This is a genomic window from Mesorhizobium sp. M1338, assembly GCF_040318045.1.
Taxonomy (GTDB): domain Bacteria; phylum Pseudomonadota; class Alphaproteobacteria; order Rhizobiales; family Rhizobiaceae; genus Mesorhizobium.
The window spans coordinates 166213-223883 of sequence record NZ_JAMYLL010000005.1 but is presented as its reverse complement, the minus strand read 5'-3'; the positions used below and the strand labels follow the sequence as shown (position 1 = coordinate 223883).

The 57671-nt window shown below is 63.4% G+C and carries 43 protein-coding genes and 1 pseudogene (2 of these 44 only partly in view); 27 read left to right on the top strand and 17 right to left on the bottom strand.

Annotation, left to right across the window (positions count from 1 at the left end):
- Positions 1-502, bottom strand: partial view of an ATP-binding cassette domain-containing protein gene (locus NKH19_RS08010; protein ID WP_352865579.1) — the 5' portion only. Its footprint begins 239 nt before the window's first position; the window shows 502 of its 741 coding nt (coding positions 1-502); it begins with the start codon at positions 500-502; its stop codon lies beyond the left edge, outside the window.
- A gap of 493 nt (positions 503-995) precedes the next feature.
- Between NKH19_RS08010 and NKH19_RS08005 the strand changes: the two genes are divergently transcribed.
- Both NKH19_RS08005 and NKH19_RS08000 read left to right on the top strand, forming a co-directional pair.
- Positions 996-1985, top strand: a complete 990-nt coding sequence (locus NKH19_RS08005; protein WP_352865576.1) for a sugar-binding protein — start codon at positions 996-998, stop codon at positions 1983-1985.
- A 181-nt stretch (positions 1986-2166) separates the two neighbouring features.
- Entirely contained in the window at positions 2167-2946 is a 780-nt protein-coding gene (locus NKH19_RS08000; protein WP_352865575.1) for a FadR/GntR family transcriptional regulator, read from the top strand.
- 18 nt (positions 2947-2964) lie between these two features.
- Here NKH19_RS08000 and NKH19_RS07995 read toward each other — a convergent pair whose 3' ends face one another.
- Entirely contained in the window at positions 2965-3903 is a 939-nt protein-coding gene (locus NKH19_RS07995; protein ID WP_352865572.1) for an NAD(P)-dependent oxidoreductase, read from the bottom strand.
- A 118-nt stretch (positions 3904-4021) separates the two neighbouring features.
- Between NKH19_RS07995 and NKH19_RS07990 the strand changes: the two genes are divergently transcribed.
- The gene (locus tag NKH19_RS07990) at positions 4022-4918 is read left to right on the top strand and encodes an NAD-dependent epimerase/dehydratase family protein (protein WP_352865570.1); all 897 of its coding nucleotides are present in this window, start codon (positions 4022-4024) and stop codon (positions 4916-4918) included.
- A gap of 102 nt (positions 4919-5020) precedes the next feature.
- Positions 5021-5797 carry a FadR/GntR family transcriptional regulator gene (locus tag NKH19_RS07985; protein ID WP_352865568.1) on the top strand — a complete coding sequence of 259 codons (777 nt, stop codon included), beginning with the start codon at positions 5021-5023 and terminating at the stop codon, positions 5795-5797.
- 15 nt (positions 5798-5812) lie between these two features.
- Here NKH19_RS07985 and NKH19_RS07980 read toward each other — a convergent pair whose 3' ends face one another.
- Positions 5813-6103 (bottom strand): DUF3175 domain-containing protein, encoded by a 291-nt coding sequence (locus tag NKH19_RS07980; protein WP_352865567.1) that lies wholly within the window; start codon positions 6101-6103, stop codon positions 5813-5815.
- 176 nt (positions 6104-6279) lie between these two features.
- Here NKH19_RS07980 and NKH19_RS07975 point away from each other — a divergent pair, with 176 nt between their 5' ends.
- The 7 genes from NKH19_RS07975 (at position 6280) to NKH19_RS07945 (ending at position 14267) form a co-directional block, all read left to right on the top strand.
- A complete protein-coding gene (locus tag NKH19_RS07975; RefSeq protein ID WP_352865564.1) occupies positions 6280-7509 on the top strand; it encodes an MFS transporter in 1230 nt (409 codons plus the stop codon).
- Positions 7510-7667: 158 nt separating this feature from the next.
- Positions 7668-8696, top strand: a complete 1029-nt coding sequence (gntR, locus tag NKH19_RS07970; RefSeq protein ID WP_352865563.1) for an HTH-type transcriptional regulator GntR — start codon at positions 7668-7670, stop codon at positions 8694-8696.
- 304 nt (positions 8697-9000) lie between these two features.
- Positions 9001-10128, top strand: coding sequence for a sugar ABC transporter substrate-binding protein (locus NKH19_RS07965; protein WP_352865561.1), 1128 nt, complete (start codon positions 9001-9003; stop codon positions 10126-10128).
- An 80-nt stretch (positions 10129-10208) separates the two neighbouring features.
- The gene (locus tag NKH19_RS07960; RefSeq protein WP_352865560.1) at positions 10209-11756 is read left to right on the top strand and encodes a sugar ABC transporter ATP-binding protein; all 1548 of its coding nucleotides are present in this window, start codon (positions 10209-10211) and stop codon (positions 11754-11756) included.
- Entirely contained in the window at positions 11753-12733 is a 981-nt protein-coding gene (locus NKH19_RS07955; RefSeq protein ID WP_352865558.1) for an ABC transporter permease, read from the top strand. The genes NKH19_RS07960 and NKH19_RS07955 overlap by 4 nt, the downstream gene beginning before the upstream one ends.
- Positions 12730-13716: an ABC transporter permease gene (locus NKH19_RS07950; protein WP_352865556.1), complete on the top strand. Its 987-nt coding sequence runs from the start codon at positions 12730-12732 to the stop codon at positions 13714-13716. Before NKH19_RS07955 ends, NKH19_RS07950 begins: the two co-directional genes overlap by 4 nt.
- A 2-nt stretch (positions 13717-13718) precedes the next feature.
- Positions 13719-14267: a gluconokinase gene (locus NKH19_RS07945; RefSeq protein ID WP_352865555.1), complete on the top strand. Its 549-nt coding sequence runs from the start codon at positions 13719-13721 to the stop codon at positions 14265-14267.
- On the opposite strand, the gene NKH19_RS07940 is transcribed toward NKH19_RS07945, so the two are convergent.
- The 3 genes from NKH19_RS07940 to NKH19_RS07930 all read right to left on the bottom strand — a co-directional run bounded on the left by NKH19_RS07940 (position 14262) and on the right by NKH19_RS07930 (position 17191).
- Positions 14262-15416 carry a hypothetical protein gene (locus NKH19_RS07940; RefSeq protein WP_352865552.1) on the bottom strand — a complete coding sequence of 385 codons (1155 nt, stop codon included), beginning with the start codon at positions 15414-15416 and terminating at the stop codon, positions 14262-14264. The genes NKH19_RS07945 and NKH19_RS07940 overlap by 6 nt on opposite strands.
- 82 nt (positions 15417-15498) lie before the next feature.
- Entirely contained in the window at positions 15499-15948 is a 450-nt protein-coding gene (locus NKH19_RS07935) for an RrF2 family transcriptional regulator (RefSeq protein ID WP_136622569.1), read from the bottom strand.
- 256 nt (positions 15949-16204) lie between these two features.
- Complete coding sequence (locus NKH19_RS07930) at positions 16205-17191, bottom strand: sulfate ABC transporter substrate-binding protein (protein WP_352865550.1); 987 nt, start codon at positions 17189-17191, stop codon at positions 16205-16207.
- A gap of 232 nt (positions 17192-17423) precedes the next feature.
- Here NKH19_RS07930 and NKH19_RS07925 point away from each other — a divergent pair, with 232 nt between their 5' ends.
- Positions 17424-17696 (top strand): antitoxin, encoded by a 273-nt coding sequence (locus NKH19_RS07925; protein WP_352865548.1) that lies wholly within the window; start codon positions 17424-17426, stop codon positions 17694-17696.
- Positions 17697-18095: a type II toxin-antitoxin system VapC family toxin gene (locus NKH19_RS07920; RefSeq protein WP_352865545.1), complete on the top strand. Its 399-nt coding sequence runs from the start codon at positions 17697-17699 to the stop codon at positions 18093-18095.
- A gap of 93 nt (positions 18096-18188) precedes the next feature.
- Here NKH19_RS07920 and NKH19_RS07915 read toward each other — a convergent pair whose 3' ends face one another.
- The 7 genes from NKH19_RS07915 to NKH19_RS07885 all read right to left on the bottom strand — a co-directional run bounded on the left by NKH19_RS07915 (position 18189) and on the right by NKH19_RS07885 (position 30850).
- Positions 18189-19229, bottom strand: a complete 1041-nt coding sequence (locus tag NKH19_RS07915) for a sulfate/molybdate ABC transporter ATP-binding protein (RefSeq protein WP_352865544.1) — start codon at positions 19227-19229, stop codon at positions 18189-18191.
- Between the two features lie 12 nt (positions 19230-19241).
- Positions 19242-20126: a sulfate ABC transporter permease subunit CysW gene (cysW, locus tag NKH19_RS07910; RefSeq protein ID WP_352865541.1), complete on the bottom strand. Its 885-nt coding sequence runs from the start codon at positions 20124-20126 to the stop codon at positions 19242-19244.
- Complete coding sequence (gene cysT, locus NKH19_RS07905) at positions 20119-20970, bottom strand: sulfate ABC transporter permease subunit CysT (RefSeq protein ID WP_352865538.1); 852 nt, start codon at positions 20968-20970, stop codon at positions 20119-20121. The genes cysW and cysT overlap by 8 nt, the downstream gene beginning before the upstream one ends.
- Before the next feature lie 22 nt (positions 20971-20992).
- Positions 20993-22021 carry a sulfate ABC transporter substrate-binding protein gene (locus NKH19_RS07900; RefSeq protein ID WP_352865536.1) on the bottom strand — a complete coding sequence of 343 codons (1029 nt, stop codon included), beginning with the start codon at positions 22019-22021 and terminating at the stop codon, positions 20993-20995.
- 220 nt (positions 22022-22241) lie between these two features.
- Positions 22242-22919 carry a M15 family metallopeptidase gene (locus NKH19_RS07895; RefSeq protein WP_352865534.1) on the bottom strand — a complete coding sequence of 226 codons (678 nt, stop codon included), beginning with the start codon at positions 22917-22919 and terminating at the stop codon, positions 22242-22244.
- A 127-nt stretch (positions 22920-23046) separates the two neighbouring features.
- Complete coding sequence (pbpC, locus tag NKH19_RS07890; RefSeq protein ID WP_352982086.1) at positions 23047-25137, bottom strand: penicillin-binding protein 1C; 2091 nt, start codon at positions 25135-25137, stop codon at positions 23047-23049.
- Between the two features lie 214 nt (positions 25138-25351).
- On the bottom strand, positions 25352-30850 hold the full coding sequence (locus NKH19_RS07885; protein WP_352982085.1) for an alpha-2-macroglobulin family protein: 5499 nt from the start codon (positions 30848-30850) through the stop codon (positions 25352-25354).
- Positions 30851-31121: 271 nt separating this feature from the next.
- Between NKH19_RS07885 and NKH19_RS07880 the strand changes: the two genes are divergently transcribed.
- The 6 genes from NKH19_RS07880 to NKH19_RS07855 all read left to right on the top strand — a co-directional run bounded on the left by NKH19_RS07880 (position 31122) and on the right by NKH19_RS07855 (position 45746).
- Positions 31122-33050 (top strand): autotransporter assembly complex protein TamA, encoded by a 1929-nt coding sequence (locus tag NKH19_RS07880; RefSeq protein ID WP_352982084.1) that lies wholly within the window; start codon positions 31122-31124, stop codon positions 33048-33050.
- 2 nt (positions 33051-33052) lie between these two features.
- Positions 33053-39106 carry a translocation/assembly module TamB domain-containing protein gene (locus NKH19_RS07875; RefSeq protein WP_352982083.1) on the top strand — a complete coding sequence of 2018 codons (6054 nt, stop codon included), beginning with the start codon at positions 33053-33055 and terminating at the stop codon, positions 39104-39106.
- Positions 39107-39372: 266 nt separating this feature from the next.
- Positions 39373-41025 (top strand): ABC transporter substrate-binding protein, encoded by a 1653-nt coding sequence (locus tag NKH19_RS07870; protein ID WP_352865523.1) that lies wholly within the window; start codon positions 39373-39375, stop codon positions 41023-41025.
- Between the two features lie 227 nt (positions 41026-41252).
- A complete protein-coding gene (locus NKH19_RS07865; RefSeq protein WP_352865521.1) occupies positions 41253-42287 on the top strand; it encodes an ABC transporter permease in 1035 nt (344 codons plus the stop codon).
- Between the two features lie 12 nt (positions 42288-42299).
- On the top strand, positions 42300-43457 hold the full coding sequence (locus NKH19_RS07860) for an ABC transporter permease (protein WP_352865519.1): 1158 nt from the start codon (positions 42300-42302) through the stop codon (positions 43455-43457).
- Between the two features lie 66 nt (positions 43458-43523).
- Positions 43524-45746 (top strand): dipeptide ABC transporter ATP-binding protein, encoded by a 2223-nt coding sequence (locus tag NKH19_RS07855; protein ID WP_352865517.1) that lies wholly within the window; start codon positions 43524-43526, stop codon positions 45744-45746.
- A 31-nt stretch (positions 45747-45777) separates the two neighbouring features.
- Here the strand turns inward: NKH19_RS07855 and NKH19_RS07850 are convergent, their stop codons facing one another.
- Positions 45778-46368 carry a transglycosylase SLT domain-containing protein gene (locus NKH19_RS07850; protein ID WP_352865515.1) on the bottom strand — a complete coding sequence of 197 codons (591 nt, stop codon included), beginning with the start codon at positions 46366-46368 and terminating at the stop codon, positions 45778-45780.
- A 217-nt stretch (positions 46369-46585) separates the two neighbouring features.
- Between NKH19_RS07850 and NKH19_RS07845 the strand changes: the two genes are divergently transcribed.
- Positions 46586-48124, top strand: a complete 1539-nt coding sequence (locus NKH19_RS07845; RefSeq protein WP_352982082.1) for a trimethylamine methyltransferase family protein — start codon at positions 46586-46588, stop codon at positions 48122-48124.
- 57 nt (positions 48125-48181) lie between these two features.
- Complete coding sequence (locus NKH19_RS07840; protein ID WP_352865510.1) at positions 48182-50608, top strand: GcvT family protein; 2427 nt, start codon at positions 48182-48184, stop codon at positions 50606-50608.
- Positions 50609-50630: 22 nt separating this feature from the next.
- Here NKH19_RS07840 and NKH19_RS07835 read toward each other — a convergent pair whose 3' ends face one another.
- On the bottom strand, positions 50631-51023 hold the full coding sequence (locus tag NKH19_RS07835; protein ID WP_352865508.1) for a DoxX family protein: 393 nt from the start codon (positions 51021-51023) through the stop codon (positions 50631-50633).
- A 199-nt stretch (positions 51024-51222) separates the two neighbouring features.
- Between NKH19_RS07835 and NKH19_RS07830 the strand changes: the two genes are divergently transcribed.
- A complete protein-coding gene (locus NKH19_RS07830) occupies positions 51223-51711 on the top strand; it encodes a hypothetical protein (RefSeq protein ID WP_352982081.1) in 489 nt (162 codons plus the stop codon).
- 83 nt (positions 51712-51794) lie between these two features.
- Here NKH19_RS07830 and NKH19_RS07825 read toward each other — a convergent pair whose 3' ends face one another.
- Positions 51795-52571: a VOC family protein gene (locus NKH19_RS07825; RefSeq protein WP_352865504.1), complete on the bottom strand. Its 777-nt coding sequence runs from the start codon at positions 52569-52571 to the stop codon at positions 51795-51797.
- Positions 52572-52741: 170 nt separating this feature from the next.
- Here NKH19_RS07825 and NKH19_RS07820 point away from each other — a divergent pair.
- From NKH19_RS07820 to preA, 3 genes and pseudogenes are all read left to right on the top strand, one after another.
- Positions 52742-53481, top strand: a pseudogene (locus NKH19_RS07820) (gamma-glutamylcyclotransferase).
- A gap of 121 nt (positions 53482-53602) precedes the next feature.
- Positions 53603-54967, top strand: a complete 1365-nt coding sequence (locus NKH19_RS07815; RefSeq protein ID WP_352865503.1) for an NAD(P)-dependent oxidoreductase — start codon at positions 53603-53605, stop codon at positions 54965-54967.
- A 2-nt stretch (positions 54968-54969) separates the two neighbouring features.
- Positions 54970-56283, top strand: coding sequence for an NAD-dependent dihydropyrimidine dehydrogenase subunit PreA (gene preA / locus NKH19_RS07810; protein WP_352865502.1), 1314 nt, complete (start codon positions 54970-54972; stop codon positions 56281-56283).
- A 99-nt stretch (positions 56284-56382) separates the two neighbouring features.
- Here preA and NKH19_RS07805 read toward each other — a convergent pair whose 3' ends face one another.
- A complete protein-coding gene (locus NKH19_RS07805) occupies positions 56383-56727 on the bottom strand; it encodes a hypothetical protein (RefSeq protein WP_352865500.1) in 345 nt (114 codons plus the stop codon).
- Positions 56728-56761: 34 nt separating this feature from the next.
- On the opposite strand from NKH19_RS07805, the gene NKH19_RS07800 reads away from it, so the two are divergent.
- Positions 56762-57280 carry an RrF2 family transcriptional regulator gene (locus NKH19_RS07800; RefSeq protein WP_352865499.1) on the top strand — a complete coding sequence of 173 codons (519 nt, stop codon included), beginning with the start codon at positions 56762-56764 and terminating at the stop codon, positions 57278-57280.
- Positions 57281-57291: 11 nt separating this feature from the next.
- Positions 57292-57671, top strand: partial view of a carboxymuconolactone decarboxylase family protein gene (locus NKH19_RS07795; protein ID WP_352865497.1) — the 5' portion only. It continues 79 nt past the right edge of the window; 380 of the gene's 459 nt are visible here — the first part of the coding sequence; it begins with the start codon at positions 57292-57294; its stop codon lies off the right edge, out of view.

The window sequence follows — 57671 nt, the reverse complement described above, 5'->3', positions numbered from 1 at the left end:
CCATCAGCACGATCTTGGCCTGGGACAGCATGGTGCGGGCAATCGCCACTGCCTGGCGCTGGCCACCCGACATCTGCTTGACGAGGTCGCGCGGCCGGGTCTCGGACTTCAATTCGGCGAAGAGCCGGCCTGCGCGTTTATACATCGTCGCATAATCGAGGATGCGGAGCGGCCCCAGGCCGCGGCGCAATTCGCGGCCGAGATAGACATTCGCCGCCGCGGTCAGATTGTTGCAGAGCGCCAGATCCTGGTGGACGATCTCGATGCCGTGCTGGCGGGCTTCCGCCGGCTTGTGCAGGATCAACTCCTTGCCGTCCATTCGCATGGTGCCATGGCTCGGGCGGAAATTGCCCGCGATCATCTTGACCAGCGTCGACTTGCCGGCGCCGTTGTCGCCCATCAGGCCGACCACCTGTCCGGGCTCGATCGACAGCGAAACGTCGTTGACCGCCTGGATGGCGCCGAAATGCCTTGAGATGTTGGTGAGTTCGAGAACCGCCACCAGCCTTTACCTCCCCGTGCCTTGCCTGCTTTTCCGGTGGACCGGGCGCAGCTTTCGCCACGCTTTTCCAGCTCCTCCCGGAAACAGCGCTGACCTGCATCTACGCGAATGCCCGCGCAGGCGTCAATTGTCAGACGAATAAGAATTGCCAATAGTCGGGGAAATGCGGCCGGGGGCTGTTGCGGGACGGAGTTGAATCTTTCGAAAAATCAGTTTTGTAGGACAAATGGCATTGACGTTGGCCGCGAGCCGAGATTAGCTGAGCATCGGAGGACTAAATCAATATACCGATCCCATGCCGGCCTGCCGCGCGGGATCATCAGAGAATTGTCGGTCGTTGCCAGTCAGTTTTCGATCTGGCTGACCGAAATGAAAATACTTATCGGCCTGGCGTATGACATGAGCGCTCGCACAACGACCCTCTGTCATCACGCATCCGGTCGATCTGTGTGGCGGACACGCCGTGTCCGTCTGTTTCCAAGGGAGGACTGACATGAGGAAAACACTTTTGCTCGCCGCCGTCGCCGCCATGGCGCTTGGCGCCGGGCCGGCTTTGGCCAAGAAACAGCTTGTCATTGTCGTGAAAGGTCTCGACAATCCGTTCTTCGAAGCCATTCACCAGGGCTGCGAGAAATGGAACAAGGAAAACGCCAGCTCGGAATATGAGTGCTTCTACACCGGTCCGGCGTCGACTTCCGATGAAGCCGGCGAGGCGCAGATCGTCCAGGACATGCTGAGCAAGGCCGACACGGTGGCGATGGCGATTTCGCCGTCCAACGCGCCACTGATCGCGCAGACGATCAAGACCGCCAATCCGACGATCCCGATCATGACCGTCGATGCGGACCTCAGCAAGGAAGATGCAGGGCTTCGCAAGACCTATCTCGGCACCGACAACTATCTGATGGGCAAGAAGATCGGCGAGTACATCAAGAAGGGTAAGCCGAATGGCGGCACGATCTGTACCATTGAAGGCAACCCGGCCGCCGACAACATCCTGCGCCGTGCCCAGGGCATGCGTGATGCGCTTTCGGGCAAGGACGGCCTCGCCGCACTTGCCGGTGAAGGTGGCTGGACCGAAGTTGCAGGCTGCCCGGTGTTCACCAATGACGACGGCGCCAAGGGCGTACAGGCGATGACCGACATCCTCGCCGCCAACCCCAAGCTCGACGCCTTCGGCATCATGGGCGGCTGGCCGCTGTTCGGCGCGCCGCAGCCCTATCGCGATCTGTTCGGACCGCTCAAGGACCGGATTGCCAGCAACGACTTCGTCATCGGTGCCGCCGACACGATCGGCGACGAGGTGGCGATCGCCCGTGACGGCCTCGTGACCGCGCTGGTCGGTCAGCGGCCGTTCGAAATGGGCTACAAGGCGCCGTCGGTGATGATCGACCTCATCGAAGGCAAGCCCGTCGCCGATCCGGTGTTCACCGGCCTCGACGAATGCACCAAGGATACTGTCGACACCTGCATCCAAAAGTAGGTTGTCGATTTCGGGACGCCCGGCAACGGGCGTCCCGTCACTCCTGAACGGGACGCAATGCTCGGGGCGACAGGCTCCGGCTTTGGCGCGTCCATGGTCTGGATTTTTCGGCAACGAGATCGGCGCACCGTGCAGGTTCGGGCCAGCCCGGACGACAGACGGCCGACGCATTGGAACGTGAATGCCGGACGAGAAGTCAAAAGAGCGAGCCGATCGGACCAAGGCACAAGCCAGCCGCCGTCCGGCCGTCATGCGTACTGGTGCGGCGCACTTCGCGGGAGCGAGCGTGCATGTCTCGCTGGCCGGTGAGATTGGCTTGCGGATCGTGCGCGGCGACTATCCGCCCGGCACTATCCTGCCCAATGAGGCCAAATGGGCCGAGATGTTCAACGTCAGCCGTTCGGCGGTGCGCGAAGCCATCAAGATGCTGATGGCGAAAAGCCTGTTGGCATCGCGCCCCAAGATCGGCAGCTGGGTCGAGCCGAAGGAGCGCTGGAACCTGCTCGACCGCGACGTGCTGGCCTGGTACGCGACCGCGCCTGACCGCGAGGCTTTTCTGCGCACCGTACAGGAGTTCCGCCACATCATCGAGCCCGAGGCGTCGGCCTTTGCCGCCCTGCGGCGCAGCGACCAGCAGATGGAGGAGATCAGCCAGGCCTGCCGCGATATGAACGAGGCCCTGAACCTGCAGGACCGTATCCGCGCCGACACGCGCTTTCATCTCGCTATCCTGCGCGCCTCCGGCAACGATCTTTTGGTGCCGCTCGGCGTTCTGATCGAGTCGGCGCTCGACCATCTCTTCGCGTTCACGACGCAGCAGGTCGGCGATCAGCGGCAGGCACAGAAACTGCATGAGGCGATCGAGAAGAACATCCGCCTGCGGCGTCCGGTAGCCGCGCGCAGTGCCGTGCACAAACTGCTTGAAAACACCGACGATGGGATCGGGCGGTCAAGGCGGTGATCGGCGCCTCCGTCTGGCTCAGATCGTCTGCTTCTTGCCGTCCCTGGTCGGCATCAGGTCGACGCCGTTGACCTTGCCGATATGTGTCGCCAGCATCGGCACGAATTGCTCGGCCGGGCCGGTGGCATGGGCGCCGGCGAAGGAGTTCTTGGTGGCGTTGCCGAGCGGGTTGGCGATGCCGGCCGCACCCGCCATCGATTCCAGATAGGTCAGGTCCTTGAAGGCATTGGCGATCGAGAATTTGTGGGCGTCGCGGTCGCCCTCCAGCGTCCAGCGCATGAAGGTCTGGTAGAAGCCGCAATCCATGCGGCCGTTGCGGATGACGCTGTCGAAGCGCGGCGGCGAGATGCCGACCTTCTGTGCAAGCGCCAATGCCTCGGAATAGATAGCGGCGTAGCCGAGCGAGATGAAATTGTTGAGCAGCTTCATGCGGTGGCCGTCGCCGGTGTCGCCAATATGGACGATGCGGCCGGCCCAGGTTTCGATCACCGGTTTCACCCTGGCAAAGAGGGCGTCCGGCGCGCCGACCATGGCGTCGAGCGTGCCTTCCCAGGCTTCCTTCGGCGTGCGGCTCAGTGGCGCGTCGACAAAATCGATGCCGAGCGCCTTCAGTTCCGCTGCCAGCGCCACCGTCGAGACCGGATCGGAGGTCGAGCAATCGATCACGACCGAGCCTTTCTTCAAACCCTCCTTGAGGCCGCCGGGGCCGCGAATGATGGCTTCAACCTCGCGTGAGCCGGTGACGCAGATGAAGACGATTGTCGATGCCGCCGCCACATCGCGCGGGGTCGATGCTTCCTTCGCACCTCGACCGAGCAGGTCTTCCGCCGGCTTGCGGTTCTTGCGGCCAAGAAAGGTCAGGGCGTAGCCCTTGTCGACGATGTTCTTGGCGATCCCGTGTCCCATAAGGCCAAGGCCGATAAAGCCGATCTTTTCGCTCGCGGCGGTCGTATTCATGTCTTCAAGTCCTGTTGCAATGATTGATGATCGGCGCTGCCGTTTTGCAGGCGAAATGGTTGCGGATCGCGATATTGTCTGACAATACACATAAATCCCAGAGGATGTGGAGAGCAAAATGGCGAAGCGGATCATGTTCACCGGCGGCAGCGGCAAGGCCGGACGCCATGTCGTGCAGTATCTGGTGGAGCAAGGCTGTCAGGTGCTCAACATCGACACCAAGCCGCTCGACAACCCCAAAGTGCGCACGCTGATCACCGACATCACCGACAGCGGACAGGTGTTCAACGCGCTATCGAGCTACATGGGCCTGCATGAATTCGACCCATCGCTGCGCCCCCAGCCGGTCGATGCCGTGGTCCATTTCGCCGCCATTCCGCGCATCATGATCACCACCGACAACGAGGTATTCCGCATCAATGCGCTCGGCACCTACAATGTCATCGAGGCGGCGGTGAAGCTCGGCATCCGCAAAGTTATCATCGCCTCCAGCGAGACGACCTATGGGCTGGTGTTCGCCAACGAGCCGCGCGATCCCCAATATTTCCCGCTCGACGAGGAGTACGATGTCGATCCGATGGACAGCTATGCCCTGTCCAAGGTCGTCAACGAGAAGACAGCTCGCGCCTTTGCGCAGCGCAACGGCACCGACATCTATGCCCTGCGCATCGGCAACGTCATCGAGCCGCATGAATATTCGCTGTTTCCGAAATGGTTCGCCGATCCTGGTTTCCGCAAGCGCATCGCCTGGAGCTATGTCGATGCGCGCGACCTCGGCCAGATCACGTTGCGCGCCATCGAGAAGGATGGCCTCGGCTATCAGGTGTTCAATGCCGCCAATGACGACACATCGTCCGACCTGCCGACCGCCGAACTCTTGAAGCGGTTCTATCCCGGCGTGCCGGTCAAGGCCGAACTCGGCGAATACGAGACGCTGCTCTCCAATCGCAAGGCGCGTGACGTGCTCGGTTTCCGCCCGGAGCACAGCTGGCGCAAATACGTCAAGCAGGCCTGAGCCGCGGGAGCATCCGGGCTGATCTGTGCACAGCGGCCGGCTTTGCGGCCCAAGCCGCTTGCCGCGCTTGACAGCACCCTCAATCCGGACTTTCTGGAGCCTATGCGGGACGCGAAGCCGAACAAGGAAAAATCGCCGTCGAAAGCGGCCTCCACCGAGCGTCCCGCCGGCGCTCGCCGACCTGATGCGGCGCGCATTCCAGGGTCGAGCGTCCATGCCTCTCTGGCCAGCGAGATCGGCCTCAGGATCGTGCGCGGCGATTATCCGCCCGGCACCATCCTGCCCAACGAAGCGAAATGGTCGGAGACCTTCAGCGTGAGCCGCTCGGCGGTGCGCGAAGCCATCAAGATGCTGATGGCCAAGAGCCTCTTGGCCTCACGTCCCAAGATCGGCAGCTGGGTCGAGCCGAAGGAGCGATGGAACCTGCTCGACCGCGACGTGCTGGCCTGGTACGCGACGTCGCCGGATCGCGAAGTGTTTTTGAAGACCGTGCAGGAGTTCCGCCACATCATCGAGCCGGAAGCGACCGCCTTTGCCGCCATGCGGCGCACCGACGAACAGATGGCCGAGATCAGCCAGGCGTGCCGGGAGATGGGCGCGGCAACCAGCCTGCAGGAGCGTACCCGCGCCGACACCCGTTTTCACCTCGCTATCCTGCGCGCCTCGGGCAACGACCTTCTGGTGCCGCTCGGCGTGCTCATCGAATCCGCCTTCGATCATCTCTTTGCCTATACGACGCGGGAAATCGATGATCTCAATCATGCGCAGAAGCTGCACGAGGCGATCGAGAAGAACATTCGGCTGCAACGCCCGGATGCGGCGCGCAACGCGGTGCGAAAACTGCTCGCCAATACAGACGGCGTCATCCGCGCCCGGTAGACTTATCGATCGCAGCTAATCGTCTTTCTCACGCCCGAAGGCGGTGCGCAGCTCGTCCTTGGCGTCCTCGAGCACTTGCCTGCGCGCTGCAGGTAGGTTCTTGCCGGCGCGGTTGATGTAGAAGTTGAGCATCGACATGGCTGACTGGAACGGCTCGGCCTTGCGCCGGTGGCTGTGTTCGGCAGATCGCTTGAGCGAGGCAGCGATCTTCTTGGCGTCGTCGGATTCGAAGACGTGGTCCTCGAGATCCAACGCGTCGCTGTGCTCGGTCACGTTGGCCGACCATTTTTCCTTGGTGGCGGTCATGGTGGACTCCTTCGCCGGTTTGCTTGTTGGGAAACTCCGCATATTGGCATCGGTTCCTGCATTCGCCTTTAGGTCTGGAGCCACGGATTTGCCCGCTGTGGCGCTGCTGCGGCCCGAGAATGCGCCGATAGTGGCGAGAACGGCAGCCCATTTCGAGACCGCCGACAGGAAACCCCTTGACCCGAACCGAATTGAGCCGGCCGAGCCCCGGCATCGACAGCTCCTATGCCTGGATGCGGCTTGCCATCTCGATGCTGCTGGCGACGATCGGCGCCGTCGGCATGTGGGCGGTTGTCGTGGTGCTGCCCGCCGTGCAGGCCGAGTTCGGTGTCGACCGCGCCGCCGCGTCCATGCCCTACACCGCGACCATGGTCGGCTTTGCCGCCGGCAACGTGCTGATCGGGCGCGCTATCGACCGAATGGGCTACTGGATCCCGGCGTTGCTCTCTTCGATTGGGCTCTCCGCCGGCCTTCTGCTCGCGGCGCTGTCGACCTCGATCCTGCAATTCACCCTTGCCCAAGGGTTGCTGATCGGTGTCGGCACATCGGTGATCTTCGGGCCGCTGATCGCCGACATCTCGCACTGGTTCAACCGCCGGCGCGGTGTCGCGGTGACCGCGGCCGCGGCCGGCAATTACCTTGCCGGAGCGATCTGGCCGACCATCATGCCGACGCTGATGAAGGCAGAAGGCTGGCGCTTCACCTATGCGGCCATCGGCATCTTCTGCCTGGTGACCATGGTGCCGCTGGTGCTGATGCTGCGGCGCGATGCCCCGGCGGCGGCCGCCGCCGGCTCGCCGGGAAGCCGGCCGGTGCAGCCGATCTCGCTGTCGCCGGCGGCCTTGCAGGTGCTGCTGGTTGTCGCCGGCCTCGGCTGCTGCGTGGCGATGTCGATGCCGCAGGTGCACATCGTCGCCTATTGCATGGACCTCGGCTACGGCGTGGCGCATGGCGCCGACATGCTGTCGATCATGATGGCGGGCGGCGTCGTCAGCCGGTTGGCGTCGGGCTTTGTTGCCGATCGCATCGGCGGCATGAAAACGCTCCTGATCGGTTCGGTGCTGCAGTCTCTTTCGCTGCTGTTCTACATCCCGTTCGACGGACTTGCCTCGCTCTATGTGGTGTCGCTGGTGTTCGGCCTGTCGCAAGGCGGCATCGTGCCTTGCTACGCCATCATCGTGCGCGATTACATGCCCGCCAAAGAGGCTGGCCAGCGTATCGGCATCGTCATGATGGCGACCATCTTCGGCATGGCGATCGGTGGCTGGATGTCGGGCTGGATCTACGACCTGACCGGTTCCTATGCCGCAGCGTTTCTGAATGGCATCGCCTGGAATTTGCTGAACATACTGGCGATCGGACTGTTATTCTGGAAGGCACGGCGCAGCACCGCCGTGATGGCTTGAAGGCGAGCAGGATTGTTGCCGTTGCTTGACAAGGACAACAGGCCGCGCGACGCCAGAAGGCGAGTGGGTGCGGCAAAGCGGGCCGGTGGGATGGCGACAGCAAAAACGATCGTATCGCGACCGCGCCCTGCCAGGTGCATTCCCGAGCGAGCGCGTCCGTGATCAAGCCACGCTCACGCCGTGGCGGCGGCCGCCCGACCATATCAGATGTCGCGCGCAAGGCCGGTGTCGGCGCCATCACAGTGTCGCGCGCCTTGCGCGAGCCGGAGCGTGTCTCGGAAGAGCTGCGTCGCCAGATCCAGGCCGCCGTCGACGAACTCGGCTATATGCCGGACCCGAATGCGCGGGCGCTGGCTTCGGCGCGCGCCGAGGTGTTCGGCGTTCTGGTGCCGTCGCTCACCAACAACGTCTTCGCGGAGGTGGTGCGCGGCATCTATGACAGCTTGTCGGACAGCCCGTTCCGCATCCAACTCGGCAACACCCATTATTCCGGCCTCGAGGAAGAGCGGCTGCTGCAGGTGTTCGGCTCGCAGCGGCCGGCAGCGCTGATCGTCGCCGGCATCGACCAGACACCGGTCTCGCGAAAGCTGCTGGAAAGCGCCGGCTGCCCTGTGGTGCAGGTCATGGAGACCGGTCCCGATCCAGTCGACATGATGGTCGGCTTCTCGCATCTCGACGGCGGCAGGACGGCAACCGAACATCTGATCGAAGCGGGCTACCGCCGCATCGGCTTCATCGGCGCGCGCATGGACCCGCGCTCGCAGCGGCGCCTGGCAGGCTACCGCGCGGCGATGGAGGCCGCCGGCCTGTTCGACCCGCGCCTTGTCACCACCACGCCGGTGCCATCCAGCGTGTCGCTCGGTCGCGAAATGTTCCGCGACGCACTGGCCAAGGTGCCGACACTCGACGGTGTCTTCTGCAACAATGACGACATCGCGCTCGGCGTGTTGTTCGAGTGTCATCGCGCCTCGATCGCGGTGCCGAAGACGATCGGCATCGTCGGTTTCAACGACCTCGACATGATGCAGGTGGCGTTCCCGTCGATCACCAGCATCCGCACCCACCGCTATGAGATCGGCCGACGCGCGGTCGCCATGGCGCTGGCGGCGATCGCCGGCAACAGGCCGGAGCAACGGATCGTCGATCTCGGTTTCGAGCTCAAGCGCCGCGAGAGCACCGCCCGTTGAATACACAGAGGCGACTGTGCGAATGCCGGTTTACACGCCAATTTGGTAGCGCTACCATTCCTTCTGAACAGGTGGACGAGCAGCGGGGTCGCGCCTGTTTATTATACATAAGCGACAACTAAAACTTGTTTATTATGGATAATATGATAGTTTTCGCCCGGCTGGCGGTGACGAGGGGAGGAACCAGGTCGGCCGTCACGGGCGACTAAACGCGTATGCCATGGCAAGGAGGTGCCGGGCCCATCGCGTCAAAAACTTCGCAAAGCGAAACCATAATCAAGAACTGCAACTGGGAGGAATATCGATGATCAAGTCACTTGTTGGTGGCATCGTTGCCGCCACTGCATTCGTCATGTTGAGCTCGTCGGCAATTGCCGCGGGCCCTGAAGTCGTCAAAGGCCCGGCAGCGGAGCCGGATTGCTTCGTACCCTGGGCCGCGGATACGCAGTTCTTCAAGTTCCCCAAAAAGGCGGGCCCATACCGCATTGCGCTCGCCAACGGCTATATTGCCAATACGTGGCGCATCCAGATGGTGCAGACCGCGAAAGCCTATGCGGCACAGAAGGACGTCGCCGCGAAGCTGAAGGAATTCAAGGTCGTCTCGACCGGCGAAGACGTGCCGGCGCAGATTTCGGCGATCAACAACTTCATAGATTCCGGCTATGACGCGATCGTCGTCAACGCGCAGAACCCGACTGCCTTCGGGCCGGTGATCAAGCGTGCCAAGGAAGCCGGCGTCGTGCTGGTTGCTTTTGACAACATCCTCGACACCAAGGACGCGATCAACGTCAACGTCGACCAGAAAGGTCTTGGCGAGCTGTGGGGCAAATGGCTGGTCTCGCATGTGCCGAATGGCGGCAAGATCCTCGAAGTGCGCGGCGTTGCCGGAACATCCGTCGACACCGACCGCCACAATGGCATCCATGAGGCTCTCGACGCCTCCGGCAAGAAATGGGCCGTCACGGAGGTTGTCGGCAAGTGGGATGACGGCGTTGCGCAAAAGGCTTCGGCCGACGCAATCGCCACCAACGGCCCCTTTGACGGCGTCACTGGACAGGGCGGCGACACCGGCATCGTGCAGGCGATGATCGATGCCAAGCATCCGTTCGTGCCGTTCGGTGGCGAGACCGAAAACGGCTTCCGCAAGTTCTGCGCGGCCCATGCAGCCGACGGGTTGAAATGTTCGTCGGCCGGTACCGGGCCGGCGCAGGTGGCTGTTGCCATCAAGACGGCGATCGCAGCGCTTGAAGGCAATGTCGTCCCCCAGTCAATCAAGCTGCCGCTTGCCGTCGTCGAGGATCCGAACTTCAAGGCTGGTCAGGATTTCTTCCCCGACCAATCCGACAATTTCTTCGTCGGCAATTCTTTCCCGACCTGCGGCATCAATTTCACCGCACAGGAAATCATGGGGCAGACCAAGGAAAACCAGTAGGCCGCACACCCGGCGCCGTGAGATTGCTCATTGCGCCGGGAGTTCGATATCTTGGTGATCAAAGCGCCCCGGGAGGGCCGATGGACATTGCTGTTCCGCTCTTTCGTATGGAAGGCATATCCAAGCGCTATGGTGGCGTGCGAGCTCTGGAAAACGCCGAGCTTTCGGTCACATCCGGCAGCATTCACGCCATCCTTGGCGAAAACGGTGCCGGCAAATCAACGCTGATCAAGGTCATGGCCGGCGTCGTCGCGGCCGACGAGGGCCGAATGACGCTGGATGGCCGCGAGGTGACCTTCGCCTCGCCTGCTGCTGCCAACCAGGCAGGCATCGTCTGCATCTTCCAGGAGCTGTCGCTGGTTCCCGAACTCAGCGTCGCCGACAACATCGTCATTTCCGATCCGCCCAAACGCTTCGGCATGATCGACCGCAAGGCGCAGCGCCGCATCGCGGAAGAGGCGCTGGCGCGTGCTGGTGCCGCCGATATTCATCCGCTGGCACTGGTCAAGGACCTGCCCTTGTCGCGGCGGCAGATGGTGGAAATCGCCAAGGCGCTCGCCAGAAAGCCGCGCATCCTGATCCTCGACGAGGCGACGTCGGCGCTGACGGCGGCGGACGTCTCGAAGATCTTCTCGGTGCTGAAGCGGCTGCGCTCGGAAGGGTTGTCGCTGCTCTACATCTCGCACCGCATGAACGAGATCGCGGAGCTGGCCGACCAGTGCACGGTGTTCCGCAATGGCCGTAACGTCGCCAGCTATCCGGCCGGCTCGAAGAGCGACAATGAAGTGGTCGAGCTGATGATCGGCCGTGAGTACAGCCACATCTTTCCGCCGAAGCCCGCGGCCGTGCCTGCCACCGCCGCCCCCAGGCTCGAAGCCCGCAAGCTCTCGTGGACTAACCGGCTGCACGACATCTCGCTGACCGTCAGGGCAGGCGAGGTGGTCGGCCTCGGCGGCCTTGACGGCCAAGGCCAGCGCGAATTGCTGCTCGCCTTCTTCGGCGTGCTGCGGGGCCTCAGCGGCCAGATCCTGATCGACGGCAAGCCGGTGACGATCGCCAGTCCTTCTGCTGCCCGAAAGGACGGCATCGGCATGGCGCTCATACCGGAGGACCGCAAGACCGAAGGCCTGATGCTGCCGATGACTGTGCGCGAGAACCTGTCCTTCGCCGCGCTGGACCGGCTGTCCAAGGGCGGCATCATCGACCGCGCCGCCGAGCAGCGGCTGATTGACGATATGGTCGGCCTTCTGGCGATCAAGACGGCCGGTCTCGACATTCCGGTCGCGGCACTTTCGGGCGGCAATCAGCAGAAGGTGGTCATCGCCAAATGGATGATGCGCCAGCCGCGCATCATCCTGCTCAACGATCCGACACGTGGCATCGATGTCGGCACCAAGCAGGAGCTCTACCAGCTGATGCGCAAGCTGGCGGATGCCGGGGCGGCGATCCTGTTCTATTCGACCGACTATGACGAGTTGATCGGCTGCTGCGACCGAGTGCTGGTGCTCTATGACGGGGCAGTCAAGCGCGAGCTGGTCGGCGCCGAGATCACCGAGCGGGCGCTGATATCGAGCGCGCTCAACATCCATGGCGAGGACAGCCCCGTGAGCCTGGGAGCGGACGCATGAAGGATTGGCGCTACTGGCTTGCCGAGCAGCGCGGAACGCTGCTGGCGCTCGGCATCTTCGTTGTCATGTTCGTCATCTACACGTCTAACCATCCGGCGGGCTTCACCGCAAATGTCGTGCAGACGGCCTCGAACAAGGGCGTTCTGCTCGCCTTCGTCGCGATGGCGCAGACGCTGGTGGTGATCACCGCCGGCATTGATCTCTCCGTCGGCATGATCTTCCTGCTCACCAACTGTCTGGCCTCCTGGCTGGTTGTGGGCACACCGATGCAGACGACGTTCGGCGTCATCGCGGTGCTGGCGGTTGGTCTGCTCTGCGGCGCCATCAACGGCGCCATCGTCATCTATGGACGGCTGCAGCCGATCGTCGCCACCATTGCCACAGGGGCCGTCTATTACGGCATCGGCCTGTTGCTGCGGCCATTCCCGGGCGGTTCGGTCAATGAGGATCTGGCCGATGCGCTGACGGGCCGCGTGTTCGGCGTGGTGCCGGCAAGCCTCGTCGCGCTGTTGGCAATCGTGCTGGTGATCTGGGTGCCGTTCAGCCGCTCGGTGCTAGGCCGCGCCGCTTATGCGGCAGGGTCGTCGGAGACGGCGGCCTACATGTCCGGCGTGCCGATCCGGCGCGGCAAGTTTGCCGCCTACACGCTAGCCGGGCTGCTGGCCGCGATCGGCGGCTTGTTCCTGACCTTCTTCACCTATACGGGCGACGCGGCCTATGCCAGCGGCAATGCCTACACGCTGTTTTCGATCGCCGCCGTTGTGCTCGGTGGCGTCTCGCTGTTCGGCGGCAAGGGCAGTGCCATCGGCGCGATCTTCGGCGCGCTCGCCTTCCGCACCATCGGCGACCTGTTGTTTGTGTTCGATTTCGATCCGCTCTGGCAGCCGCTGTTCCAGGGCGTTATCCTGCTGGTCGCCGTCAGCCTCGGCGCCTTCGCCCTGTTTCGGGTCCGCAACCGGCTGGAGTGGTTCCTGTGAGCGAAACGACGCTTGGCGGCATTGCCGGCCGCATGCCCAGCTTCATCCGCCGCGCCGATCCAGCGGTGCTGACCGCCTTTGCCTGCATTGCGCTGTTGCTGTGTCTTGGCAGCCTTTATTCGCGCAGCTTCCTGTCGCCGGAGTACCTGCTGCAGCAGCTCAAGGTCGCCTCGTTCCTCGGCGTCATCGCCACCGGCATGATGCTGGTCATCCTGCTTGGCCAGATCGACCTGTCGGTGCCCTGGTGCGTGGCGGCGGGCGCGATGATGGCCTGCGCGGCGGCCGCCTATGGTCCGGCCGGGGTGGTGCTGGCGATCCCGTTTGGCATTCTCTGCGGTGTGCTGATCGGTATCGTCAACGGAATCGGCGTCGCCTATCTGCGCATCCCCTCGATGATCATCACGCTGGCCACCAACGCCGTCGCGCAGGGGCTGATGGTCGTCTATACCGGCGGCTTCTCGCCACAGGATTCGGCGACGGGCGCGATGCGCTACCTGGCGACCGGCTTTGGCATTCCGGGCGTCCCCAACGCCGTCATCATCTGGGCGCTGATCGGCGCTGCAATGGTGTTCGTGCTGACCCGCACCAGCTTCGGCCGCACCGTCTACGGCATCGGCAACCGCGAGCGCGCCGCCTATCTTTCCGGCATCGACACACGACGCGTGGTTATGATCGCCTTCGCGGCGTCGGGCGGTCTCTCCGCTTTCGGGGGCGTGCTGCTCGCCGGCTATGCCTCCAAGGCGGCGCAGTCGATGGGTGATGCCTATCTGTTGCCGTCGATCGCGGCTGTCGTGCTTGGCGGCACCTCGATCCTGGGCGGCCGCGGCTCGTATCTCGGCACCGTCGCCGGTGTCATCCTGATCACCCTGCTGCAATCCATCCTGTCGGTCATGCAGATGCCGGAAGCGGGGCGGCAGATCATCTACGGCGTCGTCATCGTCGCCATGCTGCTGCTCTACGGCCGCGCGCCGGCAAGCCGCTGACAATGGACGAAAAGGCAGCACAGGCGCCAACGGGCGCTCCCGGCTCGATGCCTCCGGCCATCGTGGTGATGGGCGTCGCCGGCTGCGGCAAGTCGGCCGTCGGTATTGCACTGGCGGCCGCGCTGGGCGTTACCTTTATCGAGGGCGACAGGCTGCACCCGCCGGAAAACGTCGCACGCATGGCTAGCGGCGAGCCGCTCACCGATCAACTGCGTGAAGGTTGGCTTGACGCGATCGGCGAGCGCATCGCGGGATCGGTGGGGCAGGGCGAAGGCGTGGTTGCCGCCTGCTCGGCGCTGAAGCGCGGCTATCGCGCGCGCTTGAGCGGCTTCTGCCCGGAGATCGTCTTCCTCTATCTGGAGATCGACCCTGCCACGGCCAGGCGGCGTGTCGGCAGCCGCAAGGGCCATTTCATGCCGGCAAGCCTCGTCGACAGCCAGTTCGCCATCCTCGAGCCGCCGACAGCGGATGAGAAGGCCTTGACGCTCGATGCGACCCGCTCGGTCAGCGAACTCGTCGCTGCCGGCGTCCACCGGCTACGCCGGTCATGAACCTTCATCATCAGTGCCGATACCGGTGCTGTCCTGAGCCTCGGTCAGCCGCTGCCGACGGGACCATTTCAGCATCTGCTCGGGGTAGAGCTTCAGCGCCTCCAGCAAGCGGTCGCGCTTGAGCAGGATGTAGTGTGCCTGCACGGCCATGTTCTTGGCTCCAGCCCTGATCGTATCCGTTGCCGGGGTGACGGACGCCTCCGGCGCCAGCGCAGGGCTGAGCACGGCCCGGTATTGCCTGAAGGGAACCACTTCGAAGGTCGACATGGCAAACAGGGCGGTCCTGCCCCTGGCCGCGAAATTCGCCGGCGCCGAGGCGAGGTGGGTCCAGCCGGTCTCGCCCATGGCGGCCTCCGTGAAGGTGGAGCCGGCATGGACGGTGTTGGTCATCGTCACCACGCCATTCTGCTTCAGGATCTTCTGGATGCGGATGGTGACTTGATAGGCATCGTCGCGATCAAAGGCGACCCGGCTTTTCAGGAACCGGTTCTCGACATTGACCAGCGGCGGGTTGAGGAAACGCAGGCCGAAGGCGCTTTCGGAAATACCGTGGGTGTTGACGCTCACCTGATGCGCCTCGATACCGGCCTCGTACAAAGCACGCTTGCCGATGATGGTCTGGGCGATGAATTGATCGCACCAGAGGATGGCGCCGTGGCCGCGCTGCAAAGCCGACCGCAGCCCGTCCAACCCCTCCAGCCGGATCGTCGGCGACCAGCGGCCAGCCACTAGATGCGCGGCGAGCTGCAGGCGGCGGCGATGGCGGGCCGCCAGCAACCCCTCGAATAGCTGGCGCGCATCGATGCCTTCGCCAAGCACAGCGCGCGTGGCGGCAGCGTAAGCGGGAAATTCCTTGCGCATATGGCGCTTCAGGCGAAACCTCGACACGCGGCCGCAGATCGGTGCCCACCAGCGCACCGGCAGTGCCGCTGCCACCATGAGATAGAAGACGGACAGCAGGCTTTCGCGAAGGTCCCTGTTCGAAAAGCGGCGAAGCCTGCCGGGGTGAACTGGCTTGCGGCTGAAGAAGCGCACATCCTCGGCTCGTTCCGGAACGAAGATGTCGGCGATGATTTCAGTGCGAAAGCTTGCGGCCGATGGCAGCTTATGGGCGGCCTTGCGGGATTTCGCGAACCACCACAGCCTCATCGGTCCAGCCCGTTCTTCGACCCCGCTTTACTGCGTCGGCATGGGCCGCGCAAGCTTACGATAGCGAGCGGCAGCCGGTGGTTTAGATCTGCGACGTCAGTTCGACCGGGAAATCGTCATTGTCGGCATCGCGCATGGCGGCGAGGCTGCGATTGTCCAGCACTTCGGCGATCGCCTGCCGCACCTCGAGCATCATGTGCCGGACCTGGCAGGTCGCCTCGTCGCAGTCGTCACAGCGCTGATACTGCGTGCGGCTGGCGCAGGGGATCGGCGCCAGCGGCCCGTCAAGCACGCGCACGACATGGCCGATCTTGATTTCGGAGGCCGGCCGGGCGAGGCGATAGCCGCCTTCCTTACCCTTGCGGCTCTGGACGAAGCCGGCATTGCGCAACTCGCCCAGGATGGCATCGAGGAATTTCTTCGGGATGTTGTTGGCCACCGCGATGTCGTTGACGAAGGCCAACTGGCCGACCGGCAGGCCGGACAGATGCACGAGGGCCTTGAGGCCGTATTTGCCTTTTTTTGTCAGCATGCCCAGATCAACCCATTGAAGCCCCAACCATTCGCATCTGGCGACTGTTTGTGTGCAAATAATGACGTTTTCGCCGCGCGATGATATTTCGCGAAAACAGGCCGCCGAATGGCACGTTAGGCACAAACGCGTTGATTCTTTGTAACGTTTTGCACGGATGCTGCCGATATTCCGCTGAAAACCGGGTTGCCGGCGCACAAAACGAAAAAGCCGGCAAAAGCGCCGGCTTTTTCGTCTGCTCTGGATGTTGCTGCCGTCAGCGGCTGCCGTAGGTCTGGTCGAGCAGGCCGCCGGCGGCGAAATGCTCCTTCTGCACCTTGTCCCAGCCGCCAAAGACATCTTCGACCGTCAGCAGGCGGACATCGGGAAACTGGGCTTTGTATTTGGCTTCCACTGCCGCATCGCGAACCCGCGTGCCGTTCTGGGCGAGGATGTCCTGGCCCTCCGGCGTGTAGAGGAAGTCGAGATAGGTCTTGGCCAGATCGCGCGTGCCATGCTCGTCGGCGACCTTGTCGACGATCGCGACCGGGAATTCGGCCAGCAGGCTGACCGAGGGCGTGACCTGCTCGAACTTGTCGTCGCCATACTCCTTGCGGATGCCGCGCGTCTCCGATTCGAAGGTGATCAGCACGTCACCGATCTCGCGCTGCACGAAGGTGGTGGTAGCGGCACGGCCGCCGGTGTCGAAGATCGGCACGTTGTTGAACAGCTTGGTGATGAACTCCTTCACCTTGGCGTCGTCGCCCTTGAAGGCTTCCTTGGCGTAGGCGGTGGCCGCCAGATAGGTGTAGCGCGCATTGCCTGATGTTTTAGGGTTGGGGAAGATCACCTGCACGTCGTCGCGCACGAGATCGTTCCAGTCCTTGATGTGCTTGGGGTTGCCGGCGCGCACCAGGAAGGACGGCAGCGAATAGAAGGGGGAGGCGTTGTCGGGAAAATCCTTCTGCCAGTCGCCCGAGACGAGGCCCTTCTTGACCAGGAAGTCGATGTCGGTGACCTGGTTGAAGGTGACGACATCGGCGCCAAGGCCTTCGGCGATGGCGCGCGCCTGCGCCGAAGTGCCGGCATGCGACTGGTCGACCGTGACGCCCGGATGCCGCGCGATGAAGGCCTTGTTGACCTGCACGAATAGTTCGCGACCGACATCATAGGACGCGTTGAGCAATTTGTCGGCCGACCAAGCTTGGGAGGATGCCAGGAGCAGGCCGGCGACGGTAGCGACGCCCAGGAAAAAACGCTTCATGAAAACAGCTCCGGATGCAATGAGTTTATGGTCGAACCATAGCTGCGGCGCAGGGCGCGCGACGAGGCACGTCTTGTAGCCGCGTGACCTTTCGGTGAGAAAATGTATCATCGAAATGGACGATTCTTGGAATCTCGTTCCACGTCGAGTCCCCTTATGCCTTGGTTTTTCCGATGCTTGCGTCGTAGCATTTTTTGACATATACAAATGGCATATACAATGAGTTGCGATCATGCCCCGGAACCGCCATTCAACGACACCGCCGAAAGAAGCAAAGCTGTTTCGCAACAACCGCAGCCAGGCGGTGCGCATTCCTGTCGAGTTCGAGCTTCCCGGCGAAAAGGTCTTGATCAGCCGTGAAGGCGATCGCTTGGTCATCGAGCCGGTCCGCAAAGCCGGCCTCACCGCGCTGCTCGCCCAGTGGGCGAAAGAGCCGCCGCTCGCTCCTGAGGACGACTTCCCCGAGATCGACGACACGCCGGTCAAATCGGAGGACATTTTCTAGATGCGGTTCATGCTGGATACGAACATTATCAGCGACATGATCCGAAACCCGGCTGGCAAGGCCGCGAGTGCAATGGTGCGCGAGGGAGACGCCGCCGTGTGCACCAGCATCGTGGTCGCCTCGGAATTGCGATATGGCTGCGCCAAAAAGGGATCGGCCAAGTTGCTCAAGAAGGTCGAGCAATTGCTGGCCGAGATTCCTATCCTGCCGCTCGATGTGCCGGTGGATGTCGAATACGGCGCTCTTCGTGCCGAGCTTGAAGCCGCGGGCCAGACCATTGGCCACAACGATCTTTTTATTGCCGCTCATGCCTGTGCATTGGGCACCACGCTAGTGACCGCCAACACGGGAGAGTTCACCCGGATCAGGAACCTGAAGGTCGAAAACTGGCTGGCTTGAAGCGCATCGCGCTTTAAACCGTGGTTTTGCACATGTCGTTATCCCAAAACCGCGGCGCACTTTGGGCGACATGCATTAGGGCCCGATCTCGGATCAGGCAGCTGGGAAAAGCTTCCAGCGGCCGGGGCGGAACGCCACCCGGCTCTTCTGCGCCGCTGGGTGATTGACTGGCAGTTCGATTTCGACCCGCTGGCGCTCGCCACCGATCTCGAGTTCCACGCGACGCGTGCCGGCGACGCGACGGCTGGCGGCGACCGTGCCGGCGATGCAGCCGCTGCAGCCGTCCAGCAATTCGACATCGTGCGGGCGGAAGTAAAGCGTCGCATCGCCCGAGGGCTCGTTGGGCGCGGCAAGCCCGATCGGGCGGTCGGCGAGCCAGATCTCGCCATTTTCGACCTTGACGGGAAGTGAGCTCGATTCACCGATGAAGCCGTAGACGAAGGGCGAGTTCGGCGTGTCGTAGATGTCGTCGGCGGTGCCGACCTGCTCTATGCGGCCCTGGCTCATCACCACGACGCGGTCGGCAAGCTCCAGTGCCTCTTCCTGGTCGTGGGTGACGAAGACGGTTGTGTGGCCGGTGGCGTCGTGGATTTCGCGCAGCCAGCGGCGCAACTCCCGGCGCACCTGCGCATCGAGGGCGCCGAACGGCTCGTCGAGCAGCAGCACCTTGGGTTCGATGGCCATGGCGCGGGCCAGTGCCACGCGCTGGCGCTGGCCGCCGGAGAGCTGTGCCGGATAGCGCTTCTCCAGGCCCGAAAGCTGGACGAGATCGAGAAGCTCGGAGGCACGGCGGCGGATCTCCTGCGCCGGCGGGCGCGACGGCCCGTGCCGGACCTTCAGGCCGAAGCCGATATTGTCGGCCACCGTCATGTGCCGGAACAGCGCATAGTGCTGGAAGACGAAGCCGACATTGCGGTCCTGGATCGACTTTTGCGAGGCGTCCTCGTCGCCGAAGAAGATATTTCCCCGCGTCGGCCGCTCCAGCCCTGCGATCAGCCTGAGCAGCGTCGTCTTGCCGGACCCGGACGGACCCAGCAACGCGATCAGCTCGCCCGACTTGATGTCGAGCGATACGTCGTGAAGCGCCGGAAACCGGTCAAATTCCTTGCGCACGTTGGCAACGCGGACTTCCATCTACTGAACCCTCTAGTGTCCGCGCGTGGCGGCGATCTCGGCGCCGTAGCGCATCTCGAGAATTGTTTTCAAGACCAGCGTCACGAGCGCCAGGCCCGCAAGCAATGAAGCGACGGCGAAGGCGCCGACGGCGTTGTACTCGTTATAGAGGATTTCGACATGCAGCGGCATTGTGTTGGTCAGGCCGCGTATGTGGCCCGACACCACCGACACCGCGCCGAACTCGCCCATGGCCCGCGCATTGCACAAAAGCACGCCATAGAGCAGCCCCCATTTGACATTGGGCAAGGTCACGTACCAGAAGGTCTGCCAGCCATTCGCGCCAAGCGAAAGGGCTGCTTCCTCGTCGCCATTGCCCTGTTCCTGCATCAGCGGGATCAACTCGCGGGCGACGAAGGGAAAGGTGACAAAGACGGTGGCCAGCACGATGCCCGGCACGGCAAACAGGATGACGATGCCATGCGCTTTCAGCCAGCCGCCGAGCAGACCCTGGGCGCCGAACAAAAGCACATAGACAAGGCCCGATATGACCGGCGAGACCGAGAAAGGCAGGTCGATCAGCGTGGTCAGGAAGGCCTTGCCCTTGAACTCGAACTTGGCAATCGCCCAGGCGGCGGAGATGCCGAAGACGATGTTGAGCGGCACCGAAATCGCCGCCACCAGCAGGGTCAGCCGGATCGCCGAGCGCGTGTCGGCGTCACTCAGCGATTGCGTATAGGCACTGACGCCTTTTGCCAGCGCCTCGTGGAAGAGGACGATCAGCGGCAGGAGCAGAAAGATGCCAAGGAAAGCGAAGACGAAAGCCATCAGGATGGCTTGCGCCGGCCGGCTCTCGGTCACCGCCGCCGAGCGGCTCTCATGATAGGGTTGGTAGGATTTGATCTCGGGATCAGCCATAGCGCTTGCGACTCCATGACTGTGCGAGATTGACGATCAAAAGCATCAAGAACGACAAAAACAGCATGACCGCCGCGATCGCGGTCGCTGCCGGATAATTGTATTCCTCCAGGCGGATGACGATCAGAAGCGGCGCGATCTCGGATTTGTAAGGCAAATTGCCGGCGATGAAGATGACCGAGCCGTATTCGCCAACGCCGCGCGCGAAGGCCAGCGAAAAGCCGGTGATGATGGCCGGCGCCAGGCCCGGAAACAGGATGCGGGTGATGATCTGGAAGCGGCTGGCGCCAAGCGTGGCGGCGGCTTCCTCCACCTCCTTGTCAATCTCCTCCATGATCGGCTGCACCGTGCGCACGACGAAGGGCAGGCCGATGAAGACCAGCGCAATGACGATGCCAAGTGGCGTGTAGGCGACCTTGATGCCAAGCGGCATCAGCAATTTGCCGATCCAGCCGTTCGGCGCGTAGAGCGTGGTCAGCGCAATGCCGGCTACTGCCGTCGGCAAGGCGAAGGGAAGGTCGACCATGGCATCGACGATGCGGCGGCCGGGAAAGCGATAGCGCACCAGCACCCAGGCGACGAGCGTGCCGAAGACGACGTTGACGGCAGCCGCGATGAAGGCGGTGCCGAAGCTGATTTCCAGCGCGTTGACGGTGCGACGGTCGGTTGCGATTGCCCAGAACTCGGGCCAGCCAAGGGCGGCCGAGCGCCAGATCAGCCCGGACAGCGGGATGAGGATGATGAGGGTGAGGTAGGCAAGCGAGAAGCCGAGCGTCAATCCGAAACCCGGAATGACACTCGGCTGTCTGAACCGCCACCCCGCCTGCGCGGGTGCTGTGGTCATAGCGTCCTGATCTAGATTTAGCTCACTGGGCCGGCTTGTAGATCTGGTCGAATATACCACCATCGCCGAAATGATAAGGCTGCGCCTTCTTCCAGCCGCCAAAAAGCGGATCGTCGATGGAGATCAGCTTGATATCAGGTGTCTTGGGCAGATCCGCCGGCGCCACAAGTTCGGGCTTGGCCGGACGATAGTGGTTCTTGGCGATGATCGTCTGCGCTTCCTTGGAATAGAGCCAGCCCAGATAGGCTTCGGCGACCTTGCGCGTGCCCTTGGCGTCGACATTGGCGTCGACAATCGCCACCGGCGGCTCGGCCAGGATCGATGTCGGCGGGTAGACTATGTCGAAATTGTCGGCGCCGAATTCGTCGAGTGCCAGATAGGCATCGTTTTCCCAGCCGATCAGCACATCGCCGATGCCCTTTTGCGCGAAGGTCACGGTCGAGCCGCGCGCGCCGGTGTCGAGCACCGGGGCATTGGCGTAAAGCTTGCCGACGAATTCCTTGTTCTTGGCCTCGTCACCGCCATCATGGGCGTTGGCGTAGGCCCAGGCGGCGAGATAGTTCCAGCGTGCGCCGCCGGAGGTCTTGGGATTGGGCGTGATCACCTGGACGCCGTCCCTGACGAGGTCGCTCCAGTCGTGGATGCCCTTGGGATTGCCCTTGCGGACAAGGAAGATGATGGTCGAGGTGTAAGGTGCTGAATTGTTTTCGAATTCGGTGCGCCAGTCAGGGTTGATCTTCTTCGATTTCGAGACGATGGCGTTGATGTCGCCTTCGAGCGCCAGTGTCACCACGTCGGCGTCGAGGCCGTCGATCACGGCGCGGGCCTGGGCGCCCGATCCGCCATGCGACTGCTGGACGGTGACCGTCTCGCCGGTCTCGGCTTTCCAATGGGCGACGAAGGCTTCGTCATAGGCCCTGTAGAGCTCGCGTGTCGGATCGTAGGACACGTTGAGAATGGTGGTGTCGGCAAACGCGAAACCGAGCGTGCCGAACTGGACAGATGTGGCGACCAGTGCGCCGAGCAGTTTCCTGAAATGAGGTTTGGTCATTTCTGCCTCCGTTGAACCCACGGCAAATCTACCGAATTGGTAGAAATTAGATGCATTGAATGTTGCCTTTTTTGCCCCTCTGGAGAAAATAGTCGACGATCCTTCGCGGCATGGAGAAATATTTTCCTCCTGTGTCTCCGGGAGAAATCCTGCCGGCCATCCAACCTATTTAGAGATGAGCAGTGCCGAGGCAAGGCCGTGTGGAATTTAGTCCGGCGCCTCAATCGGCGGTGATGGGAAAATCGAAACGCTCCTTGGCGAACGGTTCGTTCGCCAGCGTGAAGTGCCACCATTCGCGTGCATAGTTCTTGAAACCGCCGGTGCGCATGGCGTCGACAAGCATCTTGCGGTTTGACACTGCTTCACCGGCGAGGCCGCGGTGGGCGGTTTCGCTCGTCGGGTCAAAGCAGTCGAAACCGGTGCCGAAATCGAGCGTATCGGCATTGACTGCGCCACAGGCTGGGTTCGGGCTGGCCCTGCGATCCGTCCGGGCGATGGCGACGTCGACGGTTGAACCACGCGAATGGGTCGATTGTTCTCCGACATAGCCCTTGGCGATCAGATCGCCTCGCTGGACCTTCGGATGCCATTGCGGATCGGGTGGCCCGCCTTGTCTCGTCCATTCGCCCATGTCGGCGACGGCGCGGGCAGGGCGGTAGCAGTCGAACACGACCAGCGTCAGGCTTTTGACGGCGATCGCCTTCTGGACACGGCTGAGTGCCTCTGCCGCCTGCTCGGTGAGGATGCAGGCCGGCGCGTCATAGCCGATCACCTTCCGATGCAGGAAATTGTCCGATCCGGCGTATCGGATGTCCTGGCGGATCGAGGGGTCGATATCGGCGAGCCGGACGAAGCCGGCGGGCAGGGTGTCGGCCGAAGCGGGTAGAGGGATTGCCACGACAAGAATCATTGCTGCCAGCGCTGAGGCTATCAACGATCGATTGCGCCTCGGAACAGGCATAGGTGAGTATCCTGCTATCTGCCGAGCGCCCGGAAAGCCAATTCGATGAATCGCTTGGCTCGGTCTATTCGACAAAAACCTTCACGCTCGCCGCGCGTCCCGCGGCGTCGATCACGGTCAGCGTCGAATAGCCGGCGCCATCGGGTTGCCAGGTCGCGGTGCGGCGACGATCGATGCCGGCGAGCGGTTTGCCGTTGGCCAGCCAGCGGAACGGCGCGCGGCCGCCTTGCAGCTTCAGCACCAGCGGCGAGGTCTCGGCAGAGCTGGTGCCGAGATCGACGCGGGCGCCGTCGGGCGGGAAGACGATTGTCGGCGCGGGTTCGGTCACTGTTGCCTGCACCAGGCCGTCGGCCCCGGCACCGAAGCGAGCGAGCGTCACCGGCAGATCCTCGCGCCTGGGGCTGAACACGCCGGGCGGCTTGCCCGGCAACGGCACGATGGCCAGGCCCGAGCGGACAAAACCCTCGAAGAGGATGGGAGCGGCCGAGACATAGCCGGACAGGCCCGGCACCGCTCCGGCGTCGGGGCGGCCGACCCAGACACCCAGCACATAGCGGCCGTCGAAGCCGACCGACCAGGCGTCGCGATAGCCGTAGGAGGTGCCGGTCTTGTAGGCGATGCCGCGCTGCGAGGCCCCCTCGGGCGGCTTGACGCCCGACAGAATGTCGATGATCTGCCAGTTGGCCTGACCGTCGAGAATGGTGGCGGTGGTGCGCTCGGCATTGGCAGGCTCGGTGCCGTCATGCAGCGTGTGCGTCTTGCCGCCATTCGCGAGCCCTGTGTAGAGCTGGACGAGGTCGCGTAGTGTTATCCCGACGCCACCGAGGCCGATGGCCAGGCCCGGCGCCTCGTTGACCGGCAGCACGGGGACGACGCCAGCCTGGCGGAAGCGCGCCATCAGGCGCGTTGGTCCGACCGCGTCGAGCACGCGGATCGCCGGCACGTTGAGCGACAGTTGCAGCGCTTGCCGGATGCTGACGTCGCCCTGATAGCCCATGTCGAAATTCTTCGGCCGGTAGCCGGAGAAATCGACAGGGCTGTCATCGATCAGCGTTTCCTGCGCCACCAGCCCCTGTTCGAAGGCAAGACCGTAGATGAACGGCTTCAGCGTCGATCCGGGCGAGCGGACGATCTTGGTCATGTCGATCCAGCCGGAGCGGCTGGCGTCGAAAAAATTGGCCGAGCCGACTTCGCCGAGAATGTCGCCGGTGCGGGAGTCGGCCAGCACCATGGCGACCGATAGGCGAGGCCCGAGCTTGGCGGCCGCATCCCTCGCCACCTGCTCCAGCCCTTCCTGGACGCTCTTGCGGATCGTCAGCTGCAAGGGCTGGCCGGGGACGGCCTTGGGCAGCATCGCATAGGCGGCGTGCGCGGCGAGCGTCGGCAGCGTGCGGCGCAGGCCCGCCACATCGTCGAGGGCGGCGCGTGCGGCCTCATGCTCGCCGAGCAGGCCGGAGGACACCATGCGGGTCAGCACCCGGTCGCGGGCGGCGTGGGCGATTTTCAGGTTGCGGTCGGGCCGGCGCTTTTCCGGCAGCTGCGGCAAAGCGACGAGCAGGGCGGCCTCGGAGACTGTGAGCCGCTTCGGCTCCTTGCCGAAATAGGCGAGGGACGCTGCGCGGACGCCTTCCAGATTGCCGCCATAAGGGGCCAGCGTCAGGTAGCGCTCGAGGATCTCGCGCTTGGACAGCCGCCGCTCGATTTGGATGGCGCGCAGCATCTGCTTGATCTTGGAGCCGAGGCTGCGGCTTTCGCGCGGCTCGATCAGCCGGGCAAGCTGCATCGACAGGGTCGAGCCGCCGGAGACGATGTGGCCGCTGGTGGCGAACTGGCCGGCAGCACGGGCCAGCGCCAGCACGTCGACGCCTTCATGATCCCAGAAACGCTTGTCCTCGTAGGTGACCAGCATGTCGACGAATTGCATGTCGACCTGGTCGAGCCGGGTTTCCAGCCGCCAGTAACCGTCCGGCGTGGCGAAGGCGCGCAGCAGCTGGCCGTCGCGGTCCTGGACTTCGGTGGAGACCGTGAGTTCGGCCGGCAGCGGGGGCGGGAAGGCGCGGTCGAATTCCCAGAGAGTAGCGGCAGAGAGAGCGAGAATGCCAGTGCAGGAAGCTGCGGCAATGGCGGCGCGACGGAGGTGTTTTCTTGAAAGCATGGCGCTGCCCTCATTGCCCTGCCGGGCATTTCTCCCCGTATAGAGACGGGGAGAAAGGGGCCTGCATTGAGGCTTTCGCCGACTTGCCACGTTTCAGAACGGGTGCCGACGATCGCGACAGCACCCTTCTCCCCGTCTCTATACGAGGAGAAGGTGCCGGCAGGCGGATGAGGGGCAGCGCCATCGTCCTAATCATGATCGTCACCAAGGCGCCTTACGGCGCCTTGATCTCCATCATGCCGGTGGCGGTGCGGGCCGAATATTGCGGCCGGTACATGTCTTCCACCGTTGCCGCCGGATGCGCATAGGTGCCAGGTGTCACCGCGCGCACGACATAGGCGAGGGTCAAATTGTGGTCGTGGTCGCCGTCGGCCGGGTTGAACGCCGCGACGAAACGGTCGTCGCGGAATTCGAGATGGGCCGCATCGGTCTGCGCCAGCCACGAGAAGTTCGTCAACTGGGCGCTGGAGACCAGGCCGGGGTTGTCGATCTCGAAGCCGGCTGGCAACAGGTCGGTGATCAGCAGGCGCGACGGCCATTTGTTCTGCTCGTTGACCTTGAGCACAACGACATAGCGTTCGTTCTGCGTCGCCTCGGTGACATTGGCTTCGGTGCCATCGAGCTTGTAGTAGGTGCGAGCGATGGTGAAGCCGTCGCCGCCGGCCGGCAAGGGCTGGATCGGCGACGCCACGGCGGTGACGACGGCCTGCAGCGGAGTCTTGCCGGTGTTAGCGATGGTCAGCGGGCTGTCTATCAGGTCACTGCCGTCGACCTGATTGGAATAGCCGCCGGAGTGCGCGGCGCCATTGACGGCCAGCGTGATCGAATCATTGCCTTCCTTCAGCGCGCGGGCCGCCAGCAGCATCCAGGATTCGTCCTGGGTGCTGGTCCAGCGGGCTTCGGCGCGTTCCCTAGTCACCAGCTTGATCAGTTCCGGCACGATCGTCGGCACCGGCTTCGATTCCGCCGCAAGCGCCAGCATCGACGCACCGTCACGCAGCCGCGAGCCGTAGTCGGAGCGGTAGTAGTCGTAGTCGGTGGTCGACTTGGCGAGTTGCAGGGCGGTCTTGAACGTCGCTTCGGCGCGCGGCGTATCGCCGTAGAGCGCCAGGCTCGCCGCCAGCTGGGCAACGGCCATCGGGCTCAAGAAAGCTTCGAGCTGGGTGTCCGCGTAGTAGCGCAGATCGCCGATCGAGGCCTTCTTGTTGCGGGCCAGCACATAGAGGGCATAGGCAATCTCGCTGCCACGGTCCTGTACGCTCTGGTCGTAGCCGAGCGAGTTCTGCAAATTGCTCAACGCCTGGTTCATGGCCAGGCTCGGCACGTCGTATTTCTGCTCGCGCGCCCTGGTCAGGAAGTCGGTGACATAGGCATCGAGCCATAGATCGCCGGAGCCCGGACCCCATAGGCCGAAGCTGCCGGCCGAGGCCTGGTAGCTCAGAACCTTGTAGATGGCGTCCTGGATGCGGCCGTGGATATCGGGATCGCTGGCCATGCCGATGCCGGATGCCAGCTCATTGACGTAGAGAAGCGGCATGGCGCGGCTGGTGGTCTGCTCGGCGCAACCATAGGGGTAGCGGTCGAGCGTCATCAGCAGCGACGGCACGTCGAAGGCGGCAGCTTGGGTAACGCCGACGCTTACGGAAGCGCCATCGAGCAGGCTTGCCGCCAGCAGTTCCTTGTCGACGCGCAGCGCGCCGCCATTGCCTTTGAGGTCGACCACCAGGCGGGTGGTGACCGGCAATTGCGCCGGACGCACCGGCACATAGAGCGTCTGCTCGACCTTGGTGCCATCGGCATGGGCGAGCTTGATGGTAAGCGAGGCATTGCCGGCCGTCCGTGCGATCAGCGGCACGGTCAGTGTCTGCCGCTTGCCCTGGGCGAGCGTCAGCTTCTGGGGCAGGGGCTTGTCGCCCGTCGACAGGTCGCCCGTCGTTTCGATCGACAGCGCATAGTCGCCGGCGGGGCCATCGGTGTCGGCGACATCGAGGCGCATGACGGCGGCGTCACCAGGCGCCAGGAAGCGCGGCAGGCCGGCGGTGATCACGACGGGATCGCGCACGATGACGTCGGACTGGGAATGGCCGACCGCATCCTTGGTCCAGGCGACAGCCATGACGCGCACGGTGCCGTTGAACTGCGGAATGTCGAAGTCGATCCGTGCCTTGCCGTCGGCGTCAAGCTCGACGGGACCGGAGAAGAAGGCGACCAGCTTTTCTGTCGGCGGGCTGCCCTGCGCCTGCATGTTGGCGCCGTCGCCGCCGGTCCTGAGCTTGCCGGTGTTGCCTAGCGAGCCGTCGATCAGGCGACCGTAGATGTCGCGGATTTCCATACCCAGCATGCGCTGGCCGAAGAACCAGTTCTCCGGATCCGGCGCCTTGTAGTTGGTCAGGTTGAGGATGCCGACATCGACGGCGGCAACCATGACATAGGCATTGCTGCCCGCCTGCACGCCGGCCACGGAAACCGGGATCGACAGCTGCTGGCGCGGCATGGTCTTGTCCGGCGGCGTCAGGGTGATGGCGAGCTTCTTCGAGCCCGGATCGACCTTCAGCCATTTCACGCCGATAGCGCGGGCTGGCATGCGCGTTTCCTGCGCCTCGCCCGGCCGGAACAGGGTTGCCGTGACATAGGCGCCGGCGCCCCAGTCGTCGCCGACCGGAATATCGATGGTGCTGCCGCCAGCGGGCACTGACGCCGTGACGGTCTTCAACAGCTTGTCGGAACCGATGTTGATGAGAAGTTCGCCGGCAAAATGCGGCGACACTTTCAGCTTGGCCACTTCGCCGGCGGCATAGCTGTCCTTGTCGAGGGCGATCTCGAGGCCATCAGGCGTTTCGGTGGTGGTCGACGAGACATACCAGCCGGCATCGAACTCGTAGCTGGTCGCCGGTCCTTCTGGATCGGCGGTTTCAACCTCGAGCCGGTATTGGCCCCAGTCGACCGGCACGGAGACGGTTGCATCGCCATCGGCGCTGAGGTCGATCTGGCCGTTGGCGATCGACTTGGTGAAGGTGACCGGCTCGTAGTTCCAGGAATTGTTGGAGCGGTACCACTGGTAATTGCGTTCGACCTTGACCAGCGTCCATTGCGCGCCTTTCAGCGCCTCACGCTTGCCGTCGGGATCGACGGCAATCAGGCTGAACTTCGCCGTGCCGCCTTGCGGCACTTCATTGTCGGCGAAGTCAGGGCGGATGCCGATCATATGGCCTTGCGGGCGGATGCCGATGTTGAGCGAACGTTCGATGGCACGGCCGCCGGTTTCACGCATCCTGACCGTCACCTTGGCGTCGACCAGCTTGGTGGTCGAGGGCAGCTGCTCGACGGAGACCGGGAAGGTCACCTTGCCGTCATCGCCAACCACCGGCAGATCGGCGAAAGGGGTGACCGTGGGTTCCGCCGACTGCTCGTCGGCAAGGCCGAAGGAAAAGCCCTGGAAACGGTCCCAATCGCGCGAGGTCGACAGCGTCAACTCGCCTTCCAGCGCCAGGCCCGCCGCCGGCGCGCCGTAGAGGAAGCGGCCGTCAATGTTGATGTTGGCGGTTTCGCCCTGCGCGATCTCCTGCTTGTCGGCCTTCATGTCGAATTCGATGCGATCCGGCACGAAATCCTCGACCAGGAACATCTGGCTGGCCACCGCCGCCTGCTTGGGATCGGTATGGATCGACACCGACCAGGTGCCGCGCATGGCGTTGGGTTCGAGCGGCAGGTCGACGGCATGGCCGCCGGCAGAGGCGCCGTCGCTGACGATGCGGCGGTCCTCGACGCCGTCTGGACGCGAGAAGATGAAGGTCAGCGGCAGGTTTTCGACCGCCTTGGCGGCGCCGTCGCGGGCAAGGGCCGCGACATGAACATACTCGCCAGCGCGGTAAATACCACGTTCGGTCCAGGCATAGACGTCGAGCGCGCCTGGCGCCGCGCGCCCGGTGACGCCGCGGTCGGACAGGTCGAAGCCGGCCCGGCCCATGTCGAGGAAGACGAAATCATCGTCGCCCTGCTTGGCCATCAGCACGGCCGGCACCATGCCGCCGTCGCCGCGCGTCAGGCCGGGGTTGAAGACGGCGTGGCCATCGGCATCCGATGTCGCCGTGCCGAGAACCTCGTTGTTCCTGGCAACCAGGGTCAGTTCGGCGCCTGCTATCGGCTTGGCACTGCGCAGCGAACGGGCAAAGACATTGAGCCCGTCCTGGCCGGTATAAGTCGACAGGCCGATGTCGGAGACGACGAACCATTGCGTGGCCATGGAATTATAGTCGTCGCTGTTGTCGTTGACGGCCTGGGCGGTCAGCACATAGACGCCGGGCTTGCGCTGCGGCAGCGCTTCGTCGACCGGGAAGGAGGTGGTGACCTCCTTGTTGAGATCGTTGGCGATGTCGAGCTGGCCTTGCCAGACCGGCGCGCCCATCTGCTCGGAAATGTTGGAGATGTCATAGCCGTCGAGCTGGTGCAGGAACTGGTAGCCCGACAGAAGCTGCGCCAACGAACGGTCGCCGATGCGATAGAGCTTCATCTCGGCGGCGTTCATGTTGACGGTGACGACCGGAATGCCGCGGCGCGCGCCGGCCGGCAGTACGAAGCTGTCACCGGTGAAGCGGGCGGACGGTGCGCGGTCCTGGACATAGATCGACAGCACCACGGGGGCCGCGGTCACTTCACCAATGGCCGCCGGGAGGCCGGCGCGGAAGGTGACGTCGTAATGCTGGCCGTGCTCCAGCCCTTCGACGCAGATCTGTTTGTCCTTGGCCTCGACGCCCTTGGGCGGCGCGTTGTCGACGGTGACGAACTGCGCATAGTCGACGCCGGTCTTGACCAGATCCTCGGAGAACTGCGCGCAGATGCGCGGCGCGCTGGTGTCGGCATCGACGGTGTGGTCGATGACGCGGAAACCCTTGCGGGCTTTGAGATCGGCATAATCGGCCTGGACGGCCGGCGAAGGGTTCAAGGCAAGGCTTGACTCATATGCCTGCAGGGCCGGCCGGTAGAGGTCGCGCTTGTCGAGGCCGTTGCCGAGCAGCGCGAGCACTTCGGCGCGCGTCTTGGTGGTGCGCAGCAACTTGTAGGCATTGAAAGCGGCAGAGGTGCCGTTTGCCGGCAAAGTGGAGGCATCTGAGGTGTTGGCGGCGGGCTGCACTGCCAGCGTTTCACGCGCCAGGTTGAGCCAAAGCTGGCCATCGTCGGGCAGCACCGAGACCGCGGCCTCGTATTTCAGCATGGCGGAGCGATGATCGCCGGTCAGCACGGCCTGTTCGGCGGCGTTCATCAGGGCCGCCATGCCCTCGGTCGGTTTGTCATAGGCCGGGCCGAGCAACTTGTTGCGGTATTGCTGGGCCTGATCGGCCATCCAGTTGGGGAAGAAGGCGAGTTCAGGCGGCGCGCCGATATCGGGATCGCCATCGATGTTGACGACCTTGCCGGCGACCGCGCCGCTGAACGATTTCAGCTGGTTGTAGTCGGATTTGAGGAAGCACCATTTGGCTTTTTTGTTGTAGGTGAAGGCGCGGCAGGCTGGATCGCCCAGACATGTCGTCTTGCACTGGTCGAGCGTGACGTTCTGGTCGGATCTGAGATCAAAGCCGAAATAATCGGAATTGTCCGTCGTCGCTATTCGTCGGGACTCAGTCGCTTGCGCGATACCGCTCCAGGCTAAGACATTGGCCAAGGCAAAAAACAGAAGAATCAGGACCGATAGACCACGAGCCGCGCGCATTGCCATAGCACCCCTCCAGACACAGCTAACGTCCAGGCATGATCAAGCTTCAGTCGGGCTTGTCAACACAAGGACGCGGCAGGTTCCGCCTGCCAACGGTTTCCTTTCCGGCCGATGGCCGGTAGTACCTCCATAGGACAGGGGATCACGCTTTCTTGCGGCAACGCAAAAGGTGTGAATTCCAAGCCCGTCCTATTTCAGACAATTGGATTGTGGCCCCTTTACGAGCGCTTCAGAACTTCATTCCAATTTTAGTTTTATAACCTAGGTTGTCTTAATGCCGGCGCATGAAGAGCAGATGTCAGGAGGTGGCACGCCAGGGCGTGTGCTTCCGCGCGCCCTGCTCTTGGCCATGATGTGCTTGGGCGCGCTTGTCGCCGAATCGCGGCCGGCGGCGGCTTTCGAGCTTTTCGGCATCAAGCTGTGGGGATCGTCCAGCGACGAGGATGCCGACATCGTCGATCCCATGCGCTACGCCGTCACCATCAATGCCCCCGACGCCGACAAGGATCTCGTCAAGAAGCTCGAAAACACCTCGACACTGAAAAGTGACGAGGAACGTCCGGTTTCCGGTTCGCTCGGGCTGATGGCCAAGGCGCGCGGCGATCGCGAACAGCTTGTCGCCGCGCTCTATGCCGATGCTCGCTACGAAGGCGTCGTCACCGTCACCATCGAGGGCAAGCCGCTCGACGATTTGCCGCCGGACGCCGAATTCAAGGGGCCGCAGCCGGTCCCGGTGGTCATCGATATCGCCAGCGGGCCGAAATTCACATTGGGCAATATCAAGCTGGAAGGCGACGCGGCTGGGCTGATGAGCGCCGATTATGGCCTGATATCAGGCGGCGACGCCGGGTCCGGCGCGGTGCTCAAGGCGGAGGCGCTGATCGTGCGGACGCCGAAAGAGCAAGGCAGGCCGCTGGCCAAGGTTACGGACCGCCAGATTGTCGCCGACCATGCGACTTCGACGCTGGACGTGACGCTGACGGTCGCGGCCGGGCCGGTCGCCGGCTACGGCCCCACCACGGTGGAAGGTACCGAGAAGGTCGACCGCGACTTCACCGAATACATGACCGGCCTCAAGCGCGGCCGGCAATACTCGCCGCAAGAGATCGACGACGCGCGCGACCGGCTGCTGGCGCTCGAGGTCTTCAACAGCGTGACGTTCAAGGAAGCCGACACGCTCGACGCCGACGGCAACATTCCGATCGGCGTTCAGGTCAGCGAGCGCAAACCACGCTATTTCGGGGTCGGCGGCACCTTTTCCAACACCGAGGGGCTGGGCCTGGAAGGCTATTGGGGCCACCGCAACCTGTTTGGCCGGGCCGAAAAGCTGCGCATCGACGGCAAGATCAGCGGCATCGGCAGCAACGATCTCGGCGAACTCAACTATAATGCCGGCATCATGTTCGAGAAGCCCGGCGTGATCGGGCCGGCATCGAAGTTCTTCGCCAGCGTCAAGACCGTGCTAGAACATCCTGATGCCTATGACCATTTCTCGGTCAAGGGCAGCACCGGCCTGTCCTACGAACTGACCAAGAAGCAGACGGTTTCAGCCGAGGTGGCGCTCGACTATTCCCGCATCCACGACGCTTTCGGCAAGCACAAATATCTGATCGCCAGCATTCCGCTGCAATATGTCTATGACAACAGGGACAACCGGCTGAATCCGACCAGCGGCTTCCGCGTGCTGGCCTATGCGGAGCCCAGCTACGACATTTTGAGCGGCGCGGCTTTCCTCAAGCTGAAGGGCGAGGGATCGGCCTATCAGTCGCTGGATTCGGCCTCGAAATTCGTGCTGGCCGAACGTGTCGCCATTGGTTCGATCGTCGGCACCAGCCTTGAAAATGTTCCGGCCGACCGGCGCTTCTATTCCGGCGGCGGCGGTTCGGTGCGCGGCTATGCCTATCAGGGCATCGGCCCCAAGGATTTCACCGGCCAGCCGATCGGCGGTCTGTCCTTCTTCGAGACCTCGGTCGAAATGCGCATCGCCGTCACCGACACGATCGGCATCGTGCCATTTGTCGATGCCGGCACCGTGTCGACCAAATCGTTCCCCGATTTTGCCGACGTCAAGGTCGGCGCCGGCGTCGGCCTGCGCTATGTGACGCCGTTCGGGCCACTGCGCATCGATGCGGCCGTGCCGCTCAACCGCGATCCGAGCGATCCGCATTTCGGCATCTATGCCGGCATCGGACAGGCGTTTTGACGATGAAGACGGTCTGGCGCATCTTCCGCATTGTCCTTTACACGCTGCTGATCGTGGTCGCGGGTGCGATCGGCGCCCTGGTCGTGCTGACCAAGACCGAACGCGGACGCGACAATCTCGCTGGCATCATCTCGCGCCTGGCATCGAGCGACGACCGCAAGATCACCGTCAACGGCATAGACGGCATCTGGTCCGGGGCTCTCAGCGTCGACCATGTCGTGCTGGAAGACCGCGAAGGCGCCTGGCTGGTGGCGCGCAAGGTGGCCGTCGATTGGTCGCCGCTGGCGCTGCTGTCGAAAAATTTCAGCGCCGACCGCATCGCGGCCGAGCGCATCGAACTCGCCCGGTTGCCGGTGGCCAGCACGCAGCCGGCGCGGAGCGGCGGCACGACGACGCTGCCGGTTTCGCTCGACATCAAGCAGATCGACCTGCCCGAGATCGCGCTGGGGCAAGACCTAGCCGGCAGCGGCATCGCCGAACTTGCCGCCAAGGGGATGCTCAAGGCCGACGCCGCGCCGCTGGCGTTCGAGACGACGCTCAACGTCACCCGCCATGATGGCAAGCAGGGCAATGTCGATGCCAAAATCCACTTTGCGCCGGCAGACAACAGGCTCGATCTCGACCTCAAGGCCTCGGAACCGGCAGGCGGCATCATCGCCAATCTGCTTAAATTGCCCGATACGCCGCCCGTCGACATAATCGTCTCGGGTACAGGACCGCTCGCCAACTGGAACGGCATCGGCACGTTCGCGGTCGACGGCAAGATCGTCACTCAGCTGACGGGCCGCCACCAGCTGACCGACAAGGGAAATTACATAGAGGCCGAGGGGGATGGCGATTTCGCCCGCTTCCTGCCGGAAAATTTGAAGCCGCTGTTTGCCGGCAAGACCAGCTTCGATGTCGCGGGCACCGCCACATCGGCCGGCGGTGTCAGTGTCGACCGCGCCAACATCGACAGCGATGCGGTGCATGGCACCGCCACCGGCATCGTCGATCCCGCCGGCGCCAGCGATCTTTCGGTCGAACTCGCCGCCAAGGGCCCGCCCGTGGTGATCAGCGTCGGCAGTAAGGCGCAGCCGATCACGCTGGCGATCAGCAACGCCACCGCCCGCGCGTTCGGTGACGGCAAGGCGCCGATCATCGATATCGGCGCCTCCTTCGTTTCCATCGTCGCCGGTGGTACGCGCCTGGACGATCTGGCGGCGCAGATCCATTCCGACGGTTTCGACATCCAGAACCGCGCCGGGCCGGTCACCGTCAAGCTGGGGGCGGGCGGCCTCAAGACCGACGTGGCGACACTTGCGCCCTTGATCACCGGCAAGGTCGGTGTCGATCTGGCCGGATCGATCAGCAAGGATGCCATTGCCATCGACCAGGGCACGCTGCGCTCCGACGCGCTCAACGCTTCGCTGACGGCCACCGTGGCGCTCGCCGATCTGTCGATGCAGCTCAAGATGAACGCGGATGCCGTGGCGACGGCCTTGCCGCCGCAGATTGCATCGGTGCTCGGTGCCCGCGTGAAATTCTCGGCCACCGCGACGCGCGATCCGCAAGGATCCTTCGCCGCAAACTCGATCGAATTCACCTCCGGTACACTCAGCGCCGCCGGTACGGCCAGCATGCAAGGCACCGACATCCAGGCCGACATCAAGGGCAAACTGGGCGACGTTTCCGTGCTGTCGCCGACGGTCGGCGTGCCGGTTGCCGGCGGCGTCGATTTCGCACTGTCTGCAAGCGGCGCCATGACGGCGCCGGATTTCACCGTCTCGGCCGACAGCGACAGCCTGACGGCCTCGGGCCGCACGGTGAAGAGCATCAAGCTGACGGCCAGCGGCAAGGCCGACATCACCAGCCCCGCCGCCGATGTCTCGCTGACCGGCTCCGTCAACGACCAGCCGCTCGACATCAAGGCGGCGCTGGTGACGAGCGAAGGCAAGCGTTCGATCAATGGCTTCCTGGTGTCGCTGGGCGACAACAAGGTCTCGGGCGATCTCGCGCTGGACGACAAATTCATGCCGCTCGGCACGCTGACGCTCGCGGCACCCGCTATCGACCAGTTGGCCGCGCTTGCCGGCCAGGCGGTGACGGGCGACATCGACGGCACCATCCGTTTTGCCAAGGAGGGCGACGCGCCGTCGGTCGCCATTGACGCGAAGAGCACGTCGATCGCGCGCGGCGAGGTGACGGCCAAGGCGATCACCGTCAATGCACTGATTGCCAACTATCTCAAGGCGCCGGCGATCGCTGGTTCGATCAAGGCCGACAGCGTCACCTCGGGAGCCACCGAAATCGGCGCCATCGGCGTCGACCTGAAGCGCGACGGCGACTGGACCAATTTCACCGGCGGCGCCACCATATCAGGGATTCCGGCGACCGCTGCCGGCCGGGTGAAGATCGCCGATGGCAAGACCAGCGTCGAGATCTCCTCGGGCGAAGCCACCGTTCGCGGCATCAAAGCGGCAATCGCTCAAGCCTCGACGCTGAGCATCGCCAACGGCACGACCCGCATCGAAAGACTGGCGCTCGATGTCGGGGGCGGCTCGGTGACCTTGTCCGGTACCGCTGGCCAGACGCTGGACCTCGCGGCGCAATTTTCGGCACTGCCGGCAGCGCTCGCCAATGATTTTTCGCCCGGTCTCGATGCGGTGGGCACGCTCGACGGCACGGCGCAGGTGACCGGATCGGCGGCCGCCCCCGACGTCCGTTTCAACGCGCGGCTTGCTGGCGTCGAAACCAGCCAGACCCGCCAGGCCGGGCTAGGGCCGCTCGCTGTCGACGCGGCCGGCAGCTACACCATGGCCGGCGGTGTTGTTCTCGACCATGCGACGCTGACCGGCGACAAGATTTCCGGCAAGGCGGCCGGCACCCTCAACCCGAACGGCGCCAGCGATTTCGCCCTCGACCTCGCCTCGTCCGGACCGAGCCTGCCGCTGACGCTGGGCAGCGCTGAAAGCCCGATCAAGCTCGAGCTGCAGGCGCTTTTGGTGAAGGCAGCGGGGCAGGGCACGCAGCCCCGGCTCGACATTTCGGCGACGCTGCCTTCGGTTGCCACAAAGCTGGCCAAGGTCGAAGGCGTAGCGGTCGCCCTGCATTCCGATGCCTTTGACTTGAAGACCCGCACGGGGCCGATCTCCGGCACGGTGTCGGCGGAAAAGATCGGTCTCGACAATGCGACCATCGCGCCGCTCATCGCCGGCAAGGTCACGGCCAAGGTTGCCGGCAGCCTGGCCGCGGACGCCGTCACCATCGACAGCGGCTCGGTGACGAGCGATGCGCTGAACAGTGGCTTCAACGGGCGGGTATCGCTGGCCGACGGCGCCATCGATCTCAATTTGAAAGCCGATGCCGCCTCGACGGCGCTGCCGGCGGCGGTGCGCGGCCTGCTTGCCGAACGCGCGCAACTGAGCGCTGCGCTGAAGCGTGATGCGTCGGGCAATGTCAATGTCGATGGATTGAAGCTGGCCTCGGGCGCGCTGACCGCGCAAGGGCAAGCCAGCCTTGCCGACAACAAACTCGCCGCCGACATCAAGGGTGCGCTGAGCGACATCTCGCTGCTGTCGAAAGATGCCAAGGGCGCCGTAGCCTTCGCGTTGAATGCACAGGGGTCAGCCACCGCGCCGGATTTGTCGCTGACGGTCGACAGCGACAGGCTGCTGGTGGCATCGCGCGACATCACCGCTCTGAAGCTGACCGCCACCGGCAAGGCCGATGCCGCCAATCCGGCGGCGAATGTGCAACTGACCGGCAATGTCGCCGGCCAGGCGCTGCAAGGCAGCGCGGTGCTGGCGACGGCGGACGGCAAGAGCGCCATCAACGGCCTGCTGCTGTCGCTGGGTAAGAACAGGATTTCGGGCGATCTGGCGCTGGACGAGAAGTTCGTGCCGGTCGGCACTATCGCGCTCGACCTGCCCGATATCGGGCCGCTGGCGGCACTGGCGCTGGAAAAGGCCGAAGGCGACGTGCGCGGCACGATTGCTTTTTCGAAGAATGGCCCCGCACCGCAAGTCGCGATCAAGGCGGCGACGGCATCGATTTCGCGGGGCGACCTTCAGGCGAAAGCCGTCTCTATCGATGCGCTGGTCACCAACTATCTGGCAGTACCCGTGATCTCCGGAAAGATCCGCGCCGACACCGTCACTTCAGGCGGCACCGTGATTAGCGGCATCGATGTCGACTTGAAGCGCGACGGTGACTGGACCGGCTTTTCCGGCGGCGCAACCGTCAAGGGCATTCCGGCGCGGGCCGCTGGCCGCGTGAAAGTGGCCAACGGCACGACGACCATCGAGCTTGCGTCCGGCCAGGCGACCGTCCAGGGCATCAAGGCGGCCATCGCCCAGGCCTCGACAGTCAGCATTGCCAATGGCACGACGACGCTGGACCGGCTGGTGCTCAACCTTGGCGGCGGCACCGCGACGGTGACGGGCAAGGTCGGCGCGGCGCTCGACATCAACGCGACGCTGGCGCGGGTGCCGATGTCGCTCGCCAACAGTTTCTCGGCCGGTCTCGACGCCGCCGGTTCGATTTCGGGCACGGTGAAGGTGACGGGTGCGCCGGCGAACCCCACTGTTGCCTTCAACATCGACGCGGCCGGCGTGCAGACATCGCAGACCCGAGGTGCCGGTGTCGGTGCCGTGAGCATCTCCTCGTCCGGCACTTTTGCGGCCAATAAGCTGACCTTCAATGCCAATGTCAGCGATGGCGCCGGCCTTGGCCTCAAGGGCGGCGGCACCGTGACGACGGCCGGCACGCCGGCGCTGGTGCTCGACTTCAATGGCGCCGTGCCGTTCGGCCTGCTCAGCCAGAAGCTCGCCGCGCAGGGCTTGGCGCTGTCTGGAACCGCCAATGTCAACGTGCAGGTGCGCGGTCCCGCGACGTCGCCTGTCATCGGCGGCAGCGTCAGCACCTCTGGTGCGCGCCTGGTCGATGCGCGCTCGGGCCTCGCCGTCAACGATCTCGCCGCCGATATCTCGATTTCCGGCGGCATCGCCAGGATCAACCGGCTGACCGGGACGCTGTCGACGCGCGGCAGCCTGTCGGCCAGCGGCACGGTCGGCATCAAGCCGGCGCAGGGTTTCCCGGCCGACCTGTCGATCAAGCTGGTCGACGGCCGCTATACGGATGGAAGGGTCGTGACCGCCAATCTCGGCGGCGACCTGACGGTAAAGGGACCGCTGACGTCGGCTCCGGTGATCGCCGGCACCGTCAACCTCGCCAAGACGGTGATCACGGTTCCGGACAAATTGCCGGGTTCGCTGACGGCGCTCGACGTCAAGCACAAGAACGCGCCAGGTACCGTACGGGCGCAGGACAAGGCGCTGCGGCCGCCGACGACAAGCGGCAAGGGCGGCGGCGCTGGCCTTACCCTTGATGTCACGGTCAATGCGCCGAACCAGATATTCATCCAGGGCAGGGGCGTCGATGCCGAACTCGGCGGCTCGCTCAGGCTGACCGGCCCGGCCTCGTCGCCGCAAGCGGTAGGCACCTTCACCTTGCAGCGCGGCCGGCTGACGATCCTCGGCAAGCGGCTGACCTTCACCGAAGGCACGGTTGGCTTCTCGGGCTCGCTGGTGCCCTATCTCAACCTGACGGCGACAACGACGACGACCAGCGCCACCGTCACCATAGTGGTGTCGGGCGAGGCGACCAATCCGAAATTCATCTTCTCCTCGGTGCCTGCATTGCCCGAGGACGAGGTGCTGGCGCAATTGATCTTCGGCCGCTCGATGTCGAACCTGTCGCCGCTGCAGATCGCCCAGCTTGCCGAAGCGGCAGGGCAACTGGCCGGGGTCGGCGGCTCGACGTCACTGCTGGAAAACCTGCGCAGCGCCATCGGCGTCGACGATCTCGACGTCACCACGGACGAGCAGGGCGGCACGGCGGTTTCGGCCGGCAAATACCTCAACGACCGCACCTATGTGACGATCCAGAAGGGTGACAAGCCGGGCTCGGGCAAGGCGACGATCGACCTCAATGTCGGGCGCGGCGTCAAGCTGCGCGGCGAGGCCAACGATGCCGGCGAAGCCAAGGGCGGCATCTTTTACGAAAAGGAATACTGATCTTTCGACTGGACTTTTGGCCCCACGGTGGCTCGAAAGTGGCGCTGTCCGGCCCCCGGTAAATGTCTCGGTTTAATCGACTATCGAGATTTCAGAGGAATCCGTCGTGCAATAGCAATTTTGCGCCAAGACTGTCGTTATCACGCGAACCGCTCCCTTTCCAAAGTTGCACATTCCCTAACATGTTCCCAATCCATGCCGTCTTTGACATCATGGCCCGGATGCGGAATGTTAAAAGGCGGAAAGCCAACAATGGGAGTTAAGTCATGACGATTTATAAGAGTAATGGCGATCGCGTTCCAGATCACATCCTGGCCATGGCCGAAGACGCCAAGGCAGGCAAGGTGGATCGCCGCGAATTCCTGGCCATGGCCAGTGTCTTCGGTGCATCGACGGCAATGGCTTACGGCTTGCTCGGCCTCGCCGACCCGACGCCGGCAAAAGCCGAAGAGGTAAAAGGCAAGAAGGGCGGCACGCTGAAGATCGCCCAGTGGATCAAGGATCCGAAGGATCCGCGCAAGTCCGACTGGTCGGAAATTGCCAATGCCGAGCGCCAGGCGCTCGAGCCGCTGGTCAAGTACACACCCGAATACACATTCCGCCCCTATCTGCTGGAAAGCTGGGACGTCAACGACGATGCCACGCAGTACACGCTGCATGTGCGCAAGGGCGTCACCTGGTCGAATGGCGATGCCTTCACCGCCGCCGACGTCGTCTTCAACCTCAAGCGTTGGGCCGACAAGAAAGCCGAAGGCAATTCGATGCCCGGCCGTCTCGGTTCGCTGGTCAAGGACGACAAGCTCGACGAAAGCGCCGTGACCATGCCTGACGACCATACGGTCGTGCTCAAGCTCGGCAAGCCTGACATCGCGCTCATTCCCAACATGTGCGACTATCCCGGCCTGATCGTCCACAAGAGCTTCGACGAGAAGGGCGGCGACTTCAAGGCCTGCCCGATCGGCACCGGCCCGTTCGAGCTCGTCTCCTACGATGTCGGCCAGAAAGTGGTCTACAAGCGCCGCACCGACGACAAGTGGTGGGACGGCGAAGTGTTCCTCGATGGCCTGGAATTCATCGACTACGGCACCGATCCGGCCGCCATGGTCAGTGCTTTCGAAGCCGGCGAGGTGCACACCAATTTCGAGACCTCGGCCGACTACGTGTCGATCCTCGACGGCATGGACCTGGTGAAGTCGGAAATCGTCACGGCGTCGACCATCGTCTGCCGCACCAACGTCAACAACAAGCCTTATGGCGACCAGAAGGTGCGCAACGCGCTGCAACTCGCGGTCGACAACAATGTCGTTCTTCAGCTTGGCTATGGCAATGCCGGCACGGTCGCCGAAAACCACCATGTCTGCCAGATCCATCCGGAATATTATGAGCTTGCGAAGGTCGCGCGCGATCCGGCCAAGGCAAAGGCGCTGATGGCGGAAGCCGGCCAGGCCGACTTCGAACACGAGCTGATCACCGTCGACGAGGACTGGCACAAGAACACCGGCGATGCGATCGCCGCCCAGATGCGCGACGCCGGTCTCAAGGTGAAGCGCACCGTGCTGCCGGGCTCGACGTTCTGGAACGATTGGACCAAGTATCCGCTGTCCATGACCAACTGGAACATGCGGCCGCTTGGCGTCCAGGTGCTTGCGATCGGCTATCGCACGGGCGAAGCCTGGAACGAGACGGGCTATTCGAATCCCGATTGGGATGCCAAGCTCAATGCGGCGCTCGCCGTTGCCGACGCCGCGAAGCGCAAGGAGATGATGAAGGACATCGAGCAGATCCTGCAAGATTCAGGCATCATCATCCAGCCGTACTGGCGCAAGCTCTACAGCCACTCGGTCAAGGCGGTGCAGAACTACAAGATGCACCCGACCTTCGAGCGCGACTACGGCAAGGTCTGGCTCGAACAGGCTTGATCGCGCCGACAAGGGGAAGGGGCGTCGCCCCTTTCCCTCGCTCTTTGCATCGTCTGCCCCTGTGGGTCCGCGCTTCTCAAAAAAGTTGCGGGACTCCGGGGCAAGGTCGTGCAACAAAAACAAGGTTGATCGCATCCGAAGGCCTGTTTGACAGTCAGCCCCGCCGGTCACGGCAGGGTTGGCTTTCATAGCCGGCTCAAACCCCAACCCATCGGCAGGGGGCAGCCATGCTTTCTTTCGTTATCAGGCGTCTTGGCACCATGGCATTGACGATGCTGTGCCTGACCATGGTTGTCTTCTTCCTGATCAACCTCGAACCCAATCTGAAGAAGCTGGCGATCAGCCAGACCGAAATGCATACATCGGCCGAGCAGCTCGAGAATTGGCTGGTCAACCATGGCTACCGGCAGAACTTCTTCGTGCGTTATGGCCAGTGGCTGGGCGTCGTGCCCAAGCAGCCTGTGAGCGACCCGGCGACCGGCAAGCCCGCGCAGCGTTTCTCCTTCTGCAACGATCCGCTCGAGCCGACCTTTGCCGGCGTTTTCGAGGGCGATTTCGGCTGCTCGACCAAGTTCAAGGCAACCGTCGCCTCGAAACTGTTCCCGGCGCTCGGCGCCACCGGTATCCTGATGTTCTGGGTGCTGGCGGTGATGGTGCCGATCTCGCTGCTGATCGGCATTCTGGCCGGCATGCGTGAGGGCTCGCGAACCGACCGCGTGCTTTCGGTGGCCTCGATCGCTTCGACCGCGACGCCCGAATATGTGTCCGGCGTCATCTTCACCGTCATCTTCGCCTCATGGCTTGGCTGGCTGAATGGTTCAGCCGCGTCGGCGAGCCAAGGCATCACCTTCTACAATTTCACCTTGCCGGTGATGACGCTGGCGATCTACGGCATCGGCTACATCGCCCGCATGACGCGCGCTTCGATGGTTGAGGTGATGACGCAGCAATATATCCGCACCGCCCGATTGAAGGGTCTCTCCTTCGGCAGCGTGGTGGTCAAACATGCGCTGCGCAACGCGCTGATCGCGCCGTTCACCGTCATCATGCTGCAGTTTCCCTGGCTGCTCACCGGCGTCGTCATCGTCGAGGTGATGTTCCGCTACCAAGGCTTCGGCTACACGCTGGTCGAGGCGGCCGGCAACAACGACATCGACCTTTTGCTAGGCTGCTCGCTGGTTTCGGTGTTCATCGTCTTGATCACGCAGCTCATTTCCGATGTCGGCTACGCGTTTCTCAATCCGCGTATCAGAGTTCAGTAGGGAGCCAAGCGGATGCCGGTTCAATATATCAGTGGCTTCACCGTCGTTCTCGAAGTGCTGTCGCGCTTCTGGCCGGTCTGGATCGCGCTCGTCATCGTCATGGGCGCGAGCTTCGCCTACAAGAAGAAGCTGGCGCTCTATGGCCAGTTGTTCGACAGCGGTGTCGGCGTCGTCGGCGTCGGCATCTGTCTGTTCTGGCTGTTCACGGCGATCTTCGCCGCGACCATCTCGCCGTTCGATCCGCTGGCCCAGGTCCCCATCATGAAGGACGTGCTGCCGGGCGCCATCGAACCGCAATCGGGGCTGACCTATCTGTTCGGCGGCGACAAGCTGGCGCGCGACGTGTTCTCGCGCATGGTCCATGGCAGCCAGATCGTGCTGATCATCGCGCCTGCCGCAACCGGCTTCGCGCTGATGGTCGGCATCACGCTCGGCCTGCCCGCGGGCTATTACGGCGGCAAGATCGACACGGTGCTGTCGTTCCTGGCCAATTTGGTGCTCGCCTTCCCGGTCATCCTGCTGTTCTACCTGCTGGTGACGCCGGGCATCATGGATACGCCGATCCCCTATGCGATGGCCGGCGTGTTCTTCCTGTTCCCGATCATCTTCTTCAGCGTGCTGTTCTGGACGCGCTACAAGAACCGGCCCGACCGGCTCTACATCCTGCTCGGCATCACCTTGATCGTCGGCGGCTGGATCTATCTCGGCCTTGTGTTCGACAAGGACCCGCTGAGGATCGTTCACATCGATCCCAACCAGCTCAACATCTTCGTGGCGGTGGTGTTCGCCTCCAGCCCCGGCGTGTTCCGCATCGTGCGCGGCCTTGTGATGGACATCAAGACACGCGACTATGTGGCGGCGGCGCAGACGCGCGGTGAATCGCCCTGGTACATCATGCTGTGGGAGATCCTGCCCAATGCGCGCGGGCCGCTGATCGTCGATGCTTGCCTGCGCATCGGCTACACCACGATCCTGCTCGGCACGTTGGGGTATTTCGGCCTCGGCCTGGCGCCGGAAAGCCCGGACTGGGGCACCGCGATCAAGGACGCCAGCCGGTTGCTGCGCTCCTTCATCCACCCGGCGCTGCCACCAACGATCGCGCTGATGTCGTTCGTGCTGGGCTTGAACCTGCTCGCCGACTCGTTGCGCGAACAATCGATGAAAGACTGATCTGCGGGTTTCGACCCGATGCGCCTAAGAGAATTAGGCCTGAAAGAACCAGGATTGGAGCGACCCATGAACGAGGCAGTTCGAAATCCCGCCAAGCCGACCCCTGGGCCGACCAATGGGCCGATCATCGAGATCGAGAACCTGTCGATCTCCTTCTTCACCCGCAAGGGCGAGATACCGGCCGTCATGGATTTTTCCTGCACTGTCATGCCGGGCGAGGCGATGGGCATCGTCGGCGAATCCGGCTGCGGCAAGTCGACCGTGTCGCTCGGCATCATGCGCGACCTCTCCAACATCGGGAAGATCGTCGGCGGCAAGATCAAGTTCCAGGGCAAGGACATGGGCGAGCTTTCCGATGAGGAGCTGCGCGCCATCCGCGGCAACAAGATCGCGATGATCTACCAGGAGCCGATGGCCAGCCTCAACCCGGCGATGAAGGTCGGACAGCAGTTGATGGAAGTGCCGCTGATCCACGACAAGGTCTCGAAGGAAGAGGCGTATAAACGCGCGCTCGAAATGGTGCGCTCGGTCAAGCTGCCCGATCCCGAGCGCATGATGCGTTCCTATCCGCACCAGCTCTCCGGCGGCCAGCAACAGCGTATCGTCATCGCCATGGCACTCCTGTCGAAGCCGGCGCTTCTGTTGCTCGACGAGCCGACGACGGCGCTCGACGTGACGGTGGAAGCGGGCATCGTCGACCTGGTCAAGGGGCTCGGCGAGAAGTTCGGCACATCGATGATCTTCGTCTCGCACAATCTCGGCCTGATCCTCGAGACCTGCGACCGCATCACGGTGATGTATTCTGGCGAGGCGGTGGAGACCGGCAAGATCAAGGACGTGTTCGACCGGATGCGCCATCCCTACACGCAAGGGCTGTTCCGCTCGATCCCGCTGCCCGGCGCCGACAAGAACTCACGGCCGTTGATTTCGATTCCCGGACAGCTGCCGCTGCCACATGAGCGCCCCAAGGGCTGCAATTTCGGCCCGCGCTGCCACCATTTCGTCGAGGGCGTCTGCAACGCCGCCGAAATCCCGATGATCGAGGTCGCGGGACATGAAGGCCATTTCTCGCGCTGCGTACGCTTCAATGAGATCGACTGGGAGGCGCTGCCGCCCGGCGCCAAGAAGGTCAATGAGCGCGTCGTGCCCGGTGCGCCGGTGCTCAAGATCGAGGACCTGAGAAAATACTACAGAGTCGGCGGCAGCGAGGTGTTCGGCTCGAGCGAGGGCCGCGTCGTCAAGGCCAACGAGACGATCTCGTTCATGGCGCGTGAATCCGAGACGGTCGCCATCGTCGGCGAATCCGGCTGCGGAAAGTCGACGCTGGCCAAGGTGCTGCTCGGGCTGGAGACGGCAAGTGCCGGCACGGTGACGCTGGGCAACAAGGAAATCCAGTCGACCGGCATCGAGAGCCGTAGCGTCGAAACCGTATCGTCGATCCAGATGGTGTTCCAGAACCCGTTCGACACGCTCAATCCCAGCCATTCGGTTGGCTCGCAGATCATCCGCACCCTAGAGAAGTTCAATGTCGGCAAGACGGTTGCCGACCGCCGCAAGCGCATGCTGGAACTGCTCGATCTGGTGAAGCTGCCGCGGGCCTTCGAGACCCGCAAGCCGCGCCAGCTATCCGGCGGCCAGAAGCAGCGCATCGGCGTGGCGCGGGCCTTTGCCGGCGACGCCAAGGTGGTGGTGGCCGACGAGCCGGTCTCGGCACTGGACGTGTCCGTGCAGGCAGCTGTGACCGAACTTTTGATGGACATCCAGCGCAAGAACAAGACGACGATGCTGTTCATCAGCCACGATCTGTCCGTCGTGCGCTACATCGCCGACCGCGTCGTCGTCATGTATCTCGGCTATATCGTCGAGCAGGGTACGACCGACCAGATCTTCGCGCCGCCCTATCACCCCTATACCGAGGCACTGCTGTCGGCGATCCCGATCGCCGACACCAGCGTGGTCAAGCGCCACATCGTGCTGGAAGGCGATATCCCGTCGGCGATGAACCCGCCGTCGGGCTGTCCGTTCCAGACGCGCTGCGGCTACAAGAAGCTGGTGCCGGACAATCTGTGCGAGACCAAGGTGCCGCTGGTCAAGCATCTCGGCGACGGCCATATGAGCCTGTGCTGGCTCTCCGACGATGTGCTGGCCAAGATGGAACCGGTGATCAAGTTCGACAAGGAACATGCCGCGCATGAGGGCGTGCCCGAGGACTCGCCGCATGGCGATGGCCCGGGCTTTGCCGGCCCGCCGCCGAAGCGTCCGCGTGGCAAGAAGCCGAAGCCGAGCTGATCAAGGCGCTGCCGCTGTCGCGGCAGCCCTTTTAGGTGCCGCACTGGCTCAACTGCTGCGCATAGTCGCGGGCCATCTTGTCGGTCGCCCTCGCATAGCCCTGGACGCCGGCATCGCCCCGGTTGCCGCGGCCATAGGCGGTCCAGCCGAGATAGTAGGCGAGATAGAGATTGTAGGTGTCGTTGCGAGCGACGCCATAGGTGTCAGCGGTCTTGGAGTGATACCAGCCGACGAAATCGACCGCATCGGCGAACTTCGTGCGCCGCGCCGCCCAGTTGCCGGTCTCGCTCTGATATTGCGACCAAGTGCCGTCCAGCGCCTGTGAGAAGCCGGTGGCCGATGAGACATGCTTCCACGGAATGAAGCCGAGGAGCTTGGTGCGTGGCGGCCTTGCGTTGCTCTTGAAGCCGGATTCCTTGCGCACCGTCGCCATGAGCACGGGAACCGGCACGCCGTATTTCTGTTGCGCGCGCTCGGCGGCCGACTGCCAGTTGTCGAACCAACCGTCATTCTGGTCGAAGACGGCACAGACGTTGTTGATGTGGTTGGGCGGTGTCGCGCAGGCAGAAAGTGCCAACAGCACGCAAACGGCACCAATTTTACTAAAACTCGAACTACGCATTGGCAGAGCAATAGGCTGAAATCATAAAGGGAATCTTGCAGCGTTCGTTAACGCCTCGTCGCACACCCCCTTGAAAAAAATCCAGTACCTGTAAATCGACGTGTTTCGTCGCTTTTTCTAAATTGATGCCGCAGAAATGCCGCCGTGGCTAAAATCACGCCCGCAAACGGCGCATTTCTGACAGCTTGCCTCGTTTGCCGGGGCTTTGATGCCAGGCATGAACGAACCGAGACGCAAACGCGGCGCCGAGCGCACCAGCAACAGGGGGCCGTCGGCCATTCCGCAACTGCCGCTCAGGCGGGTGACCAATCCATATCCGCCAATGGCCATGCTGTCGCCTGACCAGATCGAGCAGATCCACCAGGCGTCGATGCACATATTGGAGAATTTCGGCATCGAGGTGATGAGCCCGCGCGCACTGTCGCTGTTCGAGAAGGCCGGCGCCAAGGTCGATCATGCCTCAGCGAATGTCCGCATCGATAGGGGGTTGGTCGCCGAGGCGTTGAAGACCACGCAATCCAGCTATGTGTTGACGCCGCGCAATCCGGCCAACGCCGTTCATCTCGGCGGCAACACCATCAATTTCACCCTCGTTGCCGGACCGCCCAATGTACACGACATGGAGCGCGGCCGCCGCGCCGGCAATCTGCGCGACTATTCGGATCTGACCCGGCTGGCGCAGCATTTCAACTGCATACATATGCTCGGCAACCAGGTCTGCGCGCCGGTCGAGCTGCCGGCCAATTCCCGCCATCTCGACACCTATTTCACCAATCTGACGCTGACCGACAAGAGTTTCCATGTCTCGGCGATCGGCCGAGGCAGGGCGCTCGACGGCATCGAGATGATGGCGATCGCCCGTGGCTTGAGCCTCGACCAGATGCGCGACGACCCCGGCGTCACCACCATAATCTCGGTCAACTCGCCGCGCCGCTTCGACGAGATGATGGCCGAGGGGCTGATGACCATGGCCGAGTTCGGCCAGTCGGTGGCGGTGACGCCGTTCACGCTGATGGGGGCGATGAGCCCGGTGACGCTGGCCGGCGCGCTGGCGCAGCTGAACGCCGAGGCGCTGTTCGGTGTGGTGCTGACTCAGCTGGTGCGTCCGGGCGCGCCTGTCATGTATGGCGCCTTCACCTCCAATGTCGACATGAAGTCGGGCGCGCCGGCCTTCGGCACGCCGGAGAACACCAAGGCCAACATCGCGTCGGGACAGCTGGCGCGGCGTTACGGGTTGCCGTACCGCACGACGCCGGGCTCGGCCTCCAACGCCGCCGACGCGCAAGGCGCCTATGAGACGCTGATGGCACTGTGGGGCGCGGTGCTCGGCCATGGCAATCTCGTCTATCATGCCGCCGGCTGGCAGGAGGGCGGGCTGACGGCGTCGTTCGAGAAGCTCATCATCGATGTCGAGATGATCCAGCACATGATGGAATTCCTGCGCCCGATCGAGGTCAACGAGGCCGAGCTTGCCGTCGAGGCTTTGGGCGCGGTGCCGACCGGCGGTCATTTCTTCGGCGAGCCGCACACGCTGGAGCGCTACGCCACCGCCTTCTACCAGCCGATGCTGTCCAACTGGCAGAATTACGAGGCCTGGCAAGAGGCCGGTGGCCTCGACGCCACGGCACGCGCGACGCGGCTGTGGAAGAAGGCATTGGAAGACTATGTCGAGCCGGTGATGGATATCGCCGTGCGCGAGGCGCTGGAGGCTTACATGGCCAGGCGCAAGGAAGCGATCGGGCAGGGCGAGCCGTGACGCTTCCCCGCTCGAATCCAATCACCCATCCAACTCACTGATATCAGAGAAAAATCCATGAAATCGCATGCAAAGGTCGTGGTCATTGGCGGTGGCGTCGTCGGGTGCTCCGTGCTGTTCCATCTCGCTCGCCACGGCTGGACCGACGTGGTGCTGCTGGAGAGAGACGAGCTGACGTCCGGCTCGACCTGGCATGCGGCCGGCGGCATGCACACCATCAATGGCGACCCCAATGTCGCCAAGCTGCAGAAATACACCATCAACCTCTACAAGGAGATCGAGGAGCTTTCCGGCCAGGCCACCGGCGTGCATCTGACCGGTGGCGTGCTTCTGGCGGCGACCGAGGCGCGGCTCGACTGGCTGCGCGGCGTCGTCGCCAAGGGCCGCTATCTCGGCATCGAGCTTGAGGAAATCTCCCCCAACGAGGCGGCCGAGCTGATGCCGCTGCTCGACCCCAAGCAGTTCGTCGGCGCCGTCAGGAACAAGGAGGACGGCCATCTCGATCCCTCCGGCGTCACCCATGCCTATGCCAAGGCGGCGCGGAAACTGGGCGCGGAGGTCGAGCGCTTCACCAAGGTCGAGGACATCGTGCGGCGTCCCGACGGGATGTGGCGCGTCATCACCAACAAGGGCGACGTGGTGGCCGAGCATGTCGTCAACGCCGGCGGCCTGTGGGCGCGCGAGGTCGGCCGCATGGTTGGCCTTGAGCTTCCGGTGCTGGCGATGGAGCACATGTACCTGATCACCGAGGACATGCCGGAAGTCGCCGCCTGGAACGCCAAGACCGGCACCGAGATCATCCACGCGGTCGACTTCGATGGCGAGCTCTATCTGCGCCAGGAGCGTGGCGGCATGCTGATGGGCACCTATGAGAAGGCCAACAAGCCGTGGTCCGAGTTCCAGACGCCGTGGAATTTCGGCCATGAATTGCTGGCGCCCGATATCGATCGCATCGCGCCGTCGCTGGAGGTCGGGTTCCGGCACTTCCCGGCCTTCCAGAACACCGGCATCAAGCAGATCATCAACGGACCCTTCACCTTCGCGCCGGACGGCAATCCGCTGGTCGGGCCGGTGCGCGGGCTGCCGGGCTTCTGGGTCGCCTGCGGCGTCATGGCTGGTTTTTCACAGGGCGGCGGCGTCGGGCTGGCACTGTCCAACTGGATGATCGAGGGCGATCCCGGCGCCGACATCTGGGCGATGGACGTCGCGCGCTATGGCGACTGGGCGACGATGGCCTACACCAACGCCAAGGTGCGCGAGAATTATTCCAGGCGATTTTCGATCCGCTTTCCCAATGAGGAACTGCCCGCCGGGCGGCCGCTGAAGACGACACCGGTCTATGATTTGCTGTCGGCCAGGGGTGCGCAGTGGGGCGTTGCCTATGGGCTGGAGGTGCCGCTCTGGTACGCGCCGGAGGGCGTCAAGGACGAGTTCTCGTGGCGCCGCTCGAGCGACTTCACGCAGGTGGCCAAGGAGGTCGCGACCGTCCGCGACGGTGTCGGCCTGTCCGAGATTTCGAGCTTCGCCAAATACGAGGTGACGGGCGAGGGCGCGGCCGCATGGCTCGACCGGATGCTTGCCTGCAAACTGCCGAAGCCCGGCCGCATGACGCTGGCGCCGATGCTGAAGGACGACGGCAAACTGATCGGCGATTTCACGCTGGCCAATCTGGGGGAGGACGGCTGGTTCCTCGCCGGGTCCGGCATCGCCGAGCAATATCACATGCGCTGGTTCGAGAAGCATCTGCCTGATGACGGCTCGGTTCGCATCGATGCGATTGGCCAGAAGCTCACCGGCCTGTCGATTGCCGGCCCGAAAGCGCGGGATGTGCTGGCAAAAGCCACGCGCTCCGATGTGTCCAATACGGCGGTTCCGTTCATGGCGATGGACCGGATGGATATCGGCATGGCGCCGTGCCTGGTCGGCCGCGTCAGCTACACCGGCGATCTCGGCTACGAGGTCTGGGTAGCGCCGGAATACCAGCGCGCCGCCTATCAGACGTTGATGGCGGCCGGCGAGGAATTCGGCATTGGCCTGTTCGGCTCGCGCGCGCTCAACGCGCTGCGGCTGGAGAAGAATTACGGCTCGTGGGGACGCGAGTACCGGCCGATCTACGGGCCGCTCGAGGCCGGGCTCGACCGTTTCGTCGCCTATGGCAAGGACGCCGACTTCGTCGGCAAGGCTGCGGCACTCGCCGAGCGCAAGCAGGGCGGCAAATTGCGCCTGCGTGCCTTCATCGTCGACGCCGACGACGCCGACGTCATCGGCGACGAGCCGATCTGGTTCGGCGGCGCCGTGCGCGGCTGGGTCACCTCGGGCGGCTACGCGCATCACTCGAAAAAATCCGTTGCCGTCGGCTATGTGCCAAAAGAGATCGCCGATGAGAGCGACGGGTTCGAGATCGAGTTGTTGGGTAAACGCCATGCGGCGCGCATGCAGCCGGCAGCGCTCTTCGACGCCAATTTCGAGCGGATGCGCGCCTGAAATCAGGCGGGTATCGCAAGGGTCAGGCGTTGCGGCGATTGTCCAGCGCGAAGGCGCCGGCGCCGGCGAACACCAGATAAAGGAAGATGAAGCAGAACGAGATCGCCGAATCGCCGCCGTTGTTGACGGGGAAGAAGTCGCGCGGCATGTGCGCCATGAAATAGGCGATCGCCATTTCGCCCGCCAGAAGGAACGCGACCGGTCGGGTGAACAGGCCCAGCGCCAGGAGGATGCCGCCGGCGAATTCAAGGATGCCGGCTGTGAGTGTCAGTCCAGTCAAGGCGCCGGCATGTTCGCCGATCGGGAAATTGAATAGCTTCTGCGAGCCATGCTCGATGAACTGCAGGGCCGTGACGATGCGCAAAACACCGAGTGCCTGCGGCTGATATCTGGCAAGGCCGTCGAAAAGCTTCATCCAAAACTCCCTTTACCCTCCCGGACCGGGCATAGATTACCGCCCGGCAATGGACCATTCACTTCACATGACCTGCCATCAACAACCGGTGATTGGAAATGTTCCCCAGCCCTTTCATATCATTCACGCTAGGGTTGCATTCTTGCCGCTATGGTTGTATTGGTGTGTGGATACTCCAACCGGGTGGGTTCCCTTTGCCATGAAAAAAGTCGTCATCAGCCTATTCGCATTCCTTGCGTGCACCAGCTTCGCCATGGCCGAGGAGGCAGGCTGCGAGGCCTTCAAATGGTCGGTGACGCGGGAACAGGCCCTGTTTGCCGCAGCGCCTTCAACTTCGTCGGAAACGACGCTGGCGGTCGGTGCGGCCGCGGACCTGGCGCTGGTGCCGGTCGAGAAAGCCGGCTTCGCGATACCGCCCGAACGTGCTCCTGTGGCAGGCACGTTCGGCGCTGTTACCAGCGTGGAGGTGCCACCCGAGGGTGCTATACAGATAAGTCTCTCGGGTGAGGCCTGGATCGATGTCATTCAGGACGGCCACGCCATCAAGTCGGCGGGCTATAGCGGCGTGAAAACCTGCCCCGGCATCCGCAAGAGCGTGCGCTTCAAGCTTGCATCCGGCCCGGCCACCGTCCAGTTCAGCGGCGCGAAAGAGGCTGACTTGAAGGTCGCGGTGCTGGCGCCGGAATAGGTTGGCGCCAAGCTAAGGAATACGGCCCTTCATCGGTGGTGCGATGAAGGGCCGGCGTTTTGTTCCCACGGTGTTTATCGCCGTCAGCGTACCGGCGCCATCAATGCGAAATGCGCGCCTTGCGGGTCCTGGCACTGGACGACCCAGCTGCCGCCGGGGACCTCCATCGGCCCCATCAGGATCTTGCCGCCATTGTCGGTCACGCGTTTGGCCGCCGCGTCGATGGCCGGAACGTTGAAATAGAATTGCCAGACCGGGACCGGAATCTGATCCGGCTTGTTCATGATGCCGCCACCAGATTCGGGGCCGGCGGTGAAAGTCTGGTAGGTGCCCATCGGGCCCATATCGAAATCGCCGGCATCGACCCAGCCGAACTGGTCGGAATAGAAATCGAACGCGGCCTTCCAGTCGCTGGTGTAAAGCTCGTGCCAGCCGATATGGCCTGGCGTGCTGGCCGGCACGACAGGCTGGTCGGGGCCGTTCGGCTGCAGGAACATGAATGTCGCGCCCTGCGGATCGGCGACGACGGCAAAGCGTCCGACGCCCGGAATGTCGTCGGGCTGGCGGTGAACGGTGCCGCCGGCTTTTTCCAGCGATGCCGTCGAGGCATCGACATCTTTTGTATGGATGTAGCCCAGCCAGGCGGGCGGCATGCCCATCTTGGCGGCATCCTCGGGCATCGTCATCAGGCCGGCGACGCCGCGCTCGCCGACGTTCATGACGATATAGCGGGGCATGCCGGGGGCCTTGTCGAAAGGCTGCGCCGTCCAGCCGACCACATTGGGGTAGAACGCTTCGGCGGCGTCGAGATCGGTGGTCATCAATTCGTACCAGAAGAAGGGCATCGGGGCTTTTGGCATTTCGGTCTCCTCACCTTTCATGCATCGATCGTCATTCGATCCATCCTAGGACGATCTTCACGACGGAAATCCGACAGCCCCCGAACAACAATGTCTCCGCATGCCAAGCGTTCCCCGATTGCGCGCCGGGCCGTTTTCGATTTCTCTGCGGTCATGAGGGGTTGTCGTTCATGCGCTTGATGTCGCTCACGCCCGAGCTTATCGCACTGTGCCATCGGCAAGAGGCCGATCCCGGTCCGGACCCGAGCTGGACGGAGTTGAAAGACGAGGATTTCCGGGCGCTTGCCTTGCGGCTGTCCGGTGAAGCCGACGAGGGGCCGCTATGGGTGTTCGCCTACGGATCGCTGATCTGGAAGCCGGAATTCGAGTCGGTCCAGCAACAAACTCGCCACGGCCTTTGGCTGGCACCGCTCCTTCTGCCTCGACATGGTGCGTTGGCGCGGCAGCGCCGAGCAGCCGGGTTTGATGATGGCGCTCGAACGGGGCGGCCGCTGCAACGGCGTGATCTATCGCTTGCCGGAGGGCGAAAAACCGGCGCAGATCGAAAGGCTGCTGCTACGCGAGATCAGCGACCACGAAATCATCGACACGGTCAGGTGGCTGCCGGTGCATACGGCGCAAGGCGCGCTGCGCGCGCTTGGCTTCTGGGTGGGCGTGAAGGGCAGGGGAACGTCGCTGAACCAGCCGCTGGACAAGGTGGCGAGCGTGCTGGCCAGAGCCTGCGGGCATATCGGGTCCGGCGCCGAATATCTCTACAAACACGGTTAGTCATCTCGAAGCATTCGGCATCCACAATCGCAACCTCTGGCGGTTGCAGCAACTGGTCGCGGACGAGGTCAGATCTATCCATGGCCGTGGACTTGAGCCCGGCCATTCGCTCGCGCAGCAAACGCTATCGCAGTCGACATAACATGAGTAAAATAATCATGTTATGTCGAGCCTTTTCAACAGCTTGCGGCGAAAATTGACCAATTGATAAAAAAATAAAACGTGCTAGCCTTTCCCAAAATGAAAAACATGGGGAACTGAGAATGCCAGAAGGCCAGTTCAAAGAAGGCATAGCAGGCGGCAGGCTCTCGGCCGACCAGTACGCGGACAATTTTTCCGACCTGCACCCGCCGCTGGATCACCATGAGGCGCTGGTCGAATCCGACCGCTGCTATTTCTGCTACGACGCGCCGTGCATGAATGCATGCCCGACCTCGATCGATATTCCGCTGTTCATCCGCCAGATCTCGACCGGCAATCCGATCGGTTCGGCCAAGACGATCTTCGACCAGAACATTCTGGGCGGCATGTGCGCCCGCGTCTGTCCGACCGAGACGCTGTGCGAGGAGGTCTGCGTGCGCGAGGTGGCGGAAGGCAAGCCGGTGCAGATTGGCCGCCTGCAGCGCTATGCCACCGATGTCGCGATGGCCGAGAACAAGCAGTTTTATCCGCGCGCCGAGCCGACCGGGAAGACAGTCGCCGTGGTCGGCGCCGGGCCGGCCGGCCTTGCCGCCGCGCACCGGCTCGCACGTCATGGCCATGACGTGACCATCCTGGAGGCGCGCCCGAAGGCCGGCGGCCTCAACGAATATGGCATCGCCGCCTACAAGAGCGTCGACAATTTCGCCCAGGCCGAAGTCGACTACGTGACTGCCATCGGCGGCATCGACATCCAGAACGGCAAGGCGCTTGGCCGCGACTACCAATTGTCCGACCTGATCCGCAATTACGATGCGGTGTTTCTCGGCATGGGGCTTGGCGGCGTCAACGCGCTGCGCGCCGATGGCGAAGAGGCGGACGGCGTCATCAATGCGGTCGAATTCATTGCCGAGCTGCGCCAGGCGAGTGACGTTTCCGGTCTGCCGGTTGGCCGGCGCGTCGTCGTTATCGGCGGCGGCATGACGGCGATCGACGCCGCCGTGCAGTCGAAGCTGCTTGGCGCCGAGGAGGTGACGATCTGCTACCGGCGCGGCCAGGAACACATGAACGCTTCCGAGTTCGAGCAGGATCTGGCCGCCGCCAACGGCGTCACCATCCGCCACTGGCTGCAGCCGAAGCGGGTCATTGTCGAAGGCGGCAAGGTGTCGGGCGTCGAACTCGAATACACCGCCCTGAACGGCGACAAGCTTGCCGGCACCGGCGAGAGGCTGACGCTCGTTGCCGACCAGGTGTTCAAGGCCATCGGCCAGAGCTTTGTGCCGGCCGCACTCAACGGCAGCGGTGCGTCGATCGACCTCGAGGCCGGCCGCATCAAGGTCGATGCGGAAGGGCGCACTTCGCTGGCCAGGGTCTGGGCCGGCGGCGACTGCATCTTCGGTGGCGACGACCTGACCGTCTCGGCGGTCGCGCAAGGCCGCGACGCGGCGGAGAGCATCAATCGGGCACTGACCTCGAATGGGAGGGCATGAGCATGGCGGATATCAGAAACAATTTCGTCGGCATCAAATCGCCCAATCCGTTCTGGCTGGCTTCGGCGCCGCCGACCGACAAGGCCTACAACGTCATCCGCGCCTTCAAGGCCGGCTGGGGCGGCGTCGTGTGGAAGACCCTGGGCGAGGAAGGCCCGCCGGTGGTCAACGTCAACGGTCCGCGCTATGGCGCGATCTGGGGCGCCGACCGCCGCCTGCTCGGCCTCAACAACATCGAGCTGATCACCGACCGCGACCTGCAGGTCAATCTGCGCGAGATCAAGCAGGTCAAGAAGGACTGGCCCGACCGCGCCATCGTCGTCTCGCTGATGGTGCCCTGCGTCGAGGAGGCCTGGAAGGCGATCCTGCCAGTGGTCGAGGAGACCGAGGCTGACGGCATCGAGCTCAATTTCGGCTGCCCGCACGGCATGTCGGAACGCGGCATGGGTGCCGCCGTCGGGCAAGTGCCGGAATACATCGAAATGGTGGTTCGCTGGTGCAAGCAGAACACCCGCATGCCCGTCATCACCAAGCTGACGCCCAACATCACCGATGTGCGCAAGCCCGCGCGGGCGGCACATGCCGGCGGCACCGACGCGGTTTCACTGATCAACACCATCAACTCGATCACCGGCGTCGACCTCGACAGCTTCGCGCCGCAGCCGACCATCGACGGCAAGGGCTCGCATGGCGGCTATTGCGGTCCGGCGGTGAAGCCGATCGCCATGAACATGGTGGCCGAAATCGCACGCGATCCCGAAACGCACGGCCTGCCGATCTCCGGCATCGGCGGCATCACCACGTGGCGCGACGCGGCTGAATTCATGGCGCTCGGCGCCGGCAATGTGCAGGTGTGCACGGCGGCGATGACCTATGGCTTCAAGATCGTGCAGGAGATGATCGCCGGCCTGGAAAACTGGATGGACGAGAAGGGCCATGCCACGCTCGACGACATCGTCGGCCGCGCCACGCCCAATGTCACCGACTGGCAGTATCTCAACCTCAACTACGTCGCCAAGGCGCGTATCGACCAGGACGCCTGCATCAAATGCGGCCGCTGCCACATCGCCTGCGAGGACACCTCGCACCAGGCAATCACCAGCATGGTCGACGGCGTCAGGCATTTCGAGGTGATCGAGGCCGAATGCGTCGGCTGCAACCTGTGCGTCAATGTCTGCCCGGTCGAGAACTGCATCACCATGGAGCCGCTGGCCGTCGGCGTGATGGACCAGCGCACCGGCAAGCCGGTGTCGCCGATCTATGCCAATTGGACGACGCACCCGAACAACCCGATGGCCAAGGTGGCGGCGGAGTAGTTTTTGTCATTGCCGATTTAGCGCAATCGCCCCGTGTGTCCGCACGGGGCGATTTTGTATGGTCGCGACAAATTCGATCGCATAAGTTAGCGCTGCCCCTCATTGCCCTGCCGGGCGTTCGTCACTCGAAAAGCCAAGCAATTGGCTTTTCGTCCGCTTCGCGGACCGCTCCTCAACTCCCCGTATAGTGACGGGGAGAAAGACGCCGTCATCGCCGATTTCGCCAATCATCAACGTTGCAAGAAGAGCGCCAAGGGTGCCCGCAGCTTCCCTTCTCCCCGTCACTATACGGGGAGAAGGTGCCGGCAGGCGGATGAGGGGCAGCACAACCCCTGAGATAATCTGCGCATCAGTCGTTCCCGCAGTATCACAAAGCCTCATGCACATTGTCGTTTCGAAAGCAGGAGTTTCTCCATTTTCCCATTGCGGATAAAAGATATCCACGATAAAATATATCCATGATTAGGAGATCCACCCAATGAAGCTGGGCGAGGGCGTTGAAGCAGCCATCCACTGCGCCGCCATGCTGGCCGGTGTCGAGGGCAACAGCGCCATGGCGGCCTCCGCCATGGCGGAGGCGTTCGGCCTGTCGCCGAGCTATCTCCTGAAGCATCTCAATATGCTGAGCGCGGCGCACATTCTGGAATCGGTCTCGGGTCCGGCCGGCGGCTACCGGCTGGCGCGGCCGGCCGAGCGTATAACGCTGCTCGATATCGTGCTGGCCGTCGAAGGGCGCGAGCCGGCCTTCCGTTGTGGCGAGATCCGCCGCAATGGTCCGGTCAGGCTCGACGCATCCGCCTATGTCAAACCCTGCGGCATCAACGCCGCGATGCTGAAGGCCGAAAAGGCCTATCGCGCCGCACTCGCCGAAGCAAAGCTGTCCGACATCGTTTCGGAATACATGACCGATGCCGATCCGCGTTCGGTGGCAGCCGGCTGCGCCTTCGTGGCGCGCCATCAGCGGCCGCAGAAATCCAGTTCAACCAAGCAAGCGTAAAGGACATCAAGATGAAACAGAGGCTGCAATTCTTCGCCAAGGCGCCGGAGATCATGAAGGCGGTGTCGGCGCTCAACAAGGCGGTGGACGAATGCGGGCTCGAGGAAAGCCTGCTGCACCTGATCAAATTGCGGGCGTCGCAGATCAACGGCTGTTCGTATTGCGTCGAGATGCACAGCCGCGAGGCGAGGCGCGACGGCGAGACCGAGCAGCGGCTCTATCTGGTTTCGGCGTGGAAGGAATCGCCGCTGTTTTCCGAGCGCGAACGCGCTGCCTTGGCCTGGACCGAGGCGGTCACCCTGATCTCCAACAGCGGCGTGTCGGACGAACTCTATGCACGGACGCTCGAGCACTTCTCGGAGGAGGAGTTGGTCAAGCTGTCCGTCGCGCT

Excerpts from the sequence above, each read along its gene's own strand:
- NKH19_RS08005 (WP_352865576.1), top strand. The coding sequence starts at position 996 with ATGAGGAAAACACTTTTGCTCGCCGCCGTCGCCGCCATGGCGCTTGGC.
- NKH19_RS08000 (WP_352865575.1), top strand. The coding sequence starts at position 2,167 with ATGCCGGACGAGAAGTCAAAAGAGCGAGCCGATCGGACCAAGGCACAA.
- NKH19_RS07995 (WP_352865572.1), bottom strand. The coding sequence starts at position 3,903 with ATGAATACGACCGCCGCGAGCGAAAAGATCGGCTTTATCGGCCTTGGC.
- NKH19_RS07990 (WP_352865570.1), top strand. The coding sequence starts at position 4,022 with ATGGCGAAGCGGATCATGTTCACCGGCGGCAGCGGCAAGGCCGGACGC.
- NKH19_RS07985 (WP_352865568.1), top strand. The coding sequence starts at position 5,021 with ATGCGGGACGCGAAGCCGAACAAGGAAAAATCGCCGTCGAAAGCGGCC.
- NKH19_RS07980 (WP_352865567.1), bottom strand. The coding sequence starts at position 6,103 with ATGACCGCCACCAAGGAAAAATGGTCGGCCAACGTGACCGAGCACAGC.
- NKH19_RS07965 (WP_352865561.1), top strand. The coding sequence starts at position 9,001 with ATGATCAAGTCACTTGTTGGTGGCATCGTTGCCGCCACTGCATTCGTC.
- NKH19_RS07960 (WP_352865560.1), top strand. The coding sequence starts at position 10,209 with ATGGACATTGCTGTTCCGCTCTTTCGTATGGAAGGCATATCCAAGCGC.
- NKH19_RS07955 (WP_352865558.1), top strand. The coding sequence starts at position 11,753 with ATGAAGGATTGGCGCTACTGGCTTGCCGAGCAGCGCGGAACGCTGCTG.
- NKH19_RS07945 (WP_352865555.1), top strand. The coding sequence starts at position 13,719 with ATGGACGAAAAGGCAGCACAGGCGCCAACGGGCGCTCCCGGCTCGATG.
- NKH19_RS07940 (WP_352865552.1), bottom strand. The coding sequence starts at position 15,416 with ATGAGGCTGTGGTGGTTCGCGAAATCCCGCAAGGCCGCCCATAAGCTG.
- NKH19_RS07935 (WP_136622569.1), bottom strand. The coding sequence starts at position 15,948 with ATGCTGACAAAAAAAGGCAAATACGGCCTCAAGGCCCTCGTGCATCTG.
- NKH19_RS07930 (WP_352865550.1), bottom strand. The coding sequence starts at position 17,191 with ATGAAGCGTTTTTTCCTGGGCGTCGCTACCGTCGCCGGCCTGCTCCTG.
- NKH19_RS07925 (WP_352865548.1), top strand. The coding sequence starts at position 17,424 with ATGCCCCGGAACCGCCATTCAACGACACCGCCGAAAGAAGCAAAGCTG.
- NKH19_RS07920 (WP_352865545.1), top strand. The coding sequence starts at position 17,697 with ATGCGGTTCATGCTGGATACGAACATTATCAGCGACATGATCCGAAAC.
- NKH19_RS07915 (WP_352865544.1), bottom strand. The coding sequence starts at position 19,229 with ATGGAAGTCCGCGTTGCCAACGTGCGCAAGGAATTTGACCGGTTTCCG.
- cysW (WP_352865541.1), bottom strand. The coding sequence starts at position 20,126 with ATGGCTGATCCCGAGATCAAATCCTACCAACCCTATCATGAGAGCCGC.
- cysT (WP_352865538.1), bottom strand. The coding sequence starts at position 20,970 with ATGACCACAGCACCCGCGCAGGCGGGGTGGCGGTTCAGACAGCCGAGT.
- NKH19_RS07900 (WP_352865536.1), bottom strand. The coding sequence starts at position 22,021 with ATGACCAAACCTCATTTCAGGAAACTGCTCGGCGCACTGGTCGCCACA.
- pbpC (WP_352982086.1), bottom strand. The coding sequence starts at position 25,137 with ATGCTTTCAAGAAAACACCTCCGTCGCGCCGCCATTGCCGCAGCTTCC.
- NKH19_RS07885 (WP_352982085.1), bottom strand. The coding sequence starts at position 30,850 with ATGGCAATGCGCGCGGCTCGTGGTCTATCGGTCCTGATTCTTCTGTTT.
- NKH19_RS07880 (WP_352982084.1), top strand. The coding sequence starts at position 31,122 with ATGCCGGCGCATGAAGAGCAGATGTCAGGAGGTGGCACGCCAGGGCGT.
- NKH19_RS07875 (WP_352982083.1), top strand. The coding sequence starts at position 33,053 with ATGAAGACGGTCTGGCGCATCTTCCGCATTGTCCTTTACACGCTGCTG.
- NKH19_RS07870 (WP_352865523.1), top strand. The coding sequence starts at position 39,373 with ATGACGATTTATAAGAGTAATGGCGATCGCGTTCCAGATCACATCCTG.
- NKH19_RS07865 (WP_352865521.1), top strand. The coding sequence starts at position 41,253 with ATGCTTTCTTTCGTTATCAGGCGTCTTGGCACCATGGCATTGACGATG.
- NKH19_RS07860 (WP_352865519.1), top strand. The coding sequence starts at position 42,300 with ATGCCGGTTCAATATATCAGTGGCTTCACCGTCGTTCTCGAAGTGCTG.
- NKH19_RS07855 (WP_352865517.1), top strand. The coding sequence starts at position 43,524 with ATGAACGAGGCAGTTCGAAATCCCGCCAAGCCGACCCCTGGGCCGACC.
- NKH19_RS07850 (WP_352865515.1), bottom strand. The coding sequence starts at position 46,368 with ATGCGTAGTTCGAGTTTTAGTAAAATTGGTGCCGTTTGCGTGCTGTTG.
- NKH19_RS07845 (WP_352982082.1), top strand. The coding sequence starts at position 46,586 with ATGAACGAACCGAGACGCAAACGCGGCGCCGAGCGCACCAGCAACAGG.
- NKH19_RS07840 (WP_352865510.1), top strand. The coding sequence starts at position 48,182 with ATGAAATCGCATGCAAAGGTCGTGGTCATTGGCGGTGGCGTCGTCGGG.
- NKH19_RS07835 (WP_352865508.1), bottom strand. The coding sequence starts at position 51,023 with ATGAAGCTTTTCGACGGCCTTGCCAGATATCAGCCGCAGGCACTCGGT.
- NKH19_RS07830 (WP_352982081.1), top strand. The coding sequence starts at position 51,223 with ATGAAAAAAGTCGTCATCAGCCTATTCGCATTCCTTGCGTGCACCAGC.
- NKH19_RS07825 (WP_352865504.1), bottom strand. The coding sequence starts at position 52,571 with ATGCCAAAAGCCCCGATGCCCTTCTTCTGGTACGAATTGATGACCACC.
- NKH19_RS07815 (WP_352865503.1), top strand. The coding sequence starts at position 53,603 with ATGCCAGAAGGCCAGTTCAAAGAAGGCATAGCAGGCGGCAGGCTCTCG.
- preA (WP_352865502.1), top strand. The coding sequence starts at position 54,970 with ATGGCGGATATCAGAAACAATTTCGTCGGCATCAAATCGCCCAATCCG.
- NKH19_RS07800 (WP_352865499.1), top strand. The coding sequence starts at position 56,762 with ATGAAGCTGGGCGAGGGCGTTGAAGCAGCCATCCACTGCGCCGCCATG.